The following is a 57,671-nucleotide window of genomic DNA, read 5'->3' as shown; positions in this document are numbered from 1 at the left end:
TATTCCAACCATTTTTTTGCAGACGCCGCAAAACTGTAGTACGCAGCATCTTATAGCTATTAACTTGCTCGGTATCGCACAGTCCAGTAATAATTCGATGCTCATGAAGATGCTGCTCTGAAACAGTTTCTGTTCGGATCTGATCGTAGTTAACTTCTATCGGCTTAATAGCAGTTACTTTTGCTTTATGTGAATCTATATTCCTTTCTTGTTGGGCTTGTTGAACAGCCTTGGTAATATAATCAAGAGACATAATAATGCTCCTCTTAATATCCTAATCTTTTTTACCTACAATTACCTACCTATAGCGCACAAAATAGATAAAAGCAAACGCCAGACCTATCCCAACTAAAGCTATAAGCAAATAGTAAATTCTAACCTTCCTCTGCCGGCGGCGATCTTGGCTATTCTCGGCATAGGGAATGATTCCTAAAGGAGGTGAAGAAAAAATTGTTTTTACTCCTTTAATACCACGCACTTTTTGATCTAGATACTCAGTAAGGGCAACAACTCCAACTCCGCTAGAAAACGAAATCACCATTCCCAAAAAAAGAATTGCCGGGCGATTTGGACTAGAAGGCTCTTCTGCAAGTTGAGGTGGTGCAATCAAAACAAAGTGCTCTCCTTTACCTTCTTCTTCCATTTGGGTAGCTATTTGTGCATTCAGTTGCTTATCCTTAATTTCGTGGTATTTTTTTACTGCATTTTCATAATTCCTCTTCAACTCCAGTGTTGTTTGCTCAACTTGCGGCATTTGTTGAATACGACGTTCTAGTTCATTTAACTTCTCTTGAATTCTTGCACGTTTATTTTTTTCAGATGCTAGCTGGATATCCACCGCATCAAGTTGAGCCTTAAAGGAAATATATGAAGGGTTATCTGATTTTATTTGGCTCGTTTGCTCTGCCCCTTCTGGTATTTCTTTTAAAGCAGCTTCAAGTGTAGCTACTTCATTTTTTAATCTAGTAACGTCTGGGTGTTGCTCAGAATATCTGGTACGTGCTTTTGCCAGCTCATCCCGGGTAAATACTAATTTTTCTACAAGTTTACTTTCTCCTTTCTCATCACCGATTTCATCTTTTAGTATTGCTATCTCTTGTTCTAGCCGAGCTATATCAGGATGATTTGGGCTATACTTTGCCGACGCACTCAATAACTCCATTTGTAATCTCTTTAACTGAACAACAGGGCTCTCTTCACTATATGGTTGTGTTTGTGACAACTGAGAGGCTAATGCAATCCTCTGTTCTTTCAATTCTCGAATTGTCTTTTCTATCTCCTCGTATTGATCCTCTGTTCGTTCAAGTAGGCTCATGTTTAAAGCCATCATTTCTGGTAATCGTGCTACATTTTTTTCCTTAAACCTTGCATATTCAGCTTCTAACTTTGAAATCAAACTACTTAATCTTTGTGCTTCCTCTGCGAAGAACTTAGCGGATGAGTTTGCTTGTTCAATACGGAACTTTTTGTTGAGATTCAAATAGAGCTCAACTAATTCCTTAGCAATTATTTGCGCGCTCTTAGGAGAACTACTGCTAACAAAAATATCAAAAGCAATAGTAACTGTACGGGATCTTCCCGTTCTTGGATCGGTTACCTCTGCATACACAGGCTCAACCCGGGTATTATTTTTAATCCTTTTTACTACCTCTATTTCTTCATTGTAGCTACTATTTTCACTTAATAAACTGGCTTTCCGTGCTAATGCCTTCAATTGCTCAAAAGACATGATGTGCTGCTTGAGAGTAGCAATGCGCTCCGCTGCATAAGTTTGGACCGTGGACGATAAAAGTTCCTCCGGAATTTCCTGTTGTTCGACAAGTATTCTTGCTTTTGATTGATAAAGCGGCGGTAAGCCAAATGCGATCCCTATACTAATAAAAAAGATAACAGCACCTGGTATCAAAAATTGCATCTTGCGCCGGCGCAAGATCACAATAACATCATTTAATTTGAAAGCGCTTTGGTTCATGTTTGGTCTTTACAAAGGAGTGATAACGCAATACTTCCAATAGCTGGTTCCAAGACATGGATTTGAGAGCATCGCAATTAGCATCACGACGGCAGAAAATTGCGCAAGATGACACCCGGATTGCAGTTCGTCTCCATGGCGCTCGAGCAGCTGTCCGGTCGCGCCAGCCTACGCGGCGTGGTCAGCAACCTATCGGCTCAAGTCACTAAACTCTAGGATGGTCTATTAAAGTGAATTTTTTATCTTTCTATCAACGGCGTATAGGTAATAGCAACAAATACGGCGTTACTACTAGCAGATTCCGAAGGGCTTTCATTTTCTCTTCTGCGATAATGATATCCGGCCTCCACAGCCCACCACCGCGTCCAATTCCAAAGCAACCGTGGCTCCACGTCAAAATAGCGTCGTTCACCCTGAGAAAAATCATCTTCGACGGGTTCCGTGCGGAAAGCATCACCTCTGAGAACAAAGCTGAGTCGGGGCATGACTTCTTGTGTATATTGGATACGGATTCGGTCAGTTTGGTTTGACCGGCCATTCCCGCTAGGGGTAACTGTTCGACTAATGGTTCCCCTCAAAGATCCTACCTCTGTAAGGTATTGGATAGTAAGTTCACCCACAAATCCGTTTGAAGTTTCCTCCTCATCATTGCTACTAGCTGAGGTGATACGATAGCCAGCTCTCGCTTCACCCTGAAGAGTCTCCGAGAACAGATGATTCCAACCTACTAAGGCTTCTAGGTTATCAGTCTCACTCTCATCTTCTGATGTTCTTCGCGTGGCATTTACATTCAAGCTCAGCGTGCTTATTGGAGTAAGCTCATAAAATCCCTTACCTGATAGAAGATGCTGCTGAGTATTAATAAGATTAATCTCTTCACTTTCTGCGTATGATAGATCTGTAAAGCCATATTCTAATTGCAGTGAAGTCCGTTCTGTCAGTGCATACCGCCACGAAGGATTTATCTGGACTCGATTACGCCTTGTGCTAACATCTACAAGTCCAATATCTATATCCTCAATCGGCTCAAGAAAATCTTCATCTATTTCGATAAATACTCTTCTCAAGAGAGTATCGCGCACATAGCTGCCATTTAATTGAAAAAAAGCTCTTTCAGTAAAATAAAGATGTGAGCGCAATCTTATCCGTTCTGAGTCTCTATCAGGAATATCAACACCATTATAAATGTCATAATTTAATGTAGCGCCAAGGTTAACTTCCCATCGCTCCTCGCGCCGACCAATGAGTAGCCCTGGGCTGATAGTAGTAATGAAACCAGCATCTTTTTGTTCAAACGATAATCTCGGATTGTCGTTAAACTCCTCATTTAGTGAAAAGGTCGGATCCAACCTCCAGCCAAAATATGTCCACTCCATCCCGCATACCACTTCAGGAAAAAAGAGGATTAATACCCATAGTAGAACCACATTAGTGTCTACCTGCCAAAAAAATCTCATGAATACCTTTTTATATATAGACCGCCTTTATGGCACAACAACCACATCGCCACTTCTTAATATAATGTTCTGATCTAAGTCCTCGCCGTCTTCCACCTCTCCATACTCAAAAGGCAATGCTTTTTGCTGGCCATTTTCACGCCGTAATATTTTTATTCCATTTTTAGAAGCATAAGGATTTAGCCCGCCAGCCAATGTCAATGCTTGCAGAACATCTATATACCGGCCAATGGTAAATTCACCTGGATTGTTTACCTTACCTAGCACGTAAATCTTGTAACCCGAGACCATCTTTACCGAAACAGTGGCTACCGGCTCGGGGATGTACTTCTTGAGGCGTTCAGTAATATCCCGTTGGACTTCCTCCGTAGTCCGTCCCGCAACGTGTATATTACCTATTAGGGGAAATGAAATTTTTCCATCAGGTCGTACTACGACTTCACGATCGAGTTCTTCTTCTTTCCAGACTGAGATATGGAGGACATCTTCTGGACCAATGAGGTATTTCTCGCTCATACTGTGCCCGAGCCTAGCGGCAAATGCGCTACTCGACAGGCCCAAGAAAATCATTAGGATAACTAAATGGGGAGCTTGTACTTTTCTTAGTAAGGTCAATAGTAACTTAGCGATTGGTTGCATCCTCATAATTTTTATTTTGCTCTATATAAATTCAGTGTTTTTATCTAACCCCCATAACCCCTCAAAGGCTACTTTTAGCTAGCGGCCTAGGAATTGCCATGCGGCACCATGGCAAGTAAACATATTATGAATTCAGATACATAAACCACTTCAGTTATATGAAAAAAATCCCCACACTGTCCGTATAACGGTATCTAGTCTTACTCCACTGATAGACCCAACAGGAAACAGTATTAAAATATTATGGAAATAAAATAGCTGTAACTATAGAATACTCTATTAATAAAGGCTTATTAGACACACTTTAAATACATCTATATATATTTATGTCCAAAACCCACGCTACCGCTTTACCTTGCACGACAAGCACAAAGCTTCAATCTGTCTTAAAAATCTCTGTTTACTGCTACCTGTGCCGGGGCACCGAAATTCGCTAGTCCCCATGCGAAAAGAAATAGCTATATCTTGTAACGTAAAGATTAATTCTTCTCGATAATAGCCAACAAGGCTTATTCAAACTTTACTAAATACATATAACTAATCTAAAGATAGCCTCATCATTTCGTATATTAGTAAATTTAGAGGGACAATCAATAAAAGTCATTATTTTTATTAGATTCATGTAGTGATTGTGACTACCACCTACTTCGCAGAGGCTGACAATAAATTGTTTTGGGGCGGGTATTGAAATGTAATATACCTCCTACGAGCCTCCCCTAAACGCCTTATAAAAAATATAGACGGCAAATATCTTGATTTCACCATTAAATATTTAAAATGGACTTAGGCAGGGAAACCTCGAGCTTTAACCCGGGGAGGCCATGATTAGTGAATAATCTAAAGTATTTAGGAGTTACCCAGTTGGAAGCAATACTTCGGACAGTTTTGGGCGAGCTTGCTACCAACAATCAGAGACTTACCGAATTAAATGTAACTTAAGGAGAGTCCTAACTTGCATTTTATTCGTCTGGGAATGGCAACTCATTGATCATTCTGAGTAAAAACTGTCCGAACCCTTGTTAGGAGAAGAGTTCAAATATTTCAGTCACTTGCAAATTCAACCTATTCTGTAGGTTTCTAAATAATCAATAAGTTACAATTTAACTGCGTAACTCCTAGTATCCATGGCAAAGAGAAAGAATTGGTTATCGCTACTTCCCGGATTTAGACCTGTTGCCGTTGGTGCTAGACGGTAGAGATAGCTTTACTGGAAGGGTTCAAAAGCCATTAACTGGAGCTTCCAAACAACAAACGCAAGCGGTTCATGGCAGAGTGTAACCCCTCCACCTATGACCCCGTCTTCTGGCGATTAGCCGGAAGTTGACTGATTACTCGGCTTTTTTGTCAGCCAAGGGATGAAGACTTTTTAAGGGTAAGGTTAACCCTGAGTAGGTCAATGAACTACTGAATAAGGAAGCTGAGTGGTGAATAATTCGCCTAGTGGGAATAACGTCGCGCCAATAGCCAAATAAGCTCGGTAAATGCCGTCTGGTTAAAATGGGGGCGGCCGCTAATCACTAGCATAAAGCGTTGTTTTTTCATGTAGAGGGGCCAAAATCCTATCTGGCTAGTACCTGCAGCGCCGACTAACCCCCACCCTCCTGATCGTAGCTTCAAATTGCCTTGCAATAACCCCCTATGCCGCTGATGTAAGGCGCTTAGATCAGCACTGAGGGCCGATAACTCTTCTGCACTCTCATGGGTATAACCATGAGCCGCGAGATAAAATCCCTGATCATCAGAGAGTAGGGCCTTCCCCGTGCCCGATAATTTGGCCAGCAAATTGGGCAAGGCGTTTTCTAGAGATCCCCCTGGGGCTTCACGGGAAAGCGGTATTCCTTGCAACCAAGCCAAGGACTGCATCCGGAAAATTAGCTCTAAAGTCACTTTCTCCTCTTCCCCCCAGGCTTGTACCTGCTCGGCAGTCAATCGGGGCGTGTGATCTTCTTGAAATAATCGAAATAATAGCTCCCGCGCAGGCTCTACCATGGGGCTTGAGCCGGCATAATAGGCGCCCCCTGGCATGGGTAACACATATTGGTTGGGAACAATTTGATAGTTAACCATTTGCACCGACTAACTCTGGGTCCAGAGAATAAAGCAATGCCTGTACCAGCAAAGATATATCCCTGCGGTTACGGGCATCCACTTCAAAAATAGGGGGTTTTTTAGCAAAACCCTCCAGTTCCTGATAATAATCAGTGATTTTTGGTTGAGGATCCACGTCCATCCGTGATATCCCGATCACCACGCCCGTACGAACAATGAATTCCCGAAAAGCATCAAGAAAAAAATGCATATCCTGGAAAGGGTTAGCGCGGCTGTTATCTATCAACAACACCAGACCAATGCCCCCCTCGGTCAAAATATCCCACATAAAGTCGAACCGCTCCTGACCCGGGGTCCCATAGAGGTGTATCCGCTCCGTTGCCGATAAATTCATCAGTCCGTAGTCCATTGCGACCGTGGTCTTGGGCTTTTTCTGCTGCGTCATATCGCTCGCCACCTCGTCGGTACTGACCAGAGGGATATCGCTAAGCACACTGATTGCTGTTGTTTTGCCAGCCCCCACCGGACCAGTAAAAATAAGCTTATGATTGGCCATCATATTTTTTAGAATTCTTGGATTTTTATTCTGGAATCATCATCGAGACTGGCTAACCCTGCGCAATCGACTCAAAATCCTCCCCAGGATACCTTTCTGTCGAGGCCTGAGATTCGATGAAGTGCTTTTCCGGATTGGAGTCTGCTTTAGCTCTACTAGCCCCACGCTATACGCAGCACTAAAGAAAGCAAAGACGTAGCGCTGGGGTATTTGCAAGGTAGTCACAGTCTCTAATAGGGAATGAGGTTGCGCTGTCCAGAGTGCGGCAATACGCATTGCATGGGGTGTCAGCAATAGCCGGGTGACATTAGGCCAATGTTTGAGGTGTACAGGAGAATCTAAAGGTATACCCACCGGGATCCGCCCTCGCGAAGTCCATAAAGCCACCTTCCATAATAAAGGTTGCAAAAGTTGCCAGGGGGCCGAACCAGGAATTTGGACGCACTGTTTCTCCACCTCTTGTGGATTAAGGATGTTGATCTCAACATTAGCTTCAACTAAGGGCACAACACATAACGGTCGGAGCTGCTTATCACTTAGCCTAAGCATGGCCTGGCTCGCTTCAGGTAAGAGAGTGATCTCGCCCCAACCACTTTTGATACAAACTCCATTTGCAGCTTGGGTCTTAGCCAGGGCTCTTTGGAGATGCCCCTGGAGATAACGACCAGGATCATAATAGATTTTCTCTAATTGGATTGGATCGGTAACATCACGATTAGGGGCATCACCACAGTATTCATGGGCCGTGCGTTTTTCCATCGCCTCAGCAGCACCTAAAGTAAAACGCTGAGGCGCCGCGCTGTCTGGTAGGACGGAAGAGGTCTCTTGCAAAGGCTTTGAGGCACCGGCCCCATGGGGTAGATCTGCCGGTTGCTGTGGGGGTGACATCGGCACTTCCCCCCTATGCCGACAACTTGCCCTGAGTTTTTCCAGGGTTGCTAATAAAGCATCTAACTTAACCGGTTTGGGGATAACCAAGGCATCCCCAAAAGCATGAGTACGCATAGACATGATAAGCGTTGGGCGCCTAGGAAATCGAGACTGATAATCTTTCCATAGCTTCTCCCAGCCAGGCCCATCCAGGTCAAGAATGCCTGCTTCAGCAGTCACCTCGTCTACGAGGACATAGCTTCCCTTGCCAGGCCCTGCAAATGCCATTTCTAGCAGCTTCCTTGCATGTTGGCCCATGCCAAAAGTAGCTACACGCAAAGGGGGGATGCTTGAGTTTGCCATATATACTTAAAATTATTTTTTAAGTGTCTTGTTTAACTGCTCCGCCAACGCTTCCCACTGGGGTGGTAGCGGGAAACCTTGCTCTTCAAGACACTTAGTCATCTTGCTCAGTGCCTGTTGATCGCGACCATGTTTGTAAATAGATAATAACTCCTCTGTCACTTCAATATCGGTAGGGTCACGTAGACACAATTGCTCCAATAAATCTTGGGCTTCCTGCACTTGCCCATAGGCCAAAAATTCTTTTGCTTCCACAAGAAGATCAGCTTTATTATTGCTGAGGACATTTTTTCGATGTACTAACTTTGTACTCCCTATCACCGCCTCAGTTAATATTGATTCCACGGATACCGGCATACTATCAAAACGACTTACCCCTTGTTCTAGCTTTTCCCGCAACATTTTATTTTGTTCCGCTGTTAGCATAGGGCTGGCCAGAAGCAACATGCGCTGTCGCAGCTGGCGACCCTTCTCACCCAAGGCAATATAGAGATCCAACAAGGCCCCATAAGACTGTGCCCCATCTCTACAAGAGATGCTTAGCAATAGGCGCCGTACATGGGTCTGTAAGTCATTAGGACGCCATGCTATCTCATAGGCCATCATTTCTATTAACTGCTTATTTTGGCTAAGCAAAATGAGGTTTTCAGAAGGCAAAAACTCGGTGTCGTTCTCTGCTAGGAATCCGCTAATAGACATAGGCAAGGGGATATTCCTACCTGCCTCAGTAATTAAACTCCTATTTATAGCTATCATAATAGATAGGATATCCGCAAAGCCAAATTTCGCACATGTTTAGTTAGCGGAAAGAGTTAACAAAACTTAAATGCTCAAACCTGAACTCGTTCACATATTCCTATTCCACTCATTTATAAATAGGGGAATTAGCACTCAGCACTAAAGGATAAGGGCTAACTGTCGATTAATGTCCTAGCAAATTTGGTATAAAAGCAAGGCAACATCACCTAAAGCCCAAACGATACGCCGAGCATTTCGATCTGCAGATAAATAACCTTATGGGTATAAAAATTATTTAATAGTTAACGGCTTATGATAATACAGCCTACGACTAAGCATGGGAGATATCCGCTGTGAGCGACGTGGAAAAGCTCGAATTCAATGGTCTTAAAGTGATGGTCATCGATGATAGTAAGACTATTCGGAAAACAGCGGAAACCTTACTTAAAAAAGTTGGCTGTGAGGTAGTCACAGCAGAAGACGGATTCGAAGCTCTTCCCAAAATCAACCAATACCATCCAGATATCATATTTATAGACATTATGATGCCGAGATTAGATGGGTACCAAACCTGTACCTTGATAAAAAACAATGCTGCATTCAAGAAAACTCCAGTGATTATGCTCTCCAGTAAAGATGGTTTGTTTGACCGGGCCCGTGGACGCATCGTTGGCTGTGATCAGTATCTAACAAAGCCCTTTACTCGTGAAGAACTCTTGGGTGCTATTTCAAGCCACTGCAATCATTAACGATATATTTTTCCATTAGCTACCGATATTAGCTAGAACTAAAAAATTAGTAGTAACTAAGATTTCCTAGATGCAGGAGCACCCGATGGCACATATCTTGGTGGTTGATGATTCTACGACAGAAACCTATGCATTCAAGATAATGCTAGAAGCAAAGGGTTTTACTGTTTCATTCGCTAATGATGGTTTAGAAGGCATTACCAAGGCTAAAGCATTAAAACCTGATTTGATCTTGATGGATGTCGTCATGCCGCAGGTTAACGGCTTCCAAGCCACAAGAAAGCTAACCCGTGATCCAGAAACGGCTAAAATACCCGTCATAATCATATCGGCAAAAAATCAGGAAACAGATCGGGTTTGGGGTCTACGGCAAGGAGCTAAAGACTACTTAGCAAAGCCTGTCAATAAAATAGAATTGTTTAACAAAATAAAAGCACTAATAAATATCTAGCGCGGCCAATGCATGGACACCAATCGGCTCTCAATTGATCCTTTCTCCATACTCCGCGACATCGAGGTTCATAACCGCCAACATGCTGTTAGCCTGCCGCAGAAAACCGCTGCCCGCCAAGTGTGGACAAACCTTGGCTTTTTACTTGGTAACCAAAAGCTAGCTACTCTACTTACCCAAGTATGTGAAGTTCTCCCTTGTCCATTAATAACCAGGGTTCCTGGCGCTAAACCTTGGATACTAGGAGTAGCAAATATTCGCGGCTATATATTGCCCCTGATAGATCTACACGCCTATATCTACGGCACCCCATCAAGACAGACCCCTCAAAGCCGTATCTTGGTTGTCACCAAGCAAAAGCTACTCACGGGTTTACTAGTAGAGGAAGTTTTCGGGCTCAAATATTTTTTAGATGAAGAATGGGTTGGGCAGCACCTTACACCTAGTGATCCCCTCCATCAATATATTCAAAGAGGGTTTGTACAGAACAATGAAATCTGGCTGGAATTTGATTTCCACCTGTTGATGGAACAAGAAGGTTTTTTCCAAGCAACTGTATAGAATAGATACCCCTGAGCATCCAACAAAATAGTAAATACTGCTAGCAGAATTAGGCTGGCCTCACCGCCCTGGAGATAAAGTGAATGAATACTCCTAATCAGAATTTATTTGCCATACTAACTGCAAGAAGGTATTTATTGCTACTCATTACCGCCTCAGTATTAGCTCTTACTACAGTTGGTATTATTAGCTATACCACATGGCAAATAAACAAGCTTAATACGAATATAGAGTTAAGTACCGAGCTACAAGTATTAATTCAACGATTCCCCACGCTTACCTTGCTAATGGCAGCAAATAATAAAATAAAGCAAGAAAGGATAAGCGAAGCCATTTATGATTTTGATAGAAAACTAGAACAAATTTATAGCCGTGAATTGCGCCTACCTTTCATAGGGAACACCATAAAAAATTCACAAAAAGAGATCCAGCCTATTTGGGAACGACTAAGAAAAAATTTGACAGAGGTCCTGCAAACTCCAAGCAGATCAGCTATCTCCTCTTTACTCGAACAAAGTGATAACCTCTTACAGATAACAACGAATTTGGTCAAATCTTACCAGGAGGTACAGCATCAGCTACAAGCTATCCTGGTGGCTGGCTACGTTAGCGGCTTGGGAACACTGATTTTTTTATTAATTTTATTCACCCGTCCCGCAAAAATATTGCGTCAGAAAGTCGATGATTTAGAGATAAAAAACGCCCATAATCAAGATGCTATTTTAAAATTATTAGATGAAATGGGTGATTTAGCAGATGGTGATCTAACCGTCAGTGCGACAGTGACTGAAGATATTACTGGAGCAATCGCCGACTCTATTAATTACACTATTGATGCCTTACGTACCCTAGTCCAAGATATTAACGATACTGCCATCCAAGTATCAACATCGGCACAACAAACCCAAGCCACAGTCATGCATTTGGCTGATTCAAGCGAACACCAAGCCCAACAAATCACGACAGTAGGCGCCGCAATTAATGAGATGGCCGTTTCTATTGAACAGGTTTCAGATAATGCTTCTAAATCTGCGGAAGTAGCTAAACAATCTGTAGAGATTGCAAGTAAGGGTGCGGACACAGTAAAGAATGCCATCGAAGGGATGGACAACATTCGTGAGCAGATTCAGGAAACCTCTAAACGGATTAAGCGACTTGGTGAAAGTTCTCAACAAATTGGAGAAATTGTCGAACTCATCAACGATATTGCTGAACAAACTAATATCCTATCCCTTAACGCAGCCATCCAAGCCGCCATGGCTGGAGAAGCTGGCCGAGGCTTCGCCGTCGTAGCTGATGAAGTTCAACGGTTAGCAGAACGTTCTAGTAGTGCAACTAAACAGATTGATGCTCTTGTCAAAACTATTCAAAGTGATACCCATGAAGCCATTATCTCAATGGAAGAAAGTACTTCTGGGGTAGTTTCTGGCGCGAAGCTGTCTCAAGATGCAGGGGGTGCACTTGGCCAAATTGAGAGTGTCTCCCACCACTTGGCAGAGCTTATCCAAAATATCTCAGGCGCAGCAAAACAACAGGCATCAGCGGCAGCAGGAATTTCTGATACCATGAATGTTATTCAAGAAATTACTGACCAAAATTCCAAGGGAACCAACGAAACTGCCGCTGCTATTGGTCGCCTGTCTGAATATGCTAATGAAATGCGTGAGTCAGTGGCAGGTTTTAAACTTCCAGAATAGCCATTGATAAAAAAAAATGAATCTTAATCCACAGATAAATATCAGTGCTGAGAATTTTCTAGAATGGACAGAAATTCTAGAGGAATTTGGTATTTGCACGGATACAATTCCACGTTCCCTTCTAGAGACTCGTCTTCGTATGCGGATGAACGCCCTTGGCTTTAAAAATTTTTATCACTACCACAATTATTTAAGATCCTTAGGTAAGGATAATCTAGAATGGAGAGTGCTTGTTGATAATTTAACTGTCCAAGAAACCCGCTTTTTTCGTCATTGTGAATCCCTATCCTTGATTGAAAATTTTCTGTATTCGATTCAACACCCTCTTCCTGGGAAAACACCACATAGCATCCATGCTTGGAGTGTCGCCTGTGCTACAGGTGAAGAGGCCTACTCTCTCTCTATGGTCATTAATAAGAGCCTACAAAAAACTACCAATAATTCATTTTTTGGGATCACAGCTACCGATATTAGTCACTCTGCACTGACTACAGCCAAGCGTGGTGTCTATCATTGGAATAAATTAACTAATATTCCATCTCCCCTACGTGATAAGTATTTTATTCCCTTAGGTAATGACAATTATCAAATTAAATTAGCGCTGCGCAACCGGGTATGTTTTTTTAAGCTAAATGTGCTGCAGGCGAGAAATGCTCCTTTGGGAAAAATGGATATTATTGTATGTCAGAATTTGCTTATCTACTTTGGTCCCGACAAACACCCTTTAATTTTAGATGCATTAGTCACCCACCTAGCACCTGGCGGCTTGTTAATTCTAAGCATTAGTGATGTATTTAATTGTTCACACCCAGCGCTAGAGCGGATAAACCACGAGGATACGCTTGCCTATCGGCGTAAAGCTGATCTATAGGCTCCAGGAGTACAGCTTATGAGCACAAATCATGAGTTTAATCAAAGCGCTCTTAGTTGGGTCAAGAATGAACTTGACGAGTCACTGCGCGAGGCTAGTTTGGCCTTAGAAGCTTTTTCTGAAAGCACGGATGATATTACTCAGCTACGTTTCTGCCTGAATCATCTATATCAGGTAGAAGGTGTTCTGCAGATGGTAGAACTATCAGGCGCAAATTTGCTTGCTGCGGAAACAAAAGCGCTAGCCCTGAGCATTCTTGAGCAAAAAACAGAGCTCAATGGACAAGCTCTAGAAATGCTAATGCAAGGCACGCTCTTGCTACAGGATTATCTCAATCGACTAGAAGCAGGAAAAAAAGATCATCCTTTGAGCGTCTTGCCTATGGTCAACGAACTTCGTCTTGCCCATAGTAAAACCCCGTTAAAAAAAATCGATTTTTTTGAACTAGACCTGAAGACGCCACTCCCGGAGACCTTAACCGCTCATCTGAAATCAGATAGCCGTGAACTTCCCTTAGTTGCAGCCAAAATACGTCCGCAATATGAATCCGCTCTTCTCTCTTGGTTCCGAAATCCTATGGGAGATGGCCTCTTTCGGCTAGCTAAAATAATCACTGAATTACGACAATGTTCCCATGATATTACCGTCTTTCGTCTGTGGTGGTTATCCCAAGGCGTAATTGAAGCATTACAAGAGGGAGGACTCCAAGCAACACAAGAAATAAAGCTCTTGTTGGGGGCCCTAAACAAACAAATTAAAACTTTGGCTCAAGAAGGTGAGCCTGCATTAGCGGCAAGTATTACTGAGGATTTACTTAAGTCATTATTATTTCAAATTGCCAATGCCTCCTCTTCCGGGGAGGAAGTTATTGCTATTAAAGAAACCTATCAACTAGAAAACTGTTTACCTTCTGATCGAGTCTTGCTCACCGATCTAGGAACTGAAATCGTTGATACGGTGCTTAATGCTTTCCAAGAAGATCTTGCCCAAGCCAAAGACCTTTTGGATATTTTTGAGCGCACTAGCGAACAACCACAGCAAGGATTAGAAACTTTATGTAATCTGTTTCAGAAAATGGCTGATACTCTCGCCATTCTCGGCTTTGTTTCGCCTATCGTTATTCTTCGTGAAGCAATCAGCCAGCTAGAGGAAAAGAGGCAACAGGGAGTGGGTCTTGACAGTACCCAACACCTAGAGTTGGCTAACACCCTACTGCAGATCGAGGCATCATTAAAAAGTGAAATCGCCTCATCTCGAAATTCTCCCACAACCTCCCCTGCTAACGATACCTACTCTGATATTGGGGAATCGCCTTCGATCTCTGCTGCCGGAGGCGATATCCAAGCGGCACAAAACACGGCAACTAAAGAATGTCTCAACGAACTTGCCGTAGTAGGACAAGCCCTAACGAATTACAGCAAAAACCCAGCCGACTCAAGCGTGCTGAACCCCATTTCCCATCAATTACAACGGACTGCCGGGGCCTTATCGGTGTTGGGGTTAAATCGCGTTGCTGCTTTAATAGCCGACTGTGATCGCTTTATCAATGGAACTCTAATTGGGAAGGCCTATAAAACCGCTCCCACTAGCTTGGAGGAGTTAGCGGAAGCCATCTCGGCGATAGAACTCTATCTGGAAATGTTAACAGAAGGTGCCCTAGCCAGCGGTTCACTTTTAGATACTGCAGACGACCGCCTCGCTCACCTACTAGAATCACTGGAGCAACTTCCCCCTGATCAGCAAGAAACCGCTGAAACGGCAAACACTCCAGCAGTCTCAGAGGCAAAGGAGTTCGCTTCAGAGAATACTGAAGTACCTGCTAGCACTGCAATCAACATCGATTTGATACCTTCTCATCCATCCCATTGGGAGGCCCCTAAAGCGCCCGTTTACCCAGAAGGAGTCGATGGGGAAATTGCCACCTATTTTATCGAAGAGGCCCAAGAAGAAATGGCCTCCATTGCTGAAAATTTTTCTCAATGGAAGCAGGACCTTAGTCAACAAGAAGCCCTTAAGACGGTGCGCCGTTCCTTCCATACTCTCAAAGGCAGCGGTCGCCTAGCCGGCGCAACGGATCTAGGCGAATTAGCCTGGGCCATTGAAAATATGTTTAATCGCATTATAGATGGCACCCTGGCAGCAAATCCCCCAGTATTTGAGACCATTGAAGCAGCCCAGCGAGCCTTGCCGCAACTTCTTACCCTATTCACCCAAGGAGGAGGAACACCACCTGAGGAGATTTTGGCATTAACGCAAAGAGCGCATACCCTAGCTGATGGTGCGGCCAACCCCACCTTGGATCAAGGCCCACATGAACCAGAAGTCGTATGTGCCCCCTCTATTGAAACTAATACACCATCTGCTGAGGCAAAAATCCCTGCTGATGATTCAAAATCGACCCAGGAAGAATCTCAGTCCCAACAGGTGAAACAGGAAACGGCCACCTCAACCCAACACGCTTCAGCCTTGAAATCTGTTTCAGATCCAGAGCTATTAGCGGCCTTTCTCGATGAAGCGGAGGACATTCTACAAACTGCTGAAACTGCACTGGCTGACTGGCGTGCTACTCCCCAAGAAAGGTCCCCGGTACAGCAACTCCAACGGGAACTTCATACCCTCAAAGGCGGCGCACGCTTAGCCAATCTTACTGCGTTAGGTGATCTCAGCCATGATCTAGAGTCACTTATTATCACTGTCATTGATGAGGGCTTTACGGGTAACGAGGAACTCTTTGTCCTCCTGCAGGAAGGGCATGATCGTCTCGCAGAAATGTGCGATGCCATCCGTCATGGGGCGGCTTTACTGGCCGCCAATGATTTGTCCTCTCGTATCCGCAGAGTACTTGACTCCTCACTACCGGCAGAAAAAGCTTCACCAACACCCGATAAACCCTCTCAGGATGACGCGCCTCCCTCTGTCCCCGTAGCGGAAGCAACCATGGTTACCGTTGATCCTGATAACGAGTTGGTTGCGGCCTTCTTAGAAGAAGCCGATGAGTTACTACAAACCAGTCAAACGAATCTTTCGGACTGGCAAGAAGCACCTTCTGAACGGGCCCCTGTTGAAGGATTCCAGCGAGAATTGCATACCCTAAAAGGGGGGGCGCGACTGGCAGGCATGACCCCCCTAGCAGATTTAGCTCATCATATGGAAACGGTAGTGAGTTCCATCGTAGAGGGGAAACACGATGCGGAACCAGCACTATTTGAGCTTCTGCAACGGGGCCTTGATCGATTATACACACTGCGAGACCTCGCTCAACAAGCGTCTCCACTCCCCTCCATAGCAGAATTACTAGCCGAAATGAGCCGTTACGGTTCAAAGTCCTTGGCCTCCTCCCAGGAAGATTCTCCAATAGGGCTTGCCCCATCCACAAATGATCAGGAGCCATCAGCAACAACCCTCGTTCCTCCCTCCGAACAGGAACTCCACAAAACTGCCCAGCCTCTTTCAGAAAATCGAAACGCTGCGGTAGAACAAGTGCGGGTCCGGGCCGATTTGCTGGATCATTTGGTCAATAATGCTGCCGAAGTCAATATCTTCTGTACCCGGGTTGAGCAGCAGATTGGAACCATGCGTTTAAATCTCGGCGAGATGGAGCAAACTATCGCCCGCCTACGAGGGCAACTCCGCAGATTGGAGATCGAAACCGAGGCCCAAATCCTTTATCGTCATGAAGAAAAAGAGAGTCACCACCTAGAGGATTTTGATCCCTTGGAAATGGATCGTTACTCTCAATTACATCAGTTATCCCGGGGTCTCATAGAAAGTATCAGCGATCTCACCAATATCAAAGAAACGCTGGATGAATCGGCGCGGGAAGCCGATACTCTCTTACTCCAACAATCACGCATTGGAACCGACCTTCAGCAAGGGTTAATGAATACGCGGATGTTACCGTTCACCGGGGTAACGCCACGCCTGCAACGCATCGTTCGCCAAACAGCACAAGAACTCAGCAAGAAAGTCCAGCTCCGAATAGCCGATGGCGGCCTTGAACTGGACCGGACGGTACTAAACCGCATCGTTGCTCCTCTCGAGCACATGCTGCGAAACAGTATTGCCCACGGTATTGAAGCCCCATCCGCCCGCACCAAAGCCGGTAAGGAGGCAATGGGCACTATTCATCTTTCACTGATCCGGGAAGGTTCAGAAATCGTCATCCAAGTGCGTGATGATGGCCAGGGCATTGATCTGGAAAAAGTACGCACCAAAGCACTTGCCCAAGGGCTGGTACGAGAAGAATCCATGCCTCCCGATGACGAATTAATCCAGCTCATCTTGGAATCAGGCTTTAGCACTGCGGATAAAGTTTCCCAAGTTGCAGGGCGTGGAGTCGGCATGGATGTTGTCAACAGCGAAATCCGAGCGCTCAATGGAACCTTAAATATCGCTTCTCAAAAGGGTAGCGGAACGACCTTTACCGTCCGCCTTCCTCTGACTCTGACCATTGTCCAAGCCTTGCTGGTAGAAACCGGCAATGAACTTTTTGCTTTACCCATCATTAGCGTACACAGCGTTATCCGCCTTGATCAAAAAACCGCCGCCTCCTTACTTTCTGACGAGCAAGGCCTATACTGCCATGGAGGGGTCAATTATCGATTTATTCATCTTGGCGCCGCTTTGGGACAGGAGCATCCTGAGCTCCCCGCCTCAAGCACTTATTATCCTGTATTACTGGTACGCTCCGGTGAAGTTCAGGCTGCCGTATTAGTGGACAACCTAATAGGTAGCCGTGAAATCGTCATCAAATCGATGGGCCCCCAACTCAGCACCATTAAAGAGATAACAGGAGCCACCATCCTCGGAGATGGAAGGGTGGTACTTATCCTGGATCTGCCGGCTCTCATCCGCAAAGCCATCCAAAAACCAGAAACTATCGTAACAATAGGGCGGGAGACCGATGCTCAGGCATCGCAAAAAAGTCTAGTCATGGTCGTTGATGATTCTATTACCATTCGCAAAGCCACTCAGAAACTTCTGGAGCGCTATGGTATGGAAGTATTGACAGCCAGGGATGGGGTGGACGCGGTAGAGTATCTACAGGAACACATCCCCGATATTTTTCTGCTGGATATAGAGATGCCGCGGATGGATGGGTTTGAGCTTGCAACTTTTATCCGCAAGGATGAACGATTGCAGGATATCCCGATCATCATGATTACTTCCCGCAGTGGGAGAAAACACCGCGATCGGGCCGAACAGATTGGAGTCAACAGTTATCTGGTTAAACCCTATCAAGAAGATGAATTACTGCAACATATTCAGCTTCTTTTGAGCCCAGCTGAAGCCGATGTTACCGTCTAAGAAAGCACTCGTCCGGGTCGCCATTGCCTGTAACTGCAAGGATATGCGGCTTCGGACCCGTCGCATTCTAGAACAACAGGGTCTTACCGTAGTCGCTGATGGCCCCCTAGATCTCCCCTTTCTGACCATCGCCGAAAGCAATCATGCCAATGTACTTTTTGTAGAGTTAGACGCGGCTTATGAAGAACAAGCCCCCGTGCTTGAAAAACTCTTAGAACGGGCTTCGCTTCCCATGTTGTTTAATGAGGGAATTTTTCAGGATAAAAAAAAGCGCGCCGCACTCGCTCAATGGGGACAACGGGTCAGCGAAAAACTAACCAAACTTGCAACCTCCAACCCACCGAGGATAACCGCCACAGGAGAAACAACGACGCCGATTAACTCAGTTGACTTCTCAGTAGAAGAAGAAAAAGCCGCCCAAAGGGTCTGGATACTGGGTGCATCCACTGGCGGGCCCCAAGCGCTGCGCCGCTTTCTCAGCGCTATTCCCGGCACCTTACCTATTGCATTTATAGTCGCGCAACATATTGGCAGCAATTTTCTAGAGTTGTTTACAAAACAATTATCCAAATATACCCGCTTTTCCGTAGAAGTACCGAAATCGGGACACTTGCTCCAACATCAACAGGTTTTGATTGCTCCAGAAAAACATGACCTCAGTTTTGATGATAACTGCTGCCTGACATTATTACCTACTGTTCAGGATCACCGATACAGTCCCTCGATTGATTTGCTCATGTGCAGGGTATCCGAACGTTTTGGCCCTCAGGCGGGTGCTATTATTTTTAGTGGCATGGGTGATGATGGCGCCCAAGGCTGCCGTTACCTTTTTGCAAATGGGGGTACGGTCTGGGCCCAAGATGCTGCTAGCTGCGAAATTAGCAGTATGCCTGATTATGCCCGCGCCACGGGGGCCGTCAGTTTCAGCGCCCCCCCGGAAGAACTCGCTAGAAATCTTACCAAGCTACTGGGAAAGACCAAAGATGGCACAGGTCAGCAGGAAACAATAAATTAAATTCTCAATCATTTATATTTTACTAAAAATGACTAAAAACCAATTATCCCTCTCCAAAACAACGGTAAAGTCATACCCGCATGACGACCCGGCCAGCAGCCATCCACAATCCGGTAATCTAGTCCCCAGTATCCTGATACCATTGCAGGATCAGACCTTGCTTTTACCGAGGACCACGATTGCCGAAGTCATCCCCTTTATAGCGCCTGATCCCCTGCAAGACGCGCCTCAATGGCTGTACGGTACCTTACGCTGGCGGGAACAACTTCTCCTCTTAATCAGTTTTGAGGCGCTTCAAAGAAAACCCGCGCCGCCACTTTCAAAACAGACCCGCATCGTCGTCTTTAATAGTGTCACCAGGCTTTCCAAGCGGAAATTTTATGCCCTTATTATTCAAGGCATCCCTCAGTTGATCCTGGCTCGTGCCGATAATCTTTCAGCTTTTCCCAAGCCCCCGAACAGTCCCTTGCTGCATTGTTGCGCAGAAATCAACCAATGCCCAGTGGTGATTCCCAATCTAGGCTACTTAGAAGAAATGTTGCAAAGGTGCGTGACAGGATAAGGAGGAATAACACCTACGCCGCTACAAATCCCCCCAGAGCAGTTGTAGGGCGGTCAGCGCAGCTACAGTAGCGGTCTCAGTTCGCAATACACGGGGTCCAAGAGAAACGTCGATAAAGCCTGCCTGTTGCGCTTCCTTGATTTCTACCTCACTCAATCCACCTTCCGGGCCAATCAGCAAAATTAACCGCTTATCCAAAGGCGATGGTAACTCCGTTAAGGGCCGATGACTGCGAGGATCCAATAGCACTGCTAGCGCCGAATGGCAATCGCCAAGAAAAGCCGCCAACGAGCGAGGTGTCTCCACCCCAGGAGTGTAGTTGCGGCCACATTGCTCACAAGCGCTGATCACCACCCCTCGCCAATGGCGTAGCCGTTTTTCCAGGCGCTCCCCGGAGAGATGGACGGCACTCCGTTCAGTAAATAAAGGAACAATACGGCTCACTCCAAGTTCCACCGCCTTTTGAAGGGCATAATCCATCCGCTCACCCCGGGAAATTCCCTGACCCAGGATAATATCCAGAGGCGATTCAACGTTACGTTCCATCCGCTCCAGAATCCGGGCCTCGGCCGACCGTTTTGCTACTGTTTCTAGCACCGCCCGGTACTCACCCCCTCGGCCATCAAACAACCATAATTCGGCACCGGCCCTTAGCCGCAATACCCGGACCACATGCTGCAAAGCCCGCTCATCTAGGGCTACGCTAGAACCGATGGATAGGGGCAGGGAAGAGTAGATACGGGGAACACGCATAACCAATCTAGATTCAGCTTTTAGCCGCAAATGCACGCGAATAAACGCCTAGGAAGCAATACCTTGAATTCTTGCCTGTCATATTTGCGTTCATAGGCATTAATTCGCGGCTAAGGGTTTTATTTGAGGAGCATTATCAGCTTTAGAATAAGTTCCTGGTTTAATCCTGGGTCGCCAGTCCGATTCCTTCCCATGCGACCTCGGCTAGGTCGGTGATCTGCTCAGGAGTGATCACATAGGGCGGCATAAAATAGACCACGTTACCTAGTGGTCGAAGCAGCATCCCTTTTTGCAAGCCATGTTGATAGACTCGCAATCCGCGCCGTTCTTGCCAGGGATAGGGCTCGCGAGTGGCCTTATCCTTGACCATCTCTATGGCCAGAATCATGCCATGCTGGCGCACCTCTGCAACATGGGGATGATCAACGAAGTGGTCTGTGACCTCTTGCATCTTTTTCGCCAATAGCTGGTTATTCTCCAGGACCCGGTCTTCTTTAAAGATATCGAGAGTCGCCAAGGCGGCACTACAACCCACAGGATTGGCAGTGAAACTATGGGAGTGGAGAAAAGCCCGCAGGGTGGAATAGTCATCATAAAAGGCCTGATATACGGGTTCAGTAGTGAGCACTACCGCCAAAGGAAGATAGCCCCCTGTCAACCCCTTGGATAAACAAAGGAAATCCGGCGTAATATCCGCCTGCTCGCAGGCAAAGAAAGTCCCCGTGCGACCAAAACCCACCGCAATCTCATCGGCAATCAAATGGACACCAAATCGATCGCAAGCTTCTCTTAGGAGAGACAAATAAACCGGATCATACATCCGCATATTGCCGGCACATTGAACCAGCGGTTCCACAATAACGGCGCAGGTCTCCTCGGCATAGCGCTCAAGCGCCCTTTCCATATGAATAAACTGGCGCCGACAATAATCGGCTTCGCTCTCCCCTTTCTCCCGGGAAAAACAATCCGGGGAGGGTACCGTAATCACATCCATCAAAAGGGGGCGGTAGGTCTCTTTATACAAGGCCACATCCCCTACCGCTAAGGCGCCAAGGGTTTCGCCATGGTAACTATTGGTAAGAGAAATAAAGCGGGTTTTGCGGGGCTTTCCGAGATTACGCCAGTAATGGAAACTCATCTTAAGCGCCACTTCTATTGCCGAGGAACCATTATCAGCGTAAAAACAACGACTCAACCCCGGCGGGGTAATCCCCACCAACTGCTCAGAGAGGCGAATCACCGCCTCGTGGGAAAACCCGGCCAAAAGCACATGCTCAATTTCATTCAACTGCTTTCCAATCGCCGCGTTGATCCGAGGATTGGCATGGCCAAAGAGGTTCACCCACCAAGAGCTGATCGCATCCAGGTAACGCCGTCCTTCGAAATCCTCCAACCATATCCCCTCTCCCCGGCGAATGGGGATAAGAGGCAACTGCTCATGGTCTTTCATTTGGGTGCAGGGATGCCAAACCACCCCTAGATCCCGCTGGGTCCATTGTTGATTATTCATATTGCTCGTTTATCTCTGTCTCTAGTGCAGCCGAAAATTTTAACAGCTTACCGATAGAGAGCGTGAATGGGCAGTGGAATGACGAAGAAGTGGCTCAAGAGTGGGACTATGGATCTTTGATCCCGGCTGTAGTCCCCATTAAGCTAAGCACTTCATGAGCTTAAATTAATTATACATCGCCTTGAGCCGACGTCTGATAGGGTTACTTTTCATTCTCACGGGGATCAGTTTCCTGGTCTGGTATCTCAGCCGGCCAGAGCCGATTCCCGTTAACTTGTATACTGTCGAGCGGGGATTAGTGGAGGCAACGGTAGTCAATACCCGTGCGGGTACCATTAAGGCTTGCCGGCGGGCCGGGCTCTCCCCCCCAGCAGGAGGCCAGGTGGACCAGCTCACGGTTAAAGAGGGTGACCAGGTTAAGGCCGGGCAACTCTTGCTGGAATTATGGAATAATGACTTGGAAGCTGAAGTTCAACTTGCTGAAAAACAGGCCAAAGCCAGTACCGCCCAAGCCGAAGAGGCCTGTGTCCGAGCTCGGGTGGCGGAAAAAGAAGCCCAACGGCTGCTGCAACTGCAGAAACGAGCTTTGGTTTCCGAGGAATTGGTCGATCGGGCCGTAGGCGATGCCCAAGCCCGTCGTGCAGCCTGTCACGCCGCTCAAGCCGGGGCTGAAGTCAGCGAAGCTCAAGTGACCGTCAACCACGCCGTCTTAGCCCGGACCCTCTTATATGCCCCTTTTGATGGCATTGTTGCCGAAGTCAATGCAGAACTGGGCGCCTTTGTGACTCCTTCCCCTACGGGTGTGCCGACCCTACCCGCCATTGATCTTATCGACCGCTCTTGTCTCTATGTCAGTGCCCCCATTGACGAAATCGACGCCCCCACTATCCACCCTGGGATGCCCACCCGCATTACCCTAGACGCTTTCCGAGACCGGGTCTTTCCGGGGGTGGTGCAGCGGGTGGCCCCCTACGTAGTGGATATAGAGAAACAGGCCCGCACGGTAGATGTGGAAGCAGAATTTAGCCGCCCAGAGGATGCCGAACGGCTACTTCCCGGCTACAGCGCTGATGTGGAGGTGATTCTAGAACGCCACGAGGATGTACTCCGGGTTCCCACCCACGCCCTGCGGGCAGGACACCGGGTTTTGCTTTATCAACCGGAAACCGGCCGCTTGGAAAAGCGGCAAATCGAGCCCGGCCTTGCCAACTGGGAATTTACGGAAATCCAATCCGGCCTTAAGGCGGGGGATCGCATTGTCCTATCCATTGACCGAGAAGGCATCGAACCCGGCGCCCTGGTCCGTCCGGAAGAAAAAAATCCTCCCCCATGATTGTCCTTGAGCACCTGAGCCGACGCTTTGAAGTAGGGGGACAAGAGATCAAGGCCCTAGATGAAGTTTCGTTATCCATTGATGGGGGTGATTATGTTTCCGTAATGGGGCCTTCTGGATCGGGAAAATCCACCCTGCTTCATATTATCGGCTTGTTGGACAGGCCCAGCAGTGGACGCTATTTGCTAGAGGGAGAGGATGTTACCACCCTCAACGACAATACCCTATCCCGGCTCCGGCGGGAGAAAATGGGGTTTGTCTTTCAATTTTTCCACTTGGTCCCGCGCTTAACTGCCGCCGAGAATGTGGAACTTCCCCTCATTCTCGCCGGTATACCGCCTAGGGAGCGGCGAGAGCGAGTCCAACATCTTCTTGACGAACTGGGGCTAGGAAAGCGGGCCCAACACCGCCCCAGCGAGCTTTCTGGCGGGCAACGCCAACGGGTCGCCATCGCCCGAGCGACGGTAATGGAACCAGCCGTAATCTTAGCGGATGAACCCACTGGCAACCTGGACCGGACCTCTGGTTATGAAGTGCTCGATATCCTGGAGGCCCTCAATGATAAGGGTATGGGCCTTATCGTGGTCACCCATGACCCAGAGATTGGCAAACGTAGCCGACGCCATATCCACATGGTGGACGGCCGCCTACGCCTAGAAGAATCTTCATGAGCTTCCGGGATGGACTGTGGTTTGCTGCGGCTGCCCTCCGGGGCCATCGTCTGCGCACCGGACTCATGCTCCTGGCCATGGCCATTGGGGTGGCTAGCGTGGTGGTGCTCACGGCCCTGGGAGAGGGAGCACGGGCCTATGTGGAAGGGCGTTTTACTAGCTTAGGTACCCACCTACTCATTGTCCTGCCCGGGCGTTCGGAGACCAAGGGAGGGCCGCCTCCCCTGCTAGGCGAAACCCCGCGAGATCTGACTCTGGATGATGCCCTGGCGCTCCATCGCAGTCCAGCTGTCGACAAAGTGGCGCCCTTGGTCCTGGGCAATGCACCGGTGGCTTGGAAACAGCGGGATCGGGATGCCCTGGTGCTGGGGTCTACCGCTGACCTGCTGCCGGTACGGCATCTGACTTTGGCCCAGGGGCAATTCCTCCCTGAGACAGACCCACGGCGATCGCCGCCGGTCTGTGTGCTGGGCGCTAAACTCCGCCAGGAGCTGTTCGGCCCCAGCCCCGCTCTAGGGGAATGGGTCCGCCTCGGCGAATACCGCTTTCGCGTTATCGGCATACTTGCCGAGCAAGGACGCTCTATTGGGGTAGACTTAGACGAAGTGGTGATCATCCCCGTAGCCAGCGCCCAACGGGTATTCGATGCCCCTTCCCTGTTTCGGATTCTGATTTCCGCCTCCTCCAGGGAAATGCTTGCCCACACTAAGCAGGATATTTTGGACATTATCCGTAGCCGTCATGAGGGGGAAGACGATATCACCGTCATTACTCAAGATGCGGTACTGGCGACTTTTGATCGGATTCTCCAGGCCTTGACCCTTGTGGTGGCCGGGATCGCGGCCATCAGCCTTATTGTCGCCGGCATTCTCATCATGAATGTAATGCTGGTGGCCGTCACTCAGCGGACGACGGAAATTGGCTTACTTAAAGCCCTAGGAGCTTCATCACACACCGTGCTGAGCTTGTTTCTGATGGAAGCGGGCCTGCTCTCCTTGTTCGGTGCCTGCCTAGGCCTGGCTGTGGGTCAGGGTACAAGTTGGCTCTTTCGACAGCTGGTGCCAGAATTTCCCGTACAGGCCCCCCGTTGGGCCGTGGCTAGCGCCCTGGGAATCGCCCTCGTCACTAGCTTACTGTTTGCCCTGTTGCCCGCCCGCCGGGCAGCCCAATTGGACCCGGTCCAGGCATTAAGCCAGCACTAAGATCATGAGACCGTTAGACTTTCTTAGCCTGACTACTCGCGCCTTAATTACCCGCCCCCTGCGAAGTGTGCTCACTCTCCTAGGAATTGCCGTCGGCATTGCCACCGTGGTATTGCTCACTTCCATAGGCGAAGGTATCCATCAGTTCGTGGTGGCAGAATTTACTCAATTTGGAACCCATATTATTGCCATTAATCCCGGCCGCACTACCACCACCGGGATTCCAGGGATCGCCCATACAGTCCGACCACTCACCCTGGCGGATGCCGAAGCCCTGCGTCGGCTGCCGCAGGTGCTGAGTGTCACCCCCATAGTGCAGGGCAACGCAGAAGTAGAAGCGAGGGAGAAATCCCGCCGTACCAACATCTATGGGGTAGGCGCCGAATTCCCCGAAACCCTACAGTTTAAGGTGACCCTAGGGCGTTTCCTGCCCTCAGATGAAGCCCAAGCAGCTCGTGCTTTTGCCGTCCTAGGCAGTCGTCTACGGCAAGAATTGTTTGGGGATACCAATCCCCTAGGACAACGCATCCGGGTGGGCGGAGACCGATACCGGGTGCTAGGAGTTATGGAATCCAAGGGGCAAGTGCTCGGCTTTGATATCGATGATGCCGTTTATTTGCCCGCGGCCAAGGGGCTGGAGCTATTTAATCGGGAAAGTCTGATGGAAGTGGATGTCCGTTATGCGGAGGGAGCCGTTGAAGATCAAGTTGTAAAAGGAATCCGCAACCTTCTCCTGGCTCGCCATGGCTTGGAGGATTTTACCATCACCACTCAACAACAGATGCTGGATATCTTGGGTTCGGTATTGGACATGCTCACTTGGGCGGTTGGGGCCGTGGGAGGGATCTCACTCCTAGTGGGTGGAATCGGTATTGTTACGATTATGACCATTGCCGTCAGCGAACGCATTCATGAAATTGGATTGCTGCGGGCCTTGGGCGCTGAGCGTCGCCAGATCCTGGCTTTATTCTTAGGTGAGGCCTTAATACTAGCCATTGTAGGGGGGCTCGCCGGCCTCTTGCTTGGAATCGGGATGATTCAGCTGCTTGCGGTATTGCTACCGGCACTGCCGACCTATACCGCCTGGAACTATGCGGGGCTAGCGGAACTCCTCGCTGCGGGAATCGGCCTGGCCGCCGGCGTATTCCCAGCCCGCCGGGCTGCCCATCTGGACCCCCTCGAATCCCTGCGGGCAGAATAGCGGCTGTTGCCAAACTGATAGCTACTCCCTGACTTAACGAACTCTGCCTAATTCTCTCGGCTTCAGTTGGAACCCTCCAAGGAATGATGATCGAGGACTTGCTTCTCCCGCTGAAACACCAGCACCGAACCAATACGTAGCGCCCCTAGAACGAAAAGCAACACACTCATAGCGTACACCTCATCCACTGCCAGTGACTCTTCGAATAGTTTGATCATGACTTCCCGTAACACAAAGACGATCCCCGCATCCACAATAAAGGTCATCCGCAGCCGGTGGGTATTAAAGTACTCTACTAGGGACCGAGAAAGTTCTATCAAAATAAATAGGGTAAGCACCTCCGAGATAATATGCAGGTACCCACTGGAAATATCAGCATGAATGACCAGATCCCCTAAACTCAGGAACAAGCGTAATACCCCGATAACGAGACCCATAGTGATAAATATTAACAGGACGGCAAAAATATAATTGGTGATCCGATCAAATATCAACCTATAGGAAATCTTCACTTTCAAATCAACCTCTTTTATTAATATGAAAATTAGCGTATCAAAAAAAATAATCGGGACCCTTCCGGCCGACTGTCTGGTGTTTCATATTAACAAACGCCATCTTCACTTTGTTTATTTAAAACGAACTTTATAAAATCGCCCTTCACCGTGAAAAATTCACCACAAAAAATTAATCAATTTAAATTCAATAGGATATGGTTTATTCTCCTTAATGCACTTCCTTGGCACGGCACCTGCGCTCTCTTAGGCGAGCACCGAGAAATTTCGGTTCCAAATTCAAAACTGAATGACCAACTTAACTTAACGAGGAGAAAACACCATGAGCAAACTCATCATCACTGACCGGGCCGAGAACAAAACCCTAGATCGTGCCGCCATGACCTCCGTCCGCGGGGGAATGCGCGCCTACCGTTCCCTCTCCTGGGGATCTATTGGCGACCAATTTTTAACCGTCAACCCGCTCCAGTCCATTGAACAGTTTCAGGGCATTGAATTTGATGCGCGCCCTCCCTGGCGTGCCCCCTAAGGGGCCTCCTCCGGATGTCCCGATTCGCTCCCGGCGAATCGGGGCGGGGACTTCCCTGTCCCCTGGCTCCACGCCACCGGCTCGCTTCAGGAATACTTCAAAAATTTTACTGAGATACTTAAAATTACCTGCCCTGTTTGATAGTTGCACCTTGAATTTTGACCTGGGAGACCATTTATATGCCAAGTTTACTGATTACCGGCGCTAACCGAGGTATTGGGTTAGAATTCGTCAAGCAATACGCCAAAGCGGGCTGGCGTATATTCGCTTGCTGCCGCCACCCCGATAAAGCGGAAACACTAGAACAGTTAGCATCCCAACATGAGGGCTTATTAAATCTGTACGCCCTAGATGTGGCTAACTTTGATCAAATTGAGAGCCTAGCTGCAGAACTTGCCAACCAAAAAATCGACTTGCTAGTGAATAATGCAGCTATCTACCCCGATACTGACCAACGTAGTTTCGGCAACACTGATTACCAGGCATGGATGTCTGCCTTTTGCGTAAATAGCATGGCGCCCCTGAAAATGGCGGAAGCATTCGCTAATCAAATTGCACCCAGCCAGCAAAGAAAAATCGTTTGCATCACCAGCAAAATGGGCAGCATCACCGATAACACCAGTGGCGGCTGCTATCTTTACCGATCCAGCAAAGCCGCCCTGAATATGGTGGTAAAAAGCCTTTCCGTTGATTTGGCACCGCGAGGCATCATTGCGACGGCGTTGCACCCAGGCTGGGTAAAAACCGATATGGGGGGGTCTCATGCATTGATTACGACGCAAGAAAGCGTGGCGGGCATGCGCCAAGTAATTGAGCAACTTACCCCCGACCAGAGTGGAAAATTCTACGCCTATGATGGTAAAGAAATCCCTTGGTAAGGAATCAGAAAGCTGGATCGAGTCAATGACTTCATGCAGACGCCGCTATTTTTTTATTAATTCTTTGGAAGTGTGCACATCTTTTTGGAGTATGGAGAACTTCAATGTTCATAACCCGTGGGATTTACGCAGGGGATTCATCCATCGGCCGCTATGGGCGTGAACCCCTCTTCACTTTCCTCCTCCATTTTTCCGCGTCGTTGCAAGCCTCGAGCGGCTAGCCACCAGCACAACGCCCACGCCGCTCCGGCAGTCCATCCGGCCAGCACATCCGTGGGCCAATGGACGCCGAGATAGATACGGCTCAGCCCCACCAGAAGAGTGGCCGTCAGCGCCACTAAAAGTACATAGGCTTTAATGCGTTTTCGTTGTTGAACACGTGCAAGCAGAGCGGCCAGGGTCAAATAAACGACTGCAGCCATCATGGAATGGCCGCTAGGAAAGCTCGTGGTATAGACGATAGAGCCGTGGGGGACTAAATCAGGACGAGGACGGTCGAACAGGTCTTTGAGCAGTAAGCTCAACACCATACCCGTACTCACGGAGAGCGCCACGATCACTGCAGCACGCCATTTACCGGCGAGTAGCAAGTAGCCGATGACCGTCAGGCACAGCAGCGTAAGAACGCCGACACCGCCAAGGGCAGTCAAATCACGCCCTAATTCCTCCAACCATAAAGGGCCGATCGGATCGGAGAGATCGGTATCGCTACGCATGGCCAGCAATATGGTTTCATCAAACCAGCCCGTTTGTTCCTCCATGACCTCATCTGCGAGTTCTGCAAACGCCCAGATAGCTGCTATTACGCTCGTTATCACCGTTAGCGTGCCTAATTCATGCTTGCCCAGCCAGTGAAAAAAACGAAGTATGGACGAGCGCTCGTTTTCATCATGTTTTTCTATTTCTTGCGCTGACATTGGTTAAGTCAATCCTCTTGATGATGGGTGTCCCTTACAGGAAACTCAATCTGCGATCGTCTAGTCCCTGCTGCCGTAGTCAATGACGTAGAACTCCTCTTCGGTCAGGATCTCATCCTGATTCTCGTCCCAAAGCTCGAAGAGGCCTTCGTTCCACTCACGCTTGGTAAGCCAGCCTGAGCGGTCAGCGTCCCAGTCATTCCAGACATCGAGCTCGGCAAAGCCGGTCGTAAACTCCTGGGGCTCAAGGAACTCATCCCCATTGAGATCCCAGGTGTCAAAATCGTCAGCATAGTCGTCACCAAACCAGGTGTCGGCCCCGGCCTTAAACTCCTCCTGGGTCAGTCCGTCGGCCCGGTCGATGTTCCAAACGGTGAAGAGGCTATGGGCGAACTCATCCTGAGTGAGCTGCTGATCGCGATTGCGATCCCACGGGGCGAAGGTGCCATTCTGCGCCATCCCTTGCTGGAACTCTTCCGGGGTGACCCGCTTGTCCCTATTCCTGTCCCAGGCATTGAACGCCCCATAGGGATTCCCTGGCACGATGCTCACCCGCCGCTCGAAGCGGTAGCCTTGCTGGTTCACCTCAGCGAACTTCTCACCCAGAGACACCACATCTATGCGATCGGCGGGGATACCCTGCCGGTAGAGGTATTGGGCCACGTTCTCAGCCCGCTGGCGGGCCAAATCATCGTTGTAAGACTCAGGCCCACGAGGATCGGCATGACCAATTAGGGCCACGCGCTGGTCTTGCAGGGCACCGCTCTCTAAGCACTGGGCAATCTGGTCCAGGCGCTGTTTGGCGTTCGGGGTAAGCTTGGCGGAATCAAATTCAAAGAAAGTCTTATTCTTGTCCACCTGACACGCGACGGCCACCAGCGGGTCGAGATAAATAGTGTAGACGGTCGTCTCGACCGCTTGGGCGTCAGACTCTTGGAAGACCGGAAAGATTCCCTCCTCGTCCTCAAAAACTCTCTCCTCTTCATCCTCGAAAACGCCCACCTGCTCTTCAAGGAACTCCTCGGCGGGTGGTTCGTCCAAGTCACGCTCCTCAATTTCCTCGGCGGCTTGGAGTCTCAATCGCTCTAACCTGGTCAGGTGGCGGTTACTTTCCTCCATTTCCTCGGAGGCCTCGGCCTGCTCCTCGAGGAGTTCCTCGCGGGGCGCCTCGTAATAGGCGTCAGGTTCCTGAAAAATCCCCTCCTCGTCCTCAAAGACTCCCTCCTCTTCATCCTCGAAAGCGTCCACTGGCTCTTCGAGGAGTTCCTCGGCAGGCGATTCGTCGAAGTTACGTTCCCCTACCACACCCTGCTGACTGGCGCAGCCGATCAAAATGGCCAGAAAGATATTGGCGACAAAAAGGATGGGCTTGTTTGGCATGGGTGAAGTCCTCCTTGATTTCTTAAAGAATCGATAGCCCGCCCCGGCCGGTAAGTGCCCGATAGGCGGAAAGGTTTCACAGCACGGCTCGCTGGTTTAAAGGAGAGTTCGACAGCATCCTTGAATAGTGCCCTCATGGGGGAAATGCATGGAAATCACTACTGCCATCGGCGGGTCTGCGGTAATCGACCCCCTCGCGTATTCAAGCGCTTCGTCCCCGCTTCAATCCAAGCCGTGGGCTCTTTTCCCCGTTCAGTTCGGAACCGCTTCTCAAAGCGGGAATCAACCCCACTTTCCTGTGCTGATAAAATAAACATAGGCGGTTTATTCACCCTCGACCACCCCAATAAGCCCCCTATCATCTTCAGTAGACCTAAGGCTCGCCGTGACCTACCGATAACAATTCCTATCGCCACTGCTTGATCACCTCTGCGTTTCTGCTTGTATTTAAGGAGAAAGTTTCATCATTCAAGGAGAGCGCAAAGCAGTGAACGTAGCAAAGATAAGCAAGCCCCCCCTGGTATTCGCTTTAGTGGTGGCATTGGGAATGGGGCCGGTGAGTTTCGCAGCACAGACCTCCACCGAGGAAATCCCCAGGGAAGAAGTCGAGCGCGAAGTCGAAGAGGCCGCTCAGGCGCTCAAAACCTATTCCGCCGAGCAGCGGGATGAAGCGGTAAAAGAGGTGAAAGGAGCCTTAGAAGACCTGGATGCCCGCATCGACCGCCTGGAAGCGAAGATAAAAGAGCAATGGGATCAAATGAAGCCAGCCGCTCGCCAGAAGGCGAGGGCGACCCTGGAGACGCTTAGGCAACAGCGTTACAAGGTAGCGGCATGGTCTGAGCGCTTGAAGCAAAGTTCGGCGGAGGCCTGGGAGGAGATGAAAAAAGGATTCTCCAAGGCGTACACCACACTGCTTGAGTCCTGGGAAGAGGCAGAGCAGGAATTGGATCGCGCCCCACCTGAATAGGCTTCCGAGGGCTTTATTCGGCTCCCTGTAAGCATAAGTGTAGATAACCCGAGTGAAAGGTCTCCGTAATAAAAGCGAAATCAGCCCTTTTCGGGGCTGTAGAGAGCCCCCTTTTACCCGCACCACACGTGTCCTTATACGTGCGCCTCTTTCAGGCGCCTTAGGGAGAAAAACCCATTGAAGTTCTTCTCCTTTTTTCTATGCTCTAGGGGGAGACCCTCTCGTCAGGGGCGTTCTGCAAAAAGCCCTCGAGAGCACTCTGGCAAACACCCAGGAGGCCGGTGTGATGAAGCAATTGAACTGGATACTTTCCCTAGGCATGGGGCTACTGGCCGCCGGCTGTACGCCAATGGCCGATTTAACGCCAGCGCCGGCGGCCAACGAGGTGGCACGCCTTCAGGAGGCCGCCATTGATCGGGTCAACGGGGTCCGCCTCATCGCCCAGGCCAACGAATGGCCCGGTCCGCAGCCTATCCGCGAGGAGGTGACCCCGGTGCGGGTAGTCATCGACAACCTCAGCGGGATGCCGCTGCGCCTGCGCTACAGTGACTTCGCCTTAGTCGCCACCGATGGCATGCGCTACACGGCCCTGCCGCCGTATCGAATCGAAGGGTCAGTGCTAGAGCCCGTGCTCGCTGGCGGTTATACCCCTGTTGCCGATCCGGATTTCGTCTACGATGGCTTCACGGTTGCTCCCCTCTACGGCCCGGTCTATCCGACGTTGGGGGCCTACCCCGGTACGTTCGCCTACGATCCCTTCTACTACGATACCTACGGCACCTACTGGGCGACCCTTCCGCTGCCGACCGCAGCGATGCGCGCCTGGGCCCTGCCCGAGGGGGTGTTGGACGCTGGCGGCCACCTGGAAGGCTTTCTCTATTTCGAGCGCGTCCCGGAGGAACAAAGGCGCGTAACGTTCCGCGCTGACCTAGTCGATGCGCAGGATAATCGAGCCTTCGGCGAAGTTCGAATTCCGTTTGTCGTAGAGTAAGGCTCTAAAAGTAGACTTTGGAGACAGTAATCCCCGACTCGTGCAATCTTTGCAAGGAAGTCCATATGTATAGGATGACAAAAGCAATCACCGCCGCCGCTGTCGTGCTGGTGTTTTCCCTTATGAGTTCCGCGCAGGTGGCGGCCCAACAAAGGGACAATGAACCCCAGCGGGTGGAGGATGTGGAAGAGCTACTCGATAGCATCACTCGCTACAAAGGCCAGACAGTGCGGGTATCGGGTGAAGTGGAAGAAATCATTGATCAAAAAGCTTTTATTCTCGAAAGCGGGGGACTTTTCAATAATGAGATAGTCGTTCTGGTTCCCCAAGGCAACTTGACGGTGATGGAAGGGATTGATGTCACCGTGACCGGCACGGTGCGTGTGATAAGCCTGATTGAAATTGATCGCGAATACGGCTGGGGTCTAGAGCCCTATATGCGGGTCGAACTGGAAGATGTGGACACCTTCCTGGTCGCTGATCACGTCGAGCTTTAGGAAAAAAATAAATTGGACGCCCATCTCATGGCAGCCCTTGAAGAAACCTGGTGGGCTGCCATGAGATTTTCAGTTCCTCTTGATCCGCTGGACTAGCTGCGCTATTTCCTTAAAGCTACATGATACACTCCATCAAGCGTAGTCAAATGAAGAGCCGCAACTCAGCATCGGGATGATGGCATGTCCAATTATCTTATTGGTTCCGCCAAAGAGCGCACCGGCGGCGGCACCTGTTGCAGCTCTTTGGCGGTAATTTCACCTAATCAAGCACTAAAAACGAGGGGATCAAGTTACAGAGAAACGCATCCTTATCAAGCGCGCCCCTGCCATCTCCCTTGGCAATCTTGAATAGCGAATTCTCTAGCTCATGGGGCTCGATAACGTGATCCTTCCTGTGGTCTAGGAGGGGATAGAGTCCAGTATTGTTGGCTATTTGGCCGAACGCGTCGGGGCTGATGGTATCATCTCCATGGGGATTCAAACGGCCCATAGAAAGGCTCGCTCCCTCCTTACTAAAGGTGCCATCAATGGCATCGCCAAGTGCCGATACCCTCAGTCTGTCGTCGTTATCTGCATCGGAGATGTTGTAAAGCCTACTCCCAAATTCATCTCCATCGACAAAGCCGTCGCTGTGGCTACCCCATTTCTCGAAGACCCCATCAGCTTCAAAGCCATATTTGTATTCGATCTCGTTGACCACCCCGTCCTGGTTGGTGTTCCAGTCCAAAAAGTCGGCATGCACCAGTCCCACCGCAAGCGCAGCAAAAAAGCCTAAATAACATCCAAGCTTCTTCATGGCTCTCCTCCTCCTGTATGCCATGAGGCTTGCCTTAGGCTTAGGCAAGGGGTATGCCAAAGGGGCGGCTTTCAATTTCAATACCGCTAACCCTGAATCCTACTTAAGAAATCAGCCCCCATCTCCCCTTAGATCGGGTAAGCAGCCGCTGTTAAGAGCGATTCAGGCGGTTCAATTCTGTAATAAATGCAAACCACAGGGTAATAAATTCAAAATCTGTATTGCGCCGTACTGATAGGCGCTCATCAATATCCTTTCCTCTTCTTAGAGAAAGATGGCCTAGTAACGGGCCGTTCTTACCCAACCCCTCGTCGGAAAGGACTAATAGACCCGATCCGGCTTTTAGCCCTCTCCTTCCGTCGCTCGTCGCCTTACTTCAGCAAATAAATAATGGCCGGCAATAAAAAGATCAGCAGGCAAAGCAGGGCCACCGCCGCGAGAAGAATCCATTTACTATTCATACCAAAGAAGATAATTTCATGTTACTCATTAAATTAAAATTCGCCCTAATAGATTCGACGGGTTCTTGCTCACCACACGCTACCTGCAAGGGATTGATTAAAGGCCGTATCTTAAAAAATAGCTTATTTTTTTTCGGGATTACAAGGATATGAACGAAAAAGACAATACACTCCCTGTCATCACTCCCCAATGGCCCGCTCCGGGCAATATCCAGGCCTATACCACCACCCGCAGGGGCGGAGTTAGTTCCCCTCCTTATCATTCCCTTAACCTTGCCAACCATGTGGGAGATAGACTAGAGGTTGTAGAAAAGAACCGAATTCGCCTTCAGCAATCCCTCTCTTTGCCCATCGAACCAAGTTGGTTAACACAAGTCCATGGCAATGAAATCGTCTCTGCTAACAAGGGTCCTGGACAACGGGGCGATGCTAGTGTTGCTTATGGACCCGGTTCGGTATGCGCCATACTCACCGCCGACTGCTTACCCTTGCTACTCTGCAACCAAGAAGGTACAAAGGTAGCGGCTGCTCACTGTGGCTGGCGGGGCTTAGCTGCAGGTATTATTGAGGCTACAGTCAGCGCCTTGGAAGTTCCTGGAAAACGTTTGCTGGCTTGGCTGGGCCCGGCCATTGGCCCCCAAGCTTTTGAGGTCGGCCCCGAAGTAAGGGAGGTTTTTTTAGACCAGGATTGGCGTCATACCTCAGCCTTCACCGTTCACCGCCAAGGGCGCTGGCTAGCAGATATTTACCAACTGGCGCGCCTAGCTCTTGCAAAGCAAGGGGTCCAATGGATTTATGGTGGCCAATACTGCACCGTTGCCGACCCCCACCGTTTCTATTCCTATCGACGGGAGGGGAAAACGGGGCGTATGGCGACACTCATCTGGCTGGCAAACTCTGGTTAGTCCAGTATAATCCGAGCTTTTTCCTGGCCCCTTCCAAACCATGCGCAAAGTATTATTCATTACTCTTAGCAACATTGGTGATGCGGTGCTCACCACCCCGGCCCTAGAGACCTTGCGCCAATGCTTTCCTGAAGCCTCTATTGACTTGGTGGCAGACCCCCGCTCGAGCCTGGTCTTTACCCATTGCCCTTATCGGGGCCGCATTTTGCACAAACACAAGAAAGCCGGCTGGCGAAAACTGATGGGGCTGATTCATCAGTTACGCCGCACTTCTTACGATCTGGTGGTTGACCTTCGCACCGATGGTCTCGCCTACCTCTTAAGGGCCCGAAAACGACTGACTAAAAGAGGGGTTAAACCTACCGGTCCCCATGCCGTAGAGCGCCATATGGCCGTGTTGGCGCCCCTACGCCCCCCTGCTGCCTCCATCCCTCCTTGCCGAGTTTGGCTACAGGCAGAGCAGGTGCAATTCGCTAAAACGAGACTCTCCCCGCTGCCGGGGCGCCGTTGGCTTGCTTTGGGACCGGGGGCCAATTGGGCTCCCAAAATCTGGCCTGCCTCCGCATTTACCGCGCTGGTCAATGCAGTCAAGCATGACTTTGAGGGGGTGATTCTGATTGGTGGTCCTCAGGATCGGGAACGAAGCCAGGCGGTTAGCGTAAACCTGCCCTTGCCCTATGTTGATCTGTGTGGAAGCACTGACTTATTACAAGTGGCTGCGGTACTTCAAAAGGCCAGTGTCTTTGTGGGTAATGATTCCGGCCTGGGGCACCTGGCGGCAGCGGTGGGCACCCCAACCTTAACCCTATTTGGCCCCGGTCAGCCGGAGCATTATCATCCCTGGGGAAATCATAGCGCTTATGTGTTAGCGCCCAATCGTCAGCTCGGCCAACTTTCAGCGGTTATCGTAGCTCACCGCCTCCGTCAACTGCTGGATAGGACGTAATGATTCGGTGATTCGTTCCCTCCATCTTATTGGAAGCAGGCAATCAGGTGGCGCAGAGCGCTTCTACTGTCGCCTAGTCAACGCCTTGCATGAAACTACAGGAACCATCCTGGCGGCCTTGCCACCCCAAAGCACACTAAGAGAGGCCCTAAGTCCCCAAGTTCCCCAAAAGCCAATCCCCATGAGAAATATCTGGGACCCTGGGGCCCGTTGGCAAATTAGGCAGTTGATTCAGCATTATCGGCCTGACATCGTGCAAACCTATATGGGTCGAGCCACGCGCTTGACTCGCATTCCAGGCAAACACAGGCCAATCCATATTGCTCGCCTGGGTGACTATTACAACCTCAAAGGCTATCGCCACGCCCACGCTTGGGTTGGCAACACCCGTGGGATCTGTGAGTACTTAGTGCAACAGGGGCTACCTGCGGCGCGGATATTCTATATTGGTAACTTTGTCGACCCCCCTCTCCCAGCAAAGCCAGAGCTATTTCACCAGCTCAAAGCGCATCTAGCCATTCCGGAGGATGCCTGGGTGCTCCTTGCTGTCGGCCGACTTCATCCCGTGAAAGGTTTCGAAGATCTCCTAGCCGCCTTCGCCCGCCTGCCAACACACATTTCAGAACGGCCAGTACACTTACTCATCGTCGGCGATGGTCCCCTCAGGAAAGAACTTCAGGCAGAAGCTGCTAGGCTGGGTCTGGAGGGACAAATACATTGGTGTGGCTGGCAGCAGGATCCCAGCCTTTTCTATCAGTTGGCCAATATCTTCATCTGCCCTTCACGGCATGAGCCGTTAGGTAATGTGATCTTGGAAGCTTGGGCCCATGGTAAATCGGTTATCGCTACCGAGACCCAGGGAGCCAAGGAACTCATCACACCAACCGAAAACGGATGGCTCACCCCCAACGCCGATCCCAAAACCCTGGCCCAGGCGATTGCAGTCCTCCTCACTGACGAAACCTTACAGACCCAGTTAGGGAAAAACGGCCTTGCTACCCTACAGCATCATTATTCCCGGGGAACGATCGTCTCGGCCTACCTGAATCTCTATCGCCATTTGCTGGAAAGTTGACCGCAGAGGTCGTTGAGGCTTATCTACTACAATCCGGCTTTAGCCCAGCATTCCATCCTCCTGCAAACGTGCCAGCACTTCCCCTGGCTGCAACTGCACCAAACAACGATGAGCATTCTGCGGGGGACATTCAGGAAGGTAACAGGGACTGCAAGCCACCGGATGCGTAAGCACTCGCTGTTTTTGACCAAGGGCATGGCTGCGCCGCCAATCAGTAGGCCCAAACAAAGCATAAACAGGGATATCGGCAGCGGCAATAACATGCATAGGGGCCGAGTCCGTGGTCACGGCAAAACGGGCATGACGGGCCAACTCGGCGAGTTCCAAGAGGGAGAAGGCCTCGCTGGCGTCAATCCCGATGGTTTGAGAAAGGATTCGATTCAATTGAACATCCTCCTCCCCCCCTACCCAGACAACCGTTATCCCTTGCTGCTCCAGCACCGTTGCCAGGGTAACGAAATGGGCAGTGACCCATCGTTTGCTCTCCCAACGGGCGCTGGAACCCGCATGGATCAATACGATATCCTTTCTTAACAGATCTTTCTTCCCTAGCCAATCTCTCACTTTTCGGCATTGCTCGTCACTGGCCTCAAGATAAGCGCCGGCCTGCACTGGTGCCAAACCCGCCGTTTCCAATAACTTGTTTAGACGACTAAAGCTATGGACCTCGCCATTGACGATTCCCTTGTTAAGGGGGCAATGGGTGTAGGGAAAACCCGGTCCTAGGCCGTAGCGTTGGGTAGCCCCGGAGAGGGCTGTCATCATTTTGCTGCGATCGCTCCCCTGCAAATCAAAGACCACCTCAAAACTCTGGCTGCGTATCCATTGTAGAGGGGCAAAGAGGGACTGGAGACCTTTCCTCGGGAAGGGCTTTACCCCTAAATTGGGATGCTCTTTGAATAGGGACGCGAACTCTGGCGCAGTGAGCAGCCAAATCTCGGCCTCAGGATAACTCCGCACGATTTGTTTGATGTGGGGGGTCGCAATAACGATATCCCCTAAAGCCCCTAACTTGATAATCAAAACACGCTGCATCGAAGCCTCACATGGATGTTAGGCGACCCCCTAGCAAGGTCGCACAGTGAAACGGCGCGCTGAGCGCTAAATAACTCATTGTTCGTGCTAGCGCGTTTCGGCAAAATCGACCCCAGGCTAGGGTATGGGGTTGTTATCAGAAGATTCGCCATCGCGACCCGTAAGCAGCGAACTCAAAGCTAACAATTACTAGCAGTTATTGATTTGCTGGTTCAAAAAACGTTTGCTGTATTTTCCCATGGAAGACCGTCAACGCAGCAAAGAGCACCATCAAATAGACACTCACTAAGCTGGAAGCATAGGATGGCCCTAATTGGGCGGCAGTAAGAATGGCCGCACTGGCAGAGAGCAGAAGGCCGAGCTGTCGTCGGTCCTCGGCGATAGATTTTCGCCAATCACGCCATGCTCTGGTCAAGATAAGCAGCAACCATCCCGTTATAGCAACAAGGCCAAATAATCCGGTTTCATACCAGGCATCCACAAATAAATTATGGAAATGGCGGACCTGCCGACCCTCGCTAATAGTCAAAGCTTCCTCTGCGTAACGGGCATTGCCCATCCCCACCCCGGTCACTACCGATTCAGGCGGGTAGACAAAAGCTTGGCGCCAGAGAACTGTCCGCCCGCTACTGATCCGGTCTACAAGATCAGTCCAAGTTTCCTTTTCCTTCGCGGGGGGCTCCACATGGACGATGGTCATCATCCCGATTAAGGCTATGGCCGCCACCGTTCCCGGCAATAACAAGGTCTTCAGGCGCCATCCCACCACCAGCACCCCATAGAGCACCAGGGCGACCATCAACGCCAGTAAAGCCGCCCTGCCCTCGGAAAGCACGACATAAAATAATACACTCAGCAATAAAGCGCCTCCTAGGAAAAGGCGGTATTTCCTGTATTCTATCCACTGCAACCCATAAAGAAGAAAGGGCAACAAAAAGGGCAAATTATCTTCCTTGAGTTGCTGGGCAGGGACAAACTCAGCACTGGTCCACAACACATAGGCCAAATGCAAGTAAAGGACTCCTATCAACCCTATCCCCATCCCTGCAAGAGCCCGACAAAGGCGTTCGAAATTGTCTTGTCCTTGCTGCAAGGCCACCAGCGTAAACACAAAACTCATGGAGTAGACTAGAAATTTAAGCCATTTGTGCCACGCTCTTGCCACGTCCTCTGCCCCTGGAACGCTCATTAAAAAAGCCAATAGCAGGGCAACAAACAACCCTAAGAGGGGATGTTCTATGTTTTTTTTCTGGCCATACAGACTGATACTTCCCCAAAAAAAATAAAACACAATCAAAATACTGAACACCGCTCGGCCTAGTACCTGAGCGATAGGCAATACTGTGGGCAGCAACCACCCCCAAGAAAAAAAGGCACTTTGCAACCGTCTATGTAGAACCACCATGCAATACTCCGTTATTACGCAATTCAGCCGCCACATAGGCGGGGGTAATCGCCTTCATACCGGCCCGGCCCGGTGGAGGGAGGAAGCAACGGATATGCCGGGAATGATGTAACGGCGGTGAAGCGCCAAACAATCCCCATGCAGGCGTCCCTGCTGCAGCCGCCATATTCAATACTCCGGTATCATTGCCCACATAAACGGCGCACATTGCCAGCAAGGCCGCTGTTTCCTCCAGGGGCAGGGCGAGCGCCTCCCCTGTGGGGACCCCCCATTGTCTCATCTGGACGCTAATCCGCTGCCCCATGACCTGCTCCCCTACCCCACCTACGACGAAGACAGACCCTAAGGACTGACCTAAGTACTCCAACAATTGGATAAAATTGGCTTCGCCCCACTGTTTGTAGGGCTCACTGCTGCCAATGCCGAGGGCAATCCAAGGCTGCGGAAACCCTTGATAACGGCCAGCCACTGCCTGTTGAGCAACGGGATCAATCACCAATTGCGGTTCTTCCTCTACAGGGGGAATATGACTTCGCTCTAACAAGCGAGTCGCTAGCGCTATGGGGTGACCATGGGTTTGCTCTGGCGGTAACTTCACCGGATGATTCAGAAAGCACCTTTGCAGTCCTCGCCCATAGCCAATCCGCTCGGGGATACCCGCTAACCAGCAGGCGAGGGCATAGCGTGGACTCCCGTGCAATATCCAGGCTTGGCGAAAATGCTGCTGCCGCAAAAGCTTTGCTAATCGTCCTATACCCAACAAGCCGTCGTGTCGGCCTGGATTGCGCTCCAACCAGAGCACCTGCTGGATGGAAGGGTCCGCCTTCAGCAAACGATCCGCCTGGCTGCGGGGTTTGGTCAATACCGTAACACAGCCCTCCGACGAGGCCGCAGCAATGGCATGGAGGATTGGCAGGTGCCAAATCATATCACCAATACCTGGCAGAGGCTGAATGACTAGAATGCCCTTAGAAGAGAGAGAGCACGCACCCATTTATAGTCCCTTACAAAACTGTTGGTAACGAAATTGACGGCAAGCTCGCAAAAGCTCAGGGCTCAATCCCGCAGAGGGTGCTATAACACTGCAAGGTTTGCTCTAGCATGTGCTGCAAAGTATAGAGCTGCCGCCTCGGTACTAGCGGCGGCGCTTTGATAAACTGGGTGACACGCTCATATAAGCCCTTGGAATTCGCCAAAGAAACCCGCCCTTCCGGGAATAGATCCCCAAGGATTTCCCCCACGCCCCCGTGATCATAGCCCACTACGGGTACACCCAAACTCAGGGCTTCAAGCACCGTGCGACCAAAGGATTCTGGCTTTCTGGACAGTGACATTACCACATCGGAGATGGCATAGATTTCCCGTAAATCACTGCGGTGCCCAGTAAGAGTCACCATGCCCTGCAGCCCTTCACGGGCAATCTGTTGCCTGATTTCCTCCGCATAGCGTCGTCGGCGAGGGTCCTCGCCACCGATAATTAAGCCATGCACTGGATATTCTCTCTGTCGCAGTTGTCCCATAAGTTCGATAAAATCCCGGTGTCCTTTAAGGCGGGTCAAGCGGCCCGGCAAGGTGAGAATTTTCTTTCCTCGAAACTGAGGATAAGCGGCCTCCCAGTGGGCAAGCCATTCCCTGCCAGGTTGATATCCATAAGAATAAATTTCAGGATCGACGCCCCAGGGGATCACTTCCACCCGATCTAATGCCACTTCAGGATAATTTTCGAGTACATAATGGCGCGCGCTCTCGGACACGGCAATGACTTTTTCCCCCCACGTCATGATGCGACTGTAACGATTCACCGAATAAAGGCCATGCACAGTGGTGACAAAACGGGGCTGGTCCGGCCCTGGCATGCTCCGCCAAGCCAGCCAGGCTACCCAAGCGGGCACTCGGGAGTGGGCGTGGATGACATCCACTTGCTGCTGGAAGAGGAAACGCCGCAACCGGGGAACTAAGCTTAAAGTCCAAGGAGATTTAACGCCGATAGGCCAGCTGTAGTGCTCGCTTCCCCCTCGCCTGAGGGCTTCGACGAGACGCCCGCCTGCCGAGATGACCATAGAGCGATGCCCCCGCCGGGCCAACTCCGCCGCCACTTCTAGGGTTCCCTGCTCTACTCCCCCCGACTCCAAGGCGGGCAAAACCTGTAACACGGTCAGTGGTCGCTGAGCCATCGTTCTACCAATATCCGAGCACAACGGTTGGCTTCATTAAATTGCTGTCGAGGCGGAACAAGCGTTTGCCCCTGGCGCCAGGCGATAAAAGTGGTGACCACTCTCTTCTCCGCGAGACCATCCAACCCCCGCACCACCCGCCCCCAAGCTTTACAAGGCACATTGAGAACCCCCACTGCCGCTCCGGAGGTGAGAGCCTCATACACCATGGAAACGCTGTCCTCCGATACCCATACCCGCCCGGCAAGAGCCAACTGCTCCGCTACCCAGCCAGGAGGGGTCATTTGGCACGCAAACACCTTTAAATTGGGAAACTTTAAACTTTGAAGCGCTGTCAGCATAAATGTCGGCGTCCGTCGCGAAGTGCTCAGCACCCACTGACACTCTTTCTCCTGTTTCACAAGACTTTGCACTTGCCATAAAATGTTCTGAGGGTCCCAATTATAATGCCGCGAAGGTCCTCCCAAGAGGATGAGTCCCCGGGCTGGATCATGGACTCCCCCCGAAACGACCGGATTGAGCACCCCCCGGGTGAGCACAATATTGGCTGCGGCAGCTATCCCATCATGCTCCGGGACTAAACATAAATCGTACCAAGAGGAAGGCAGACTAGGCCGCATTAAGACTACCGCCCGCCCTCCGCGGGCGCGGCGCGCAGCCAGCAGCGGGGCATGGGTCCCATGACCTGCACCGACGATAATATGGGGAGCGGGGAGTTCCCTGGCACTGGGGAAAACACCCAACCCCCACCACCAAGCGGCACGTAGTCCAGAAGATACCCTTATCCGGTGGGCTTGCACAGGTACTTGGCGAGCTAGCGCCTCCAACAACCCGACACTTTGATTTTCATGTCCGGGTTTACCATCCGTCAGATACCAAGCAATCACAGGCCGCGCTGAATCTTGCATAGTTTACCGGCAGCAACCCTGCTTTGGGGACAATCCATGCACTTGATTTTATCCTTCTGCCAGGGAAACCTATTGGCTCCCTCTATTCACCTTCAATTTGGCGCAGAAATTCTGGAACTGCCAGGGAAGCCCGATGAATATCCACATTGTAATAGCGGGTCGAGAAGGTTTTAGCCGCTGCCTCCTGCTCTCGAAACCAGGCTACGGAGTCCCCCGCCAAAGTCGCACTCCACCAACCCGAAGGGTAGACGCACTGGGGGTAAGTTAAGGTCCGCACCTGGGGGAACCCCCCTTTCTTCATCTCGGCCCGCATCTTATTAAGGAGATTCAAATGAAGCAGGGGAGATTCACTTTGGTGAACGAGAACACCCCTGTCCCCCAATAACCGCCGACAATCAGAATAAAAAGGAGCTTGAAAAAGCCCCTCTGCAGGGCCAATCGGATCCGTGCTATCAATGATGATGACATCCACACTGTTTGCCGGTGCTTCGGCCACAAAGCGAATACCATCACCAAAGTGGAATTGGGCCCGCGGGTCATCATTACCTTCACACAGTTCTGGAAAATATTTTTCCGCCAAGCGGGTAACCCGTTCATCAATCTCCACCTGCCGGACTTCCTTGACCGTCTCATGCTTGAGCACTTCTCGCAAAGTCCCACAATCGCCCCCCCCAATGATCAGTACTCTCTGGGGATGAGGATGGGTAAACAGAGCTGAATGGGACATCATCTCATGATAGAAAAAATTATCCCGCTGCGAGAGCATAATGAAACCGTCGATAACCATGAGCCGGCCGAAAGCCTCGGTCTGATAAATTTCAATATGCTGATAGGGGGTCGTCTCTTCATGAAGTTTTTCCTTGATAGCAAGGGAAAAGGCTAGACCGCCCTCCTCGCAAATCTCGGTAAACCATGTTTTCGGATCCAACTGCATATTGCCTCTCCAACCGACGCTATAATTAGCGATTTGATACTTGATAAAAGATAAAATCCAGCGATAATAGCTGCCCCATATTACCCTGACAAGCACCCGTTTGCTGGGTGCGAACAGAGGCGCCCTTAGGACGCCCCGAAGGGTGAGCCCCAGGGAAGGAGGCCAACAAACCATAATCCCGAGAATCCTACTATCCCCTGAAATAAAAACGCCGCTATGTCAGCAAATTGGAGTATCCACCACGCTCAAGAACTCTATAATATTGCCCAATGGAGCGAAGGTTATTTCGATATCAACGCTCAGGGTCACCTCATGGTTCGCCCCGAAGGCCCGAATAGCTCGACCACAATAGACCTTTATCAGGTCGGTCAGGCGCTCCTGAAGGCAGGGCTATCTTTACCTGTTCTGGTGCGCTTTTCCGGGATCTTGCACCACCGTGCCAAGAGTTTGCGAGCTGCCTTTAGTGAGGCGATGACTGCTACCCGTTATCAAGGCTCCTTTAGCGCGGTCTACCCTATCAAAGTGAACCAACAGCGGCAGGTGGTCAAGGAAATCCTAGCGGCGGACCCGGAACACATGGGATTAGAAGCGGGCAGTAAACCCGAATTGTTGGCCGTCATGGCCTTATCTAGGCCTGGGGCCCCGCTCATTTGCAACGGCTATAAAGACCGGGAATATATCCGCCTGGCCTTGATGGGGCGGCAATTAGGGCTACGGATTTATCTGGTGGTCGAAAAACCCTCAGAGCTGGAACACATTATTGCTGAAGCCCGGGCTTTAAAGGTGAAACCTCTCCTAGGAGTGCGAGTTCGCCTCGCCTCTATAGGAAAAGGCAAATGGCAAAACACGGGAGGCGAGAAAGGGAAATTTGGCCTTTCCTCTGCACAGGTGCTTGCCATGCTCCAGCGACTCCGTCAGATGGACATGATCGATTGTCTGACCCTGCTGCATTTTCATATGGGCTCGCAGCTTCCCAATATTGCAGATATCCAACGGGGCATCCGGGAAGCGGGACGCTATTACGCCACCTTGCGCGAACTCGGTGTCCCCCTATGTAGTGTCGACGTGGGCGGGGGGCTAGGCGTGGATTACGATGGAACCCATACCCGCGGTTTCTGCTCCACTAACTACACCCTCTCGGAATATGCCTATAAAATCGTCCATGGGCTGTGGGAAATTTGTCAGACCCATCAACTCCCCCACCCGGAGATCATTACCGAAGCGGGGCGGGCCATGACAGCCCACCATGCGGTCCTTATCAGCAACATCATCGACACGCAACCGGCCCCTGGCAAAGGAGAACCACCTCCCCCCCTTGCCGATGATCCCCCTGTCATCCAAGGATTATGGCAGAGCTATCAAGGACTCACCCGACGCTCAGCTATTGAAGCCTATCACGATGCCAGCCAAGGTATCGCTGATGCGTTAGAAATGTTTAATTATGGAATTCTGAGTTTGGAACAGCGGGCCCAAGCTGAACAACTCTATTTTACCCTCTGCCGTCGGATTCGCTCCTTTCTCAACCCCCAAGTCCGGGCCCACCGGGAAATCTTGGACGAGTTAGAAGGAAAACTCACGGCCAAGGTTTTTTGCAACTTTTCCCTATTTCGCTCTATGCCTGACGCCTGGGCCATTAATCAGATTTTCCCTATCGTGCCCTTGCACCGCTTAGCCCAACCGCCCACCGAGCGGGTCTGGATCGAAGACCTCACCTGTGATTCTGATGGGCGTATTGATCTTTATGTGGATGGGGAAGGGATTGAAACTAGTCTGCCTCTGCACCCCTTCACTCCAGGTGAACCCTATCTATTAGGGTTTTTTTTGGTGGGCGCATACCAGGAAATCCTCGGCGATATTCATAATTTATTTGGCGCCACGGACTCAGTCCATGTAGAAGCAGATGGGCAAACAGGCTTCCGTTTGCTGCATCCCCTGAAAGGAGATACGGTAGAATCAGTCCTCCATCAAGTGCGCTTCGATGCCACAGAAATAAAGGAACATTTACATGCGAAACTCAACCAAGCCGCCCTTGATGATAGCCAGCGCCGCCTGTATCTTCAGGAGCTAGAAGCAGGGTTAAGCGGATACACCTACCTAGAAGACTAACAAGCCGTTTTAAAATGCCCTTTAGCGCCGATACAGGGTTACGGCGCGTTTTGGAATGCCCATGGATGAGTGCATACACTGCGCTTCTCAAGCGCACCTCGCCGGGTCTTAGCACAAAATTCCTATTTTTAAAATGGCTTCTCAGCTCCGTGCCTCCATTCACCAGGTGGCTCTACACTTTACCAACGAAACAGCACCCAACTGGGGATCAGCATGCCGGAATCGACGGGTCCTTCAAAGCGTTTATCAAAGTCCCCGTCACCATCCGCATCCACAAGATAATAGGGAGGACCAATTCTAGGAGTCACCTTGATCTGATAGAGTTTTCCATTGAGGCGATACTCTTCCACCAGGTCCTCCCCCTTTTGAATGATTCTAATTTCAGGCTCAATGACTTCGGACTGCTCAGGCAAGGAGGGCAAATCAGGGAGCGGCAAAAGATCTTCCGGCTCTTCTGTCAAAACCGGCGTAGAGACGAGTAGAAGCCATAAGAAATGTGTATAAATCAAAACCTTATTATAAGAAATAAGCATAGGCTGTTCTCTAAAATGTTGCTTACAGATCGAGCAGTCGCTCACGCTCTTCTGCCGAGGGCTCAAAGCCGCGACTCTCATAATAGCTAAAGATAGCATCCACGACCTCTTGAGGTTTGTCTAATACCTTAAACAAATCCAGATCATGGGAATCGATCATCCCTTCCTCTACTAGGTGTTTTTTAAACCAATCCATTAATCCCGCCCAAAAGGATGAGCTCACCAGGAGAATAGGGATACGTCGCGACTTACCGGTCTGCACTAAAGTTAGAATCTCTGCCAACTCATCCAGGGTTCCAAACCCTCCCGGCAGCACCACGTAGGCCGAAGCATATTTCACAAACATCACCTTACGGGAGAAAAAATGGCGGAAATTGACCGCCACATCCTGATATTCGTTAGCCACCTGCTCATGGGGCAGGCTAATATTGAGGCCTACGCTGGGAGATGCCCCCATGAAAGCCCCTTTATTGGCGGCCTCCATAAGACCAGGACCACCACCACTGATGACACTAAACCCCGCGTCAGATAGGGCCCGAGCAATCTCCTCAGTTAGCTGATAATAGGGATGCCCAGGGACCATACGCGCTGAACCAAAAATACTGACTGAAGGCTTGATAGTGGCTAAACGTTCAAATCCTTCCACGAATTCAGCCATGATTTGGAATACTTTCCATGACTCTCGAGTAAGCAAAGAGTCATTGACAGCCGTTCGTTCGGCAAAAGAACGTTTATGTTGTTTATCCATTCAAGTGTCCTGATCTCGGGGTATTAATCCTTGCTATTTTGATCAACCTTATTTAAAAGTAAACATGGCAAAAAATTCAGTTCTTATACTAATTGACGGCTCCTCCTATCTCTTTCGCGCTTTCCACGCGCTGCCTCCCTTAACCACGTCTAAGGGCCAACCTACAGGGGCAGTCTACGGGGTCATAAATATGCTGCGCAAGCTGCTCGATGCGTATCAGCCCCAATACGTAGCGGCCATTTTCGATGCCAAGGGTAAAACATTTCGCGATGAGCTGTTTGAACAGTACAAGGCCCATCGTCCCCCCATGCCTGAGGAACTTGCCTGCCAGATCCCCCCCCTCCACGATCTTATCCAGGCCCTCGGCTTACCTCTGCTCTGTGTGGAAGGGGTTGAAGCCGATGATGTCATCGGCACCTTAGCCCAACAAGCCTCCGATCAACACCTAGAGACCCTGATTTCTAGTGGCGATAAAGACTTGGCCCAGCTTGTCAACCACCAGGTGAGCCTGGTAAACAGTATGAACCGGTCCAAGCTGGATCCCGCCGGCGTGAAAGCTAAGTTTCATGTTTTCCCAGAACAAATTATCGACTACCTGGCACTGGTGGGTGATCCGGTAGACAATATCCCCGGTATCCCCGGAATAGGCCCCAAAACGGCCGCCAAACTGCTTGACCAGTACCACGATCTAGACCAAATCATGGCTCACGCCCAGGAAATCAAAGGCAAGGTGGGGGAAAATCTACGCCTCCATCTGGCCCAACTTCCCTTAGCAAGACAATTGGCCACTGTTCGCCGGGATCTCTCCCTAGAACTAGGTCCTAAAGACCTGCAACGCCAGCCGCCCGATATCCCTACGCTGCGGGAACTGTATAGCACCCTGGAATTCAAGACTTGGCTACGGGAACTCTTGGAAAAAGAGCAAGATCACGACCCACTCCCTAAAACCTCAACGGACTCCTCTCCCCTGTATGAGACGGTACTTTCCCAGGAACACTTCGAGCACTGGATAAAACGCTTGGAAACCGCTGAACTATTTGCCTTTGACCTGGAAACTAACCGCTTGGACTACATAGAAGCTGAAATTGTCGGCCTCTCTTTCGCTATCAAGCCAAAGGAGGCCGCTTATGTCCCCCTAGGTCATGACTATGACACCGCCCCCCCCCAGTTAGCCCGTGAACAGGTTTTAGCACGGCTCAAGCCCCTGCTACAAGATTCGAACCGGGGGAAAGTGGGACAAAACCTCAAATTCGATCGCAATGTGCTGGCCAATTATGGGATTGAGCTGGAGGGCATTCGCCACGACTCCATGTTGGAGTCTTATGTCCTTCATAGTACCGCTAGTCGTCACAATATGGATTCGTTGGCCCTCAAGTACCTCCAACGGAGCACCATTTCCTATGAAGAAGTGGCTGGCAAAGGGGCCAAGCAATTGGCCTTCAATCAGGTTCCCATTGACACGGCCACCTGCTATGCGGCGGAGGATGCCGATATCTGCCTCCAGCTTCACCACTACTTCTGGCCCCGTCTCCAACAGGAGGAACTTCTCTGCCGTCTCTACCAAGAGCTGGAAATTCCCCTTATCCCCGTACTTTCACGCATGGAGTGCAACGGAGTCCAGATAGACGTGGCCCAGCTTAAAGCCCATAGCGCGGAGCTCACAGCACGCCTAAAAAAAATTGAGCGAGAAGCCTTTGAGCTTGCCGGAGAACCGTTTAATCTCGCCTCGCCCAAGCAAATTCAGGTCATCCTCTACGATAAGCTGAAACTGCCGATTACCCGCAAAACCCCTACCGGACAACCCTCCACGGCAGAGACAGTATTACAAGAGCTGGCCCTTAATTATCCCCTTCCCCAATTGCTCCTCGAATATCGCACCTTAAGCAAACTTAAGTCCACCTATACGGATCGCCTGCCTTTGCAAGTCAACCCCCATACAGGACGCGTTCATACCTCCTACCATCAAGCGGTCACGGCCACCGGACGGCTCTCTTCTTCAGATCCCAACTTACAGAACATCCCCATCCGCAGTACTGAAGGCCGACGGATTCGCCAAGCCTTTATCGCCCCGCCAGGGTACTGCTTGCTGGCCGCCGACTACTCCCAGATTGAACTGCGCATTATGGCCCATCTTTCCGACGATGAAGGCCTGCTCGCTGCCTTCGAAGCGGGAGAAGACATCCACCAACGGACTGCCGCCGAAATTTTCCGTACTCCCCTGGAAGGGGTGACCCCAGAGCAGCGGCGCAGCGCCAAGGCCATCAATTTTGGTCTGATCTATGGGATGTCAGCCCATGGTCTTGCCCAGCAACTAGGAATCAGCCGCGGGGCCGCGCAACACTACATAGAGCGCTACTTTCACCGTTACCCCGGCGTTAAGGCCTATATGGATGCCATATGCCAGCAAGCCCGCCAAAAAGGGTATGTGGAAACCCTCTTCGGCCGGCGTCTTTATCTCCCTGAAATCCACTCCCGGCAAGCGCAACGTCGCAACCAAGCCGAGCGCATGGCCATTAATGCCCCCATGCAAGGCACGGCAGCAGATATTATCAAGCGGGCCATGCTTCGTGCGGATCAGTGGCTGCAAAAACAGGGGGGCAATGCCCGCATGATCATGCAGGTTCACGATGAACTGGTATTTGAAGTTGCCGAAGAGGAATTGGACCCTACTGCTGCAGCCATCCGGAAAAACATGGCCGGAGCCGCCCAACTCAAGGTGCCGCTCATTGTAGAGATGGGTAGCGGCACCAACTGGGACGAAGCCCATTAATAAAAAATCGCTGCTTGGAAATTTTGTTGAACTTTCTCTTCGGGGGTTGGTCTTTAACTAAGTGAGTGCACCATAAAAAGGTCGCACTCTCCCGCCCTCCTCCCTGGGCGGGATGATCCTTTGGTCCGGAGCCCCCTAAGCCGGACCAACGATTGCCCCGGTTTTCCCCTTGAACCGGGGCTTTTTTATGGCGGTGATCCATCCAATTCAAACCACCTATCTAACTGGGCCTGGATGGCCTCAACCCCGATCCGATTGTGGGCAGAAAATAGCTGCGCCCTTGCCGCGGGAAAAGCTTCCTGCAGATGCGCTGTTACTTTCTCCAAGGCCTGTTTTGCCGCCCCTCGCTTTAACTTATCGCTCTTCGTCAACAATATACAAACCGGCAAACCCCGGGCACGGCACCATTCCAACATCTGGAGATCAAAAGGCTGGAAGAGGCGCCGAATATCCATGACCAACACGATGCCACACAAAGACTGGCGCCACTCTAGATAATTACTTAGAGTCTGCCGCCATTGCCGTTTCACCGTCTCAGGCACCTTGGCATAGCCATAACCGGGGAGATCTACCAGACAGCGGCGGGCATCTAGCTGAAAAAAATTGATCATTTGAGTGCGCCCGGGGGTCTTGCTGGTTCTCGCCAATCCCCTAATATTGGTAATGGCATTGATAGCGCTTGATTTTCCTACATTGGAGCGTCCTGCAAAAGCCACCTCCATCCCCTTATCCGGAGGCAACTGGGATAAAGTGTAGGCACTCCCCTGATAACGGGCCTTATGGTAAAGAGGATTTATCGCCATTCTCCAGTTCAAAAAGCACTGCGCTCCAAAGGCATAGATATTGCCTTTAGGTCACTGCAACAGGCTAGAAAAATATTTCCAGGCAGTGTAGCATGCACACCAATTTTGAAGATGCTTTGGCGTGGTCATCTTTGCAAATATTACCAAGAACTGAGGATCTGTTAATGATATTGAAACGTTTCGCAGTTGCCGCTGCCTGTATCCTATTTGTCTCCTCTTCTGGCGCTGTCATGGTGACCGGCGATCCGGAAGCTGGCGCAACCACAGCCATGCCCTGCCAAAGCTGCCATGGCCTTGACGGCAACAGCCCCAGCCCCGAGTGGCCCAAACTTGCCGGCCAGCACGCAACTTATCTTAAAAAACAGTTACAGGATTATCGGTCTGGGGCTCGAGTAAACGCGATTATGTCATCGATGGCGGCCAGCCTTAGTGATGAAGATGTGGCTAATCTGGCTGCCTATTACTCTAGCCAAACCATTGCCGAAGGCGCTACCCCCGAGCAATATGTTGAGCTGGGAGAGAAAGTGTACCAGCAAGGCAACAAAGAAAGCGGCGTTCCCGCTTGCATGGCCTGCCACGGGCCGGCGGGTCAGGGTAACCCGGCAGCAAGTTGGCCGCGCCTTTCAGGGCAGCATGCCCAATATATAGCGACTCAACTCAAGAGCTACCGCAGTGGTGAACGTGCCAACGACCTGAACGAGATGATGCGAGGGGCGGCAAAGAAAATGACCGATGAAGAGATCACTGCGGTTTCCCACTACGTGTCAGGTTTACACGCAGCAGAGTAGCATCGGGCTTCTTTCACTGTGAGGGACTCTTAAAATATGTTGCGATTTGCCCACGGGTTGCTCCTATCACTTTCCCTACTGCTTATCTCTCCATGGGTGGCAGCGGCGGATTCGACTTTCACAGAGGGGGTGCACTATAAAACGGTGAACCCTCCCCTCCATCCCCTCCAACCGGGGAAGACAGAGGTGGTTGAGATGTTTTGGTATGGCTGCCCCCACTGTTACCGTTTTGAGCCCCTTCTGGAACAGTGGGCAGAAGCGCAACCGGAGCAGGTGGCCTTTATTCGGGTCCCTGCGGTATTTCGGGACTCATGGTTACTTCATGCCCAAGCCTTCTATACCGCCGAAGCATTGGGCGTGCTGGACAAAGTCCACCGCCCCTTATTCGATGCCCTCCATCTGGAAAAACGCCCGCTCAAAACCAAACAAGAAGTGGCAAATTTTTTTGCGACCCTCGGAGTTCCAAAAGAAGACTTCTTGCAGACCTTCGAATCTTTCGCCGTCCAGGGCAAGGTTCAACAAGCTGTCGTTATCACCAGGACCTCTGGAATTACCGGCGTTCCAGCGATGATTATCAATGGTAAATACCGCACCGATGCCAGCATGGCGGGCAGCTTTGAGGACATGCTTAAAGTCGTCGACTACCTCATCGCCCAAGGGGGTCCTTCAAGCCAGACTGCGGCTGCTAAATAGATGGCTTTCGTTGCACCCCCCGAACCGACCGACAGGAGCCAGAAAAATAGATAGGGGAGATACTCTAGATCTGGCTTTTAGCCGCAAATGCACGCGAATATAGGAGAATTAACAAGCAACGGTGGGTTCCGTTACATCTTCTACAGCCCGAGGTTTTGTCGTGGTGTAGGGTGGATAAGCGCAGCGCATCCACCAAATTTTTGAGCGGGAGTTTTGTAGGGTGCCTAAAGCTTAGCAATGCGCACCATTGAAATGGAAAGGGAAACCCCCAATCAAAAGATTCTAAGGGCTTCTTAGCTCACCGGAGCCAGAAGGACATTTCTGGCTCCCTTTGCACATCGCTTGGTGTTCACTGCCTATAGCAGGTATTCTATATAAGTGAAGGAGAGGTACCGAAGCGGTCACAACGGCACCGACTCGAAATCGGTTGGGGCTATTGCAGCCCACGCGGGTTCGAATCCCGCCCTCTCCGCCATATATTTATATTAACTTTTTGATTTTAAAATAATTATATTTCAAAAATATTTATCTACCCACGCCTGTACCCCATTTTTTTATAGTGCCTGTCTGGCAAGGAATGAAGAAAAAGCTAGCCCAGGGGTGGGTCAGCCTATTTTTACTGCCTACCCAATTAACTCTACCTCTGCCGCATTTAAAGATTTTTGGGCTATTTGCAAAACAGGGTTGGAATTTCCTAATCACCACCCCTGAACATCCTTCTATTTGTTGAGCATGCCTGGTTGGATTTCGTAACTCTTTAAAACATTCAACTGATGAATACTTGGTTGGATTCTGATTCCAGAGTGTATTTCTAATCCAGGTCACCGCTCTCCGCCTGCTTGAGGAGTGTCGGTATGTGAGGCCCATACTCCACCTTTTCACGCCCAGCACGAATACCAGTCCCGACCTTCCGAGCTTCTTTTGAATACAGCGTCTTTGCTCGGATGATGTGGTAGCTATAGCCTCTACCCAAACGGTTGCTCATCTTGATCAGCCCGTTCAGCCCTTCGGTATAGGCATTAATGATCGGGAATGGCGCATCCCAGTAAGCAAAAATGTCGTCGTGATGGTTATGGACTGTTTTGGCCAATCTCCTGAACGACTGTAGTCCCTGCATAGGCAAAGTGTTCTCCCAGGCTTCAAACGCATTCTGAGCCTTTTGTTTATCAGGCTCATCGTAAATCCCGAAGAAGCTTTCCTTGAAGTCGTAGGCGACAGCAAGCTCTGGAATAGCCTGGCGCACGACCTGCAACGCTTTTTGCTCTGTGGGTGTCAGATTTTCGGGGCGCTTCAGAGTCAGCCAGCGTATGGATTTTTTGACGTAAATTCGCTGCTCTTTACTCAATTGTGACTGATACTTTTTGCGCTCTTCCTCCAGCGCTTCAGAAGCCATTTTGACGACGTGAAACTTGTCGATGACCAGCTTGGCATTCGGGAGATACTGCGCAAAGGATCGCTTGAAGGGCCTCCACATATCAGTGCAGACCCACTCCACCTTATCTTTGTCCGGCAACTCCCTGAAGAACGGTTTCAAATGCTCCTGCGTTCTGTGCTCTAGCATATCGAACACGTTATTGGTCGCCAGGTTGGTAATGACACAGCGATAGCCACCGGCAAGATTTACCTCATCGATACCCATGATGACTGGGGTTTCATATCGAACGGTTTGGGCTAGCTCATCGATCAGGTCGTGCGCAATGTTCTTGACGGTGTTTACAGCCACACCAGTTTGTTCTGCCAAAGCACGGAACGTCATGCTCAGGCACTGTTGTCGGATTACGTCCACCAAGCGTTTGGTAGCGCGGCGCTTATCATCAAGAAAGCTCAGTTCAGGCATCGCCATCTTGCCGCAAGATTCGCAGCGAAAGCGGGGGCGCTGAATTTCAAGGCGCACCGGCTCCATATACAGCGGCGTATCCGAGAACTTGTTTTTGCGAGTGCCATGCTTGTGCATCGGGATATTGCAATCCCCGCAAACAGGAACCTCAACAGTTTCTGGTACGGCCACGATAATGAGCGCCTTGCTTTCTTTATACATATCCACCGGCTTAATGCCAGGTAGATTGAGCAGGTCAAGCATTGGCCTAATCCATATTCAAGTCGAGGTCTTTGCCTTCGCGCAATATGTCGTACACCACGTCTACCAGCGCGGTCATGCCCTGATGGTCGGATTTGAGCACCTGGGTTGCCAGTTTCTGGTGGCTTGACAGGGCACGGACAACAGCCTGTTGAACCGCGCCGGGCAAATTGCCTTTTAGTGCCTGTTCCCGTGTATTGCTCTCGACCTGAGCCATCACGACATCGTTTTCACCGGTGATTGACTTGATCTGATTGACGAAGGCAACCTGATCTTGAATTGGCGTCGCCTCACCAAAAAGGCTATTGAGTCGGTCTACGATCTCTTTTACGAACTTAGGCTTATCACCAACGCCACCGCCGCCACCGGGACCAACAGGCTGGAGCACTGGCGTCTCCCCATCTTCGTTTTCATCGTCAGGGCGTCCCTTTATATCAAAGCCGGTGAGAACAAGGCCGGTCAGATCGACTGTTTCCGGCGCTTCGTGAAGCAGGCGCTTTTGCAGCAACTTGGCGAAGGCGGCGAAGTTCTCTAACTCCGGGTCTCCAAAGTCGATCAGTTGGGCAACATAGGAATAGGTGCGGCAGAAACGCCCAAGATCAGACTTAAAACCGATGAGCGCCTTGATTTGCTCCGCGTATTCATCCTGGTGATGGTCAGCAGACTTCATTCCTGCCTCATCCCCTTTCGCGTGAGCTTTTTCAAAGACAGCCTCCCAGGTCGCCATGCCATCACGAAGCATTTTCATCTTGTCGTTATACAGAGTCGTGGCCCGGCTGGTGGCCGCATACAACTCCTTATGTTGTGGCGACTTGGCGTGAGTAATATCGCGAATGGTCTTGAATCTGGCGTCTTTGAATGCAGCCAGATCCTTTTCATCGTATAGGCCGTGTTCGTCCAGACGCTCCTTGATCTCATAAACCACATTGAGGTCTTGCACTTCGTCAATGTGTGCACCTTGATCATAGGTCTCAAAGGCCGTTCGCACATTGTCTGGATCATTCACAAAGTCGATGATAAAGACCTCATCCTTGCCGGGAGCGGTCCGGTTCAAGCGTGCGAAGGTTTGCACGATCTCCACATGATTGGCGATTTTCTTATCCACGTACATCGCCATCAGCTTGGGCTGGTCAAAACCCGTCTGGAATTTGTCGGCTACCAACATGACCCGGTATTCAGGGCGGTCAAAGGCAAATCTCAAATCCTGACCCTGCGCATCCGGGTTCATGCTTTGCTCGGTAAACTCCTCGTTTTCATCAACAAGAAAGATATCCTCTTTGAATGCACCATCGTCCTGGTGCATTACCTGTTTACCGGTCATCTTGCCGGAGAAGGCCACCAATGAATGAATAAACCCATATTCGCTATGCTGCTCGATATAACGGTCAAAGGCTTTTTTGTAGCGAATAGCGGCGGCACGAGAGCTTGTCACGACCATAGCCTTTGCCTTGCCATCCAACCGGTGTGCAACATTCTTGGTAAAGTGCTCAATAATGAATTGCACTTTCTGGGTCACGTTCGTTGGATGGAGTGCCATCCATTGCGCGAGGGCGCGTTTTGCCGCTTTGCCACTGACGCGTTTGCTGTCTTCAAGCTGCTTGGAAAGGTTAAAAGCCGTCTGGTAGGTAACGTAGCCTTTGAGAGCATCGAGGATGAATTTTTCCTCAATAGCCTGGCGCATGGTGTACTTATGAAAAGCAACCGGTGGATTGTCGTCGGATACAGGCTGATTCGGATCTTGCGGACGGCCAAACAGCATCAGCGTGGAGTGCTTCGGCGTGCCGGTGAACGCAAAATAGCTGATATTGGCGGGACGCGAACGCGACTTTTGCAGCTGTTCCAACAGCTCGTCCACCGTCATGGTAGACATTCTCCCCTGCCCACTCATGCCCAGGGCAGCTTGGAGTTTCGCCGCTGTAGAGCCCGTCTGTGAGTTATGGGCCTCATCAATGATGACCGCGAAGTTCTTACCCTTCAGATTCTTGTCCGTGATAATGGCTTCCATGGCATACGGGAAGGTCTGGATGGTAACGACGACAATCGGCGTCCCAGCTAACAGGGCGTCGGAGAGCTGTTTGCTCTTGGATTTGGAGGACTTATGCCGGTCAATGGCAGCAATCACCCCAAACTGGTGGTCAATCTGCTTTACGGCGTCCTGAAGCTGTCCATCAAGCACATTGCGATCGGTGACAATGATCACGTTGTTAAAGACCGCGTCGCCATTGTCCTCGCGCAGTTTTACCAGATCGTGGGCTGCCCATGATATGGTGCTGGTCTTGCCTGAACCGGCGCTATGGTCGGCCAGGTATGTCATGCCCGCACCATTTTTACGCGCATCGGCCAGCATCTCATTAACCGCTGTCCACTGGTGGAACCGAGGGAAAATCAGGGTTTCCTTCTTCGACCAGTTGCCCTGAATATCCACCACATCCTTTTTCTCGACATAGACAAAGCTGTGGAAAATTCGCAGCCAGGCATCAGGCTGGCAGACATCTTCCCAAAAATAGGCTACCGGGTATTCCTGCGTGCCATCAGGCTTGATTTCGCCGGGAGGGTTGCCGGCATGGACTGCGCCGTCTTCCTCCGTCCTGCCCTTATTGAATGGCAGGAAGAACGTATTTTCCCCTTCCAGCTTGGTCGCCATCATGATCTCTGAATCAGACATGGCAAAATGCACCACCGCGCCGCGCTTGAAGGTCAGCAATGGTTCCTTGCGCTTGGTCTTGGGGTCAAAAGGCAGGCGGTCATTTCGGTATTGGTCCATCGCCGCTTCTGCCGACTGGGTGAAGTCAGTTTTCAGTTCGACTGTCGCCATTGGCAGGCCATTGATGAACAGCACCAGATCAACGGCAAACTCGCGGGCGGGATGGTACTTGAGTTCCGGCACCACACGCAGAATGTTTGCTTTGTAGCGCTCAACCACCGCCTGGTTGCGTTTATCCTCGGGGGCGGTTTCTGTCATCTCGATCAGGCCGCAACCAGCAATCGAAAAGCCCTGACGCAACACATGCATGGTTCCCTGCTTTTCCAGCGCCTTATGCAGACGATCCATCAGCACTTCAAACGTCTTGGTTCCGTTGAGCCGTTCCAACTTGTCCCACTTATCTTGCTGGCCGCTGCCTTTAATCCAGCTTTCGAGGTCTTCCGGGTAGATTGCCCGTTCGGTGTCATAGTGTTGGGTGCCACCCACTTTCCAGCCCTGTTCGACCAAGCGATCTACGATGTACTGCTGGAAATGCTTTTCCTGGTGTGCTGACGGATCCATTTATTGCTCTCCTCGCAGATCAATTTGCCCGGTTACGGCGGCGGTGATAAG

52 protein-coding genes and 1 tRNA gene (2 of these 53 running past the window's edge) are annotated in these 57,671 nt (G+C 50.3%); 26 read left to right on the top strand and 27 right to left on the bottom strand.

Annotated features, from left to right (window positions below):
* Positions 1 to 253, bottom strand: partial view of a CpsD/CapB family tyrosine-protein kinase gene (locus tag E3U44_RS07555; protein ID WP_134357582.1) — the 5' end (the start) only. It extends 554 nt beyond the left edge of the window; the window shows 253 of its 807 coding nt (coding positions 1-253); the start codon lies at positions 251 to 253; its stop codon lies off the left edge, out of view.
* A 45-nt stretch (positions 254 to 298) separates the two neighbouring features.
* Positions 299 to 1,972: a GumC family protein gene (locus tag E3U44_RS07550; RefSeq protein ID WP_134357581.1), complete on the bottom strand. Its 1,674-nt coding sequence runs from the start codon at positions 1,970 to 1,972 to the stop codon at positions 299 to 301.
* 108 nt (positions 1,973 to 2,080) lie between these two features.
* On the opposite strand from E3U44_RS07550, the gene E3U44_RS20575 reads away from it, so the two are divergent.
* A complete protein-coding gene (locus E3U44_RS20575) occupies positions 2,081 to 2,188 on the top strand; it encodes a DUF4372 domain-containing protein (RefSeq protein ID WP_134357580.1) in 108 nt (35 codons plus the stop codon).
* 23 nt (positions 2,189 to 2,211) lie between these two features.
* Here E3U44_RS20575 and E3U44_RS07540 read toward each other — a convergent pair whose 3' ends face one another.
* The 6 genes from E3U44_RS07540 to E3U44_RS07515 all read right to left on the bottom strand — a co-directional run bounded on the left by E3U44_RS07540 (position 2,212) and on the right by E3U44_RS07515 (position 8,605).
* The gene (locus tag E3U44_RS07540; protein WP_134357579.1) at positions 2,212 to 3,429 is read right to left on the bottom strand and encodes an outer membrane beta-barrel protein; all 1,218 of its coding nucleotides are present in this window, start codon (positions 3,427 to 3,429) and stop codon (positions 2,212 to 2,214) included.
* Between the two features lie 27 nt (positions 3,430 to 3,456).
* On the bottom strand, positions 3,457 to 3,945 hold the full coding sequence (locus E3U44_RS07535) for a polysaccharide biosynthesis/export family protein (protein ID WP_240761769.1): 489 nt from the start codon (positions 3,943 to 3,945) through the stop codon (positions 3,457 to 3,459).
* A 1,560-nt stretch (positions 3,946 to 5,505) separates the two neighbouring features.
* Entirely contained in the window at positions 5,506 to 6,135 is a 630-nt protein-coding gene (locus tag E3U44_RS07530; RefSeq protein ID WP_134357577.1) for a hypothetical protein, read from the bottom strand.
* Positions 6,128 to 6,676, bottom strand: coding sequence for a GTP-binding protein (locus E3U44_RS07525; protein ID WP_240761768.1), 549 nt, complete (start codon positions 6,674 to 6,676; stop codon positions 6,128 to 6,130). Before E3U44_RS07525 ends, E3U44_RS07530 begins: the two co-directional genes overlap by 8 nt.
* 36 nt (positions 6,677 to 6,712) lie before the next feature.
* Entirely contained in the window at positions 6,713 to 7,831 is a 1,119-nt protein-coding gene (locus E3U44_RS07520; RefSeq protein WP_240761767.1) for a hypothetical protein, read from the bottom strand.
* Between the two features lie 87 nt (positions 7,832 to 7,918).
* On the bottom strand, positions 7,919 to 8,605 hold the full coding sequence (locus E3U44_RS07515; protein ID WP_166805026.1) for a hypothetical protein: 687 nt from the start codon (positions 8,603 to 8,605) through the stop codon (positions 7,919 to 7,921).
* A 434-nt stretch (positions 8,606 to 9,039) separates the two neighbouring features.
* Between E3U44_RS07515 and E3U44_RS07510 the strand changes: the two genes are divergently transcribed.
* The 8 genes from E3U44_RS07510 to E3U44_RS07475 all read left to right on the top strand — a co-directional run bounded on the left by E3U44_RS07510 (position 9,040) and on the right by E3U44_RS07475 (position 19,857).
* Complete coding sequence (locus tag E3U44_RS07510) at positions 9,040 to 9,393, top strand: response regulator (protein ID WP_134359708.1); 354 nt, start codon at positions 9,040 to 9,042, stop codon at positions 9,391 to 9,393.
* Positions 9,394 to 9,478: 85 nt separating this feature from the next.
* Positions 9,479 to 9,844 (top strand): response regulator transcription factor, encoded by a 366-nt coding sequence (locus E3U44_RS07505; protein WP_134357573.1) that lies wholly within the window; start codon positions 9,479 to 9,481, stop codon positions 9,842 to 9,844.
* A gap of 12 nt (positions 9,845 to 9,856) precedes the next feature.
* Positions 9,857 to 10,405: a chemotaxis protein CheW gene (locus E3U44_RS07500; RefSeq protein WP_134357571.1), complete on the top strand. Its 549-nt coding sequence runs from the start codon at positions 9,857 to 9,859 to the stop codon at positions 10,403 to 10,405.
* A gap of 83 nt (positions 10,406 to 10,488) precedes the next feature.
* Positions 10,489 to 12,102, top strand: a complete 1,614-nt coding sequence (locus E3U44_RS07495) for a methyl-accepting chemotaxis protein (RefSeq protein ID WP_134357570.1) — start codon at positions 10,489 to 10,491, stop codon at positions 12,100 to 12,102.
* A 16-nt stretch (positions 12,103 to 12,118) separates the two neighbouring features.
* Positions 12,119 to 12,973 carry a CheR family methyltransferase gene (locus E3U44_RS07490; RefSeq protein ID WP_134357568.1) on the top strand — a complete coding sequence of 285 codons (855 nt, stop codon included), beginning with the start codon at positions 12,119 to 12,121 and terminating at the stop codon, positions 12,971 to 12,973.
* 18 nt (positions 12,974 to 12,991) lie between these two features.
* The gene (locus E3U44_RS07485) at positions 12,992 to 18,280 is read left to right on the top strand and encodes an Hpt domain-containing protein (RefSeq protein WP_134357566.1); all 5,289 of its coding nucleotides are present in this window, start codon (positions 12,992 to 12,994) and stop codon (positions 18,278 to 18,280) included.
* The gene (locus E3U44_RS07480) at positions 18,267 to 19,295 is read left to right on the top strand and encodes a chemotaxis protein CheB (RefSeq protein WP_134357565.1); all 1,029 of its coding nucleotides are present in this window, start codon (positions 18,267 to 18,269) and stop codon (positions 19,293 to 19,295) included. The genes E3U44_RS07485 and E3U44_RS07480 overlap by 14 nt, the downstream gene beginning before the upstream one ends.
* Positions 19,296 to 19,323: 28 nt before the next feature.
* Positions 19,324 to 19,857 (top strand): chemotaxis protein CheW, encoded by a 534-nt coding sequence (locus E3U44_RS07475; protein WP_206054918.1) that lies wholly within the window; start codon positions 19,324 to 19,326, stop codon positions 19,855 to 19,857.
* A gap of 21 nt (positions 19,858 to 19,878) precedes the next feature.
* On the opposite strand, the gene E3U44_RS07470 is transcribed toward E3U44_RS07475, so the two are convergent.
* Together E3U44_RS07470 and E3U44_RS07465 are read right to left on the bottom strand one after the other, a co-directional pair.
* Positions 19,879 to 20,610: a 16S rRNA (uracil(1498)-N(3))-methyltransferase gene (locus E3U44_RS07470; RefSeq protein ID WP_134357562.1), complete on the bottom strand. Its 732-nt coding sequence runs from the start codon at positions 20,608 to 20,610 to the stop codon at positions 19,879 to 19,881.
* Between the two features lie 160 nt (positions 20,611 to 20,770).
* On the bottom strand, positions 20,771 to 22,120 hold the full coding sequence (locus tag E3U44_RS07465; protein WP_134357561.1) for an adenosylmethionine--8-amino-7-oxononanoate transaminase: 1,350 nt from the start codon (positions 22,118 to 22,120) through the stop codon (positions 20,771 to 20,773).
* A 181-nt stretch (positions 22,121 to 22,301) separates the two neighbouring features.
* Between E3U44_RS07465 and E3U44_RS07460 the strand changes: the two genes are divergently transcribed.
* The 4 genes from E3U44_RS07460 to E3U44_RS07445 are packed head-to-tail and all read left to right on the top strand — an operon-like array spanning position 22,302 to position 26,527.
* Positions 22,302 to 23,453 (top strand): efflux RND transporter periplasmic adaptor subunit, encoded by a 1,152-nt coding sequence (locus E3U44_RS07460; RefSeq protein ID WP_134357559.1) that lies wholly within the window; start codon positions 22,302 to 22,304, stop codon positions 23,451 to 23,453.
* Positions 23,450 to 24,124 (top strand): ABC transporter ATP-binding protein, encoded by a 675-nt coding sequence (locus E3U44_RS07455; RefSeq protein WP_134357557.1) that lies wholly within the window; start codon positions 23,450 to 23,452, stop codon positions 24,122 to 24,124. Before E3U44_RS07460 ends, E3U44_RS07455 begins: the two co-directional genes overlap by 4 nt.
* The gene (locus tag E3U44_RS07450) at positions 24,121 to 25,326 is read left to right on the top strand and encodes an ABC transporter permease (RefSeq protein WP_134357556.1); all 1,206 of its coding nucleotides are present in this window, start codon (positions 24,121 to 24,123) and stop codon (positions 25,324 to 25,326) included. Before E3U44_RS07455 ends, E3U44_RS07450 begins: the two co-directional genes overlap by 4 nt.
* A 4-nt stretch (positions 25,327 to 25,330) precedes the next feature.
* Positions 25,331 to 26,527 (top strand): ABC transporter permease, encoded by a 1,197-nt coding sequence (locus E3U44_RS07445; RefSeq protein ID WP_134357554.1) that lies wholly within the window; start codon positions 25,331 to 25,333, stop codon positions 26,525 to 26,527.
* Between the two features lie 62 nt (positions 26,528 to 26,589).
* Here the strand turns inward: E3U44_RS07445 and E3U44_RS07440 are convergent, their stop codons facing one another.
* On the bottom strand, positions 26,590 to 27,039 hold the full coding sequence (locus tag E3U44_RS07440; RefSeq protein WP_240761810.1) for a phosphate-starvation-inducible PsiE family protein: 450 nt from the start codon (positions 27,037 to 27,039) through the stop codon (positions 26,590 to 26,592).
* 322 nt (positions 27,040 to 27,361) lie between these two features.
* Between E3U44_RS07440 and E3U44_RS07435 the strand changes: the two genes are divergently transcribed.
* Together E3U44_RS07435 and E3U44_RS07430 are read left to right on the top strand one after the other, a co-directional pair.
* Entirely contained in the window at positions 27,362 to 27,568 is a 207-nt protein-coding gene (locus E3U44_RS07435; RefSeq protein ID WP_134357551.1) for a hypothetical protein, read from the top strand.
* A gap of 179 nt (positions 27,569 to 27,747) precedes the next feature.
* Positions 27,748 to 28,446 (top strand): SDR family oxidoreductase, encoded by a 699-nt coding sequence (locus E3U44_RS07430; protein ID WP_134357550.1) that lies wholly within the window; start codon positions 27,748 to 27,750, stop codon positions 28,444 to 28,446.
* 137 nt (positions 28,447 to 28,583) lie between these two features.
* On the opposite strand, the gene E3U44_RS07425 is transcribed toward E3U44_RS07430, so the two are convergent.
* The 3 genes from E3U44_RS07425 to E3U44_RS19255 all read right to left on the bottom strand — a co-directional run bounded on the left by E3U44_RS07425 (position 28,584) and on the right by E3U44_RS19255 (position 31,075).
* Positions 28,584 to 29,363 carry a phosphatase PAP2 family protein gene (locus E3U44_RS07425; RefSeq protein ID WP_134357549.1) on the bottom strand — a complete coding sequence of 260 codons (780 nt, stop codon included), beginning with the start codon at positions 29,361 to 29,363 and terminating at the stop codon, positions 28,584 to 28,586.
* A gap of 60 nt (positions 29,364 to 29,423) precedes the next feature.
* Positions 29,424 to 30,743, bottom strand: coding sequence for an OmpA family protein (locus E3U44_RS07420; RefSeq protein ID WP_134357547.1), 1,320 nt, complete (start codon positions 30,741 to 30,743; stop codon positions 29,424 to 29,426).
* Between the two features lie 158 nt (positions 30,744 to 30,901).
* Positions 30,902 to 31,075, bottom strand: a complete 174-nt coding sequence (locus E3U44_RS19255) for a hypothetical protein (RefSeq protein ID WP_166805025.1) — start codon at positions 31,073 to 31,075, stop codon at positions 30,902 to 30,904.
* Between the two features lie 155 nt (positions 31,076 to 31,230).
* Here E3U44_RS19255 and E3U44_RS07415 point away from each other — a divergent pair, with 155 nt between their 5' ends.
* From E3U44_RS07415 to E3U44_RS07405, 3 genes are all read left to right on the top strand, one after another.
* A complete protein-coding gene (locus E3U44_RS07415) occupies positions 31,231 to 31,710 on the top strand; it encodes a sll1863 family stress response protein (protein ID WP_134357546.1) in 480 nt (159 codons plus the stop codon).
* Between the two features lie 286 nt (positions 31,711 to 31,996).
* Positions 31,997 to 32,701, top strand: a complete 705-nt coding sequence (locus E3U44_RS07410) for a hypothetical protein (RefSeq protein WP_134357544.1) — start codon at positions 31,997 to 31,999, stop codon at positions 32,699 to 32,701.
* A gap of 74 nt (positions 32,702 to 32,775) precedes the next feature.
* Positions 32,776 to 33,198, top strand: a complete 423-nt coding sequence (locus E3U44_RS07405) for a hypothetical protein (RefSeq protein ID WP_240761766.1) — start codon at positions 32,776 to 32,778, stop codon at positions 33,196 to 33,198.
* Positions 33,199 to 33,457: 259 nt separating this feature from the next.
* Here the strand turns inward: E3U44_RS07405 and E3U44_RS07400 are convergent, their stop codons facing one another.
* Positions 33,458 to 33,994: a hypothetical protein gene (locus E3U44_RS07400; protein ID WP_134357542.1), complete on the bottom strand. Its 537-nt coding sequence runs from the start codon at positions 33,992 to 33,994 to the stop codon at positions 33,458 to 33,460.
* A 610-nt stretch (positions 33,995 to 34,604) separates the two neighbouring features.
* Between E3U44_RS07400 and pgeF the strand changes: the two genes are divergently transcribed.
* From pgeF to E3U44_RS07385, 3 genes are read left to right on the top strand one after another with little or no spacing between them, the layout of a single operon-like run.
* Positions 34,605 to 35,360, top strand: coding sequence for a peptidoglycan editing factor PgeF (gene pgeF, locus E3U44_RS07395; protein ID WP_134357540.1), 756 nt, complete (start codon positions 34,605 to 34,607; stop codon positions 35,358 to 35,360).
* Positions 35,361 to 35,400: 40 nt separating this feature from the next.
* Complete coding sequence (locus E3U44_RS07390; protein WP_134357538.1) at positions 35,401 to 36,306, top strand: glycosyltransferase family 9 protein; 906 nt, start codon at positions 35,401 to 35,403, stop codon at positions 36,304 to 36,306.
* Positions 36,307 to 36,313: 7 nt separating this feature from the next.
* Positions 36,314 to 37,381, top strand: a complete 1,068-nt coding sequence (locus E3U44_RS07385; protein WP_134357536.1) for a glycosyltransferase — start codon at positions 36,314 to 36,316, stop codon at positions 37,379 to 37,381.
* A 39-nt stretch (positions 37,382 to 37,420) separates the two neighbouring features.
* Here E3U44_RS07385 and E3U44_RS07380 read toward each other — a convergent pair whose 3' ends face one another.
* The 6 genes from E3U44_RS07380 to speE all read right to left on the bottom strand — a co-directional run bounded on the left by E3U44_RS07380 (position 37,421) and on the right by speE (position 43,837).
* Positions 37,421 to 38,416, bottom strand: a complete 996-nt coding sequence (locus E3U44_RS07380) for a glycosyltransferase family 9 protein (protein WP_134357534.1) — start codon at positions 38,414 to 38,416, stop codon at positions 37,421 to 37,423.
* Between the two features lie 196 nt (positions 38,417 to 38,612).
* Positions 38,613 to 39,821: an O-antigen ligase family protein gene (locus E3U44_RS07375; RefSeq protein WP_134357532.1), complete on the bottom strand. Its 1,209-nt coding sequence runs from the start codon at positions 39,819 to 39,821 to the stop codon at positions 38,613 to 38,615.
* Positions 39,805 to 40,815, bottom strand: a complete 1,011-nt coding sequence (locus tag E3U44_RS07370) for a glycosyltransferase family 9 protein (RefSeq protein WP_134357530.1) — start codon at positions 40,813 to 40,815, stop codon at positions 39,805 to 39,807. Before E3U44_RS07370 ends, E3U44_RS07375 begins: the two co-directional genes overlap by 17 nt.
* Before the next feature lie 55 nt (positions 40,816 to 40,870).
* Positions 40,871 to 41,995, bottom strand: a complete 1,125-nt coding sequence (locus tag E3U44_RS07365; RefSeq protein ID WP_134357528.1) for a glycosyltransferase family 4 protein — start codon at positions 41,993 to 41,995, stop codon at positions 40,871 to 40,873.
* A complete protein-coding gene (locus E3U44_RS07360) occupies positions 41,977 to 42,903 on the bottom strand; it encodes a mitochondrial fission ELM1 family protein (protein ID WP_134357526.1) in 927 nt (308 codons plus the stop codon). Before E3U44_RS07360 ends, E3U44_RS07365 begins: the two co-directional genes overlap by 19 nt.
* Positions 42,904 to 42,985: 82 nt before the next feature.
* On the bottom strand, positions 42,986 to 43,837 hold the full coding sequence (gene speE, locus E3U44_RS07355) for a polyamine aminopropyltransferase (protein WP_134357525.1): 852 nt from the start codon (positions 43,835 to 43,837) through the stop codon (positions 42,986 to 42,988).
* Positions 43,838 to 44,053: 216 nt separating this feature from the next.
* Here speE and speA point away from each other — a divergent pair, with 216 nt between their 5' ends.
* Complete coding sequence (gene speA, locus E3U44_RS07350; protein WP_134357523.1) at positions 44,054 to 45,943, top strand: biosynthetic arginine decarboxylase; 1,890 nt, start codon at positions 44,054 to 44,056, stop codon at positions 45,941 to 45,943.
* A 179-nt stretch (positions 45,944 to 46,122) separates the two neighbouring features.
* Here speA and E3U44_RS07345 read toward each other — a convergent pair whose 3' ends face one another.
* Complete coding sequence (locus tag E3U44_RS07345) at positions 46,123 to 46,476, bottom strand: DUF2782 domain-containing protein (RefSeq protein ID WP_134357521.1); 354 nt, start codon at positions 46,474 to 46,476, stop codon at positions 46,123 to 46,125.
* A gap of 22 nt (positions 46,477 to 46,498) precedes the next feature.
* The gene (locus tag E3U44_RS07340; RefSeq protein WP_134357520.1) at positions 46,499 to 47,224 is read right to left on the bottom strand and encodes an LOG family protein; all 726 of its coding nucleotides are present in this window, start codon (positions 47,222 to 47,224) and stop codon (positions 46,499 to 46,501) included.
* A gap of 64 nt (positions 47,225 to 47,288) precedes the next feature.
* Here E3U44_RS07340 and polA point away from each other — a divergent pair, with 64 nt between their 5' ends.
* Positions 47,289 to 49,994: a DNA polymerase I gene (gene polA, locus E3U44_RS07335; RefSeq protein ID WP_134357518.1), complete on the top strand. Its 2,706-nt coding sequence runs from the start codon at positions 47,289 to 47,291 to the stop codon at positions 49,992 to 49,994.
* Between the two features lie 185 nt (positions 49,995 to 50,179).
* Here the strand turns inward: polA and yihA are convergent, their stop codons facing one another.
* Positions 50,180 to 50,791 (bottom strand): ribosome biogenesis GTP-binding protein YihA/YsxC, encoded by a 612-nt coding sequence (yihA, locus tag E3U44_RS07330; RefSeq protein WP_134359705.1) that lies wholly within the window; start codon positions 50,789 to 50,791, stop codon positions 50,180 to 50,182.
* 170 nt (positions 50,792 to 50,961) lie between these two features.
* Here yihA and E3U44_RS07325 point away from each other — a divergent pair, with 170 nt between their 5' ends.
* From E3U44_RS07325 to E3U44_RS07315, 3 genes are all read left to right on the top strand, one after another.
* Positions 50,962 to 51,585, top strand: a complete 624-nt coding sequence (locus E3U44_RS07325; protein WP_134357517.1) for a c-type cytochrome — start codon at positions 50,962 to 50,964, stop codon at positions 51,583 to 51,585.
* 36 nt (positions 51,586 to 51,621) lie between these two features.
* Positions 51,622 to 52,278, top strand: a complete 657-nt coding sequence (locus E3U44_RS07320; protein ID WP_134357516.1) for a thiol:disulfide interchange protein DsbA/DsbL — start codon at positions 51,622 to 51,624, stop codon at positions 52,276 to 52,278.
* Between the two features lie 383 nt (positions 52,279 to 52,661).
* Positions 52,662 to 52,753: transfer RNA gene (locus tag E3U44_RS07315), tRNA-Ser, on the top strand.
* A 336-nt stretch (positions 52,754 to 53,089) separates the two neighbouring features.
* Here the strand turns inward: E3U44_RS07315 and E3U44_RS07310 are convergent.
* The 3 genes in view from E3U44_RS07310 to E3U44_RS07300 are tightly spaced (at most 4 nt apart) and all read right to left on the bottom strand, a layout consistent with a single transcriptional unit that may run on beyond the window.
* Entirely contained in the window at positions 53,090 to 54,358 is a 1,269-nt protein-coding gene (locus E3U44_RS07310; protein WP_134357514.1) for an ISL3 family transposase, read from the bottom strand.
* A gap of 4 nt (positions 54,359 to 54,362) precedes the next feature.
* Positions 54,363 to 57,620, bottom strand: a complete 3,258-nt coding sequence (locus E3U44_RS07305; protein ID WP_134357513.1) for a type I restriction endonuclease subunit R — start codon at positions 57,618 to 57,620, stop codon at positions 54,363 to 54,365.
* Positions 57,621 to 57,671, bottom strand: partial view of a restriction endonuclease subunit S gene (locus tag E3U44_RS07300; protein ID WP_206054917.1) — the end only. It continues 1,182 nt past the right edge of the window; 51 of the gene's 1,233 nt are visible here — the last part of the coding sequence; its start codon lies beyond the right edge, outside the window; its stop codon occupies positions 57,621 to 57,623.

Origin of the sequence: Nitrosococcus wardiae (genome assembly GCF_004421105.1) — a bacterium.
GTDB classification, from domain to species: domain Bacteria; phylum Pseudomonadota; class Gammaproteobacteria; order Nitrosococcales; family Nitrosococcaceae; genus Nitrosococcus; species Nitrosococcus wardiae.
Note: the sequence above shows the minus strand (reverse complement) of the source record. Positions and strands in the feature narration are given on the sequence as shown.

Excerpts from the sequence above, each read along its gene's own strand:
- E3U44_RS07455 (WP_134357557.1), top strand. The coding sequence starts at position 23,450 with ATGATTGTCCTTGAGCACCTGAGCCGACGCTTTGAAGTAGGGGGACAA.
- E3U44_RS07400 (WP_134357542.1), bottom strand. The coding sequence starts at position 33,994 with ATGAAGAAGCTTGGATGTTATTTAGGCTTTTTTGCTGCGCTTGCGGTG.
- E3U44_RS07540 (WP_134357579.1), bottom strand. The coding sequence starts at position 3,429 with ATGAGATTTTTTTGGCAGGTAGACACTAATGTGGTTCTACTATGGGTA.
- E3U44_RS07435 (WP_134357551.1), top strand. The coding sequence starts at position 27,362 with ATGAGCAAACTCATCATCACTGACCGGGCCGAGAACAAAACCCTAGAT.
- E3U44_RS07325 (WP_134357517.1), top strand. The coding sequence starts at position 50,962 with ATGATATTGAAACGTTTCGCAGTTGCCGCTGCCTGTATCCTATTTGTC.
- E3U44_RS07390 (WP_134357538.1), top strand. The coding sequence starts at position 35,401 with ATGCGCAAAGTATTATTCATTACTCTTAGCAACATTGGTGATGCGGTG.
- E3U44_RS07450 (WP_134357556.1), top strand. The coding sequence starts at position 24,121 with ATGAGCTTCCGGGATGGACTGTGGTTTGCTGCGGCTGCCCTCCGGGGC.
- E3U44_RS07510 (WP_134359708.1), top strand. The coding sequence starts at position 9,040 with ATGGTCATCGATGATAGTAAGACTATTCGGAAAACAGCGGAAACCTTA.
- E3U44_RS07430 (WP_134357550.1), top strand. The coding sequence starts at position 27,748 with ATGCCAAGTTTACTGATTACCGGCGCTAACCGAGGTATTGGGTTAGAA.
- E3U44_RS07410 (WP_134357544.1), top strand. The coding sequence starts at position 31,997 with ATGAAGCAATTGAACTGGATACTTTCCCTAGGCATGGGGCTACTGGCC.
- E3U44_RS07370 (WP_134357530.1), bottom strand. The coding sequence starts at position 40,815 with ATGGGTGCGTGCTCTCTCTCTTCTAAGGGCATTCTAGTCATTCAGCCT.
- pgeF (WP_134357540.1), top strand. The coding sequence starts at position 34,605 with ATGAACGAAAAAGACAATACACTCCCTGTCATCACTCCCCAATGGCCC.
- E3U44_RS07480 (WP_134357565.1), top strand. The coding sequence starts at position 18,267 with ATGTTACCGTCTAAGAAAGCACTCGTCCGGGTCGCCATTGCCTGTAAC.
- E3U44_RS07530 (WP_134357577.1), bottom strand. The coding sequence starts at position 6,135 with ATGGTTAACTATCAAATTGTTCCCAACCAATATGTGTTACCCATGCCA.
- E3U44_RS07340 (WP_134357520.1), bottom strand. The coding sequence starts at position 47,224 with ATGGATAAACAACATAAACGTTCTTTTGCCGAACGAACGGCTGTCAAT.
- E3U44_RS07425 (WP_134357549.1), bottom strand. The coding sequence starts at position 29,363 with ATGTCAGCGCAAGAAATAGAAAAACATGATGAAAACGAGCGCTCGTCC.
- speA (WP_134357523.1), top strand. The coding sequence starts at position 44,054 with ATGTCAGCAAATTGGAGTATCCACCACGCTCAAGAACTCTATAATATT.
- E3U44_RS07305 (WP_134357513.1), bottom strand. The coding sequence starts at position 57,620 with ATGGATCCGTCAGCACACCAGGAAAAGCATTTCCAGCAGTACATCGTA.
- E3U44_RS07495 (WP_134357570.1), top strand. The coding sequence starts at position 10,489 with ATGAATACTCCTAATCAGAATTTATTTGCCATACTAACTGCAAGAAGG.
- E3U44_RS07345 (WP_134357521.1), bottom strand. The coding sequence starts at position 46,476 with ATGCTTATTTCTTATAATAAGGTTTTGATTTATACACATTTCTTATGG.
- E3U44_RS07320 (WP_134357516.1), top strand. The coding sequence starts at position 51,622 with ATGTTGCGATTTGCCCACGGGTTGCTCCTATCACTTTCCCTACTGCTT.
- E3U44_RS07360 (WP_134357526.1), bottom strand. The coding sequence starts at position 42,903 with ATGCAAGATTCAGCGCGGCCTGTGATTGCTTGGTATCTGACGGATGGT.
- E3U44_RS07475 (WP_206054918.1), top strand. The coding sequence starts at position 19,324 with ATGACTAAAAACCAATTATCCCTCTCCAAAACAACGGTAAAGTCATAC.
- E3U44_RS07520 (WP_240761767.1), bottom strand. The coding sequence starts at position 7,831 with ATGGCATTTGCAGGGCCTGGCAAGGGAAGCTATGTCCTCGTAGACGAG.
- E3U44_RS07365 (WP_134357528.1), bottom strand. The coding sequence starts at position 41,995 with ATGGCTCAGCGACCACTGACCGTGTTACAGGTTTTGCCCGCCTTGGAG.
- E3U44_RS07485 (WP_134357566.1), top strand. The coding sequence starts at position 12,992 with ATGAGCACAAATCATGAGTTTAATCAAAGCGCTCTTAGTTGGGTCAAG.
- E3U44_RS07550 (WP_134357581.1), bottom strand. The coding sequence starts at position 1,972 with ATGAACCAAAGCGCTTTCAAATTAAATGATGTTATTGTGATCTTGCGC.
- E3U44_RS07535 (WP_240761769.1), bottom strand. The coding sequence starts at position 3,945 with ATGAGCGAGAAATACCTCATTGGTCCAGAAGATGTCCTCCATATCTCA.
- E3U44_RS07490 (WP_134357568.1), top strand. The coding sequence starts at position 12,119 with ATGAATCTTAATCCACAGATAAATATCAGTGCTGAGAATTTTCTAGAA.
- E3U44_RS07525 (WP_240761768.1), bottom strand. The coding sequence starts at position 6,676 with ATGATGGCCAATCATAAGCTTATTTTTACTGGTCCGGTGGGGGCTGGC.
- E3U44_RS07380 (WP_134357534.1), bottom strand. The coding sequence starts at position 38,416 with ATGCAGCGTGTTTTGATTATCAAGTTAGGGGCTTTAGGGGATATCGTT.
- E3U44_RS07500 (WP_134357571.1), top strand. The coding sequence starts at position 9,857 with ATGGACACCAATCGGCTCTCAATTGATCCTTTCTCCATACTCCGCGAC.
- E3U44_RS07405 (WP_240761766.1), top strand. The coding sequence starts at position 32,776 with ATGACAAAAGCAATCACCGCCGCCGCTGTCGTGCTGGTGTTTTCCCTT.
- E3U44_RS07515 (WP_166805026.1), bottom strand. The coding sequence starts at position 8,605 with ATGTCTATTAGCGGATTCCTAGCAGAGAACGACACCGAGTTTTTGCCT.
- E3U44_RS07420 (WP_134357547.1), bottom strand. The coding sequence starts at position 30,743 with ATGCCAAACAAGCCCATCCTTTTTGTCGCCAATATCTTTCTGGCCATT.
- E3U44_RS07375 (WP_134357532.1), bottom strand. The coding sequence starts at position 39,821 with ATGGTGGTTCTACATAGACGGTTGCAAAGTGCCTTTTTTTCTTGGGGG.
- speE (WP_134357525.1), bottom strand. The coding sequence starts at position 43,837 with ATGCAGTTGGATCCGAAAACATGGTTTACCGAGATTTGCGAGGAGGGC.
- E3U44_RS07310 (WP_134357514.1), bottom strand. The coding sequence starts at position 54,358 with ATGCTTGACCTGCTCAATCTACCTGGCATTAAGCCGGTGGATATGTAT.
- E3U44_RS07505 (WP_134357573.1), top strand. The coding sequence starts at position 9,479 with ATGGCACATATCTTGGTGGTTGATGATTCTACGACAGAAACCTATGCA.
- E3U44_RS07465 (WP_134357561.1), bottom strand. The coding sequence starts at position 22,120 with ATGAATAATCAACAATGGACCCAGCGGGATCTAGGGGTGGTTTGGCAT.
- E3U44_RS07470 (WP_134357562.1), bottom strand. The coding sequence starts at position 20,610 with ATGCGTGTTCCCCGTATCTACTCTTCCCTGCCCCTATCCATCGGTTCT.
- polA (WP_134357518.1), top strand. The coding sequence starts at position 47,289 with ATGGCAAAAAATTCAGTTCTTATACTAATTGACGGCTCCTCCTATCTC.
- E3U44_RS07445 (WP_134357554.1), top strand. The coding sequence starts at position 25,331 with ATGAGACCGTTAGACTTTCTTAGCCTGACTACTCGCGCCTTAATTACC.
- E3U44_RS20575 (WP_134357580.1), top strand. The coding sequence starts at position 2,081 with ATGACACCCGGATTGCAGTTCGTCTCCATGGCGCTCGAGCAGCTGTCC.